We start from the raw sequence: 57,671 nt of genomic DNA, 5'->3' as shown, positions 1-57,671 counted from the left end.
CGGCGCAGGCTGACGTTGATCGAGGTGAAGCCACCGCCGACCGGGGTGGTCAGCGGGCTCTTCAGCGCGACCTTGTTGCGCGCGATCGATTCCAGGGTCACCGCCGGCATCAGGTCGCCGTGCTTTTCCAGGGCCACCAGGCCGGCGTCGGCGTCTTCGTACTCCAGGCCAGTCTTGAGCTGGTCGAGCACGAACAGGGTGGCGTCCATGATTTCCGGGCCAATGCCGTCGCCGCGGATGACCGTAATTTTCTGCGTCATTGATCGATGTTCCGAACAGGGGGAAAAACGCCGTCCGGACGTGCCCGGAAACGCCGGCGCAAAGGAAGTTTCACCGGCAATTATGCCTGAGCCGGGGCCGAGGTCCCAAATAGACCATGGTCCCAGTCCCCGGCTCAGGCAGAATTGCCCGCGCATCCCACCTTATCCCCCCGCCTGTCGGCGCGCCCCCTTGAACAACAAGGGGGCTCCTGGGCTGTTGGATCGCGGGGAGGACCCTTGCGGGCGCGGTAGTGCCGGCCGCTGGCCGGCAACCCCGGCGATGCCGGGTTCAGGCGATGCCGGCCAGCGGCCGGCACTACCCTCAGTGTTCGTGCGCGGCTGGCGCGGCCGCGCCGCCTTCGAGCTGATCGAGGAAGTCGACCGCGCGGCGCAGGTGCGGGATCACGATGGAGCCGCCCACCACCAGGCCGACCGAGAAGGTCTCGAAGAACTCCTCACGGGTCACCCCGGCATCCTTGCACTGGGCCACGTGGTAGCTGATGCAGTCGTCGCAGCGCAGCACCATCGAGGCCACCAGGCCCAGCAGCTCCTTGGTCTTCACGTTCAGCGCGCCGGCCTGGTAGGTCTGCGTATCCAGCGCGAAGAAGCGACGCACCACCTGGTTCGGTTCGCCCAGGATGCGCTCGTTCATGCGCTTGCGGAACTCGGTGAACTCGGCGATGCGGTCCTTGCTGCCGTCGTCGGCCGCGCTCATGCCTGGCCCTGCCCGGCCAGCAGCGGCTCGAGCTTGCCTTCACGGTGCAGGGCCATCATGTCGTCGTAGCCGCCGACATGGACATCGCCGACGAAGATCTGCGGCACGCTGGTGCGGCGGGTCAGCGCCATCATCTTCTCGCGCTCGGCCGGGTCCAGGTCGATGCGGACCTCGGTCCACTGCTGGCCCTTGCTCTTCAGGAAGTTCTTGGCGGCCACGCAGTACGGGCAGACGGCGGTGGAATAGATGGTGATGGCGGGGGCACCGCCGGCGGTCTGGGCTGTCACGGGAAACTCCACGATGGATCGACGGTCTACATATGGTACCGGTGCGCTGGAATTTCCACGCCACGGCCGCAACACTGTGGATTAACGAATGGTTGCCCCCCGCCCTGCCACGCTTGGTGCGCCCCGCCCGAGGACCTTCTGCTTGCGAGCCCTGCTGCTGACTACCGCCGCCACCCTGGCCCTGGCCATGCCGCTGGCCCAGGCCCAGGAGAAGCTGCCCGACATCGGCTCTTCGGCCGGCGAGCTGCTGACCCCGGCCCGCCAGGCCGAGTACGGCGCGATGATGCTGCGCGAGCTGCGCAACTACGGCTACCTGTTGGAAGATCCGCTGGTCAACGACTGGCTGCAGACCATGGGTGCCCGGCTCGGCTCCAACAGTGACCAGCCGCGGCAGCCGTACACCTTCTTCGTGATGAACGACCGCCAGATCAACGCGTTCGCCACGCTGGGCGGCTACATCGGGGTCAATGCCGGACTGGTGCTGACCGCCGAGCGCGAGGACGAAGTCGCTGCCGTGCTGTCCCACGAAATCGCCCATGTCACCCAGCAGCACGTGCTGCGCGGTGTCGAGCGCGCCCAGCGCGACCAGATCCCGATCCTGCTGGGCATGCTGGCGGCGGTAGTGGCCGCCCAGGCCAGCAACAGCACGTCGTCCGGCAACGCGACGATGGCCGCGATCAGCTCGGGCATGGGCCTGATGCAGCAGCGGCAGATCAACTACACCCGCTCCAACGAGTCCGAGGCCGACCGCCTCGGCATCCGCACCCTGTCGCGCAGCGGCTACGACGTGGATGCCATGGCCGGCTTCTTCGAGCGGATGTCGGCAGCCATGCGCGGCAACGAAGGCGGCTACAGCGTGCCCGAGTTCCTGCGCACCCACCCGGTCAACATCACCCGCATCAGTGAGGCCAAGTCCCGCGCCCAGCAGATGAAGAAGGATACGGTGCTGCTCACCACCAGCACCCCCACCGGCGAGCGCAAGGAGCGGGTGGACCCGGCCGATCCCAGCCTGGGCGAGCCGCTGCTGCGCGGCAACAACCCGCTGCTCCCCGGCAGTGTGCTGCGCCTGCCGATCGGCCAGCTCAACCGTGGCGCCAGCGGTGACTTCGAGTGGGCGCGTGAGCGCCTGCGCGTGCTCAGCGCGGACTCCACCCCCGAGCTGGAGCGCGAGTACGCCGACCTGGCCAAGCGGCAGAAGGACGGCCTCAACGATGCGCAGCGTTACGGCCAGGCGCTGGCGGTGATGCGCGGCGGCCGTGCCGGTGCCGGCCAGGCCCGGCAGACCCTGGCCGGCCTGCTGCAGAGCCACCCCGGCAACCTGTGGCTGGCGCTGGGCCTGGGCGAGGCGGAGTCGCGCGCAGGCCAGGCGGCCCAGGCCAACAGCCGCTTCGAGCAGCTGCTGCGCGAACACCCCAACAGCCGCCCGGTGGCACTGACCTATGCCGAGATCCTGAACGAGCAAGGCAGCCGCGAGGCCGGCCAGCGTGCGCAGGCGATGCTCCGCCCTCTGCTGTCGCAAAGTGGTAACGATCCGGTCTTCCAGCAGCGTTTCGCCCGCGCCAGCGAGTTGGCTGGCGACAGCGTGCGCGCCAGCGAGGCCTATGCCGAGGCCGCCTTCCTCAGCGGGCGGCCAGAACAGGCACTGATGCAGCTGCAGGCGCTCAAGCGCAACCCGGCGCTGGATTACATCGGCCGCGCGCGGGTTGACGCGCGCATCGAATCGATCACCCCGACGGTGCTGGAGCTGCGCCGGCAGGGCGTGCAGGACCCGGATCTGGACCGCCGCTGAGCACCGCATGACCGGCCGATGGCAATCCGGGCCGGTTCCGGCCGGGTAGTCACAAACATGTCATCAAACCGTAGTCTACTGGCACCAGTCCAGTAACCGAGCCCTACGGTGTCCTCGTGCAGAAACGCATCCTGATCGTCGATGACGAGCCCGCGATCCGTGAAATGGTCGCCTTCGCCCTTCGCAAGGGCGATTACGAACCGGTCCACGCCGGCGATGCCCGGGAGGCCCAGACCGCGATCGCCGATCGCGTTCCCGACCTGATCCTGCTGGACTGGATGCTGCCCGGCACCAGCGGCCTGGACCTGGCCCGTCGCTGGCGCAAGGAAACGCTGACCCGCGAAGTGCCGATCATCATGCTGACCGCCCGCGGCGAAGAGAACGATCGCGTCGGTGGCCTCGAGGCCGGTGTCGATGACTATGTGGTCAAGCCGTTCTCGGCGCGCGAACTGCTGGCCCGCATCCGTGCGGTCATGCGCCGCGCCCGCGAAGATGACGAGGACGGCAGCGTAGCCGTCGGCCCGATCCGTATCGACGGCGCCGCCCATCGCGTGTTCGCCAACGACCAGCCGGTGCCGATCGGTCCGACCGAATACCGCCTGCTGCATTTCTTCATGACCCACCCGGAGCGCGTCTACACCCGCGCCCAGCTGCTGGACCATGTGTGGGGCGGCAGCGTCTACGTGGAGGAGCGCACCATCGACGTGCATATCCGCCGCCTGCGCAAGACGCTGGAGCCGTTCAACGCCGAGAACATGGTGCAGACCGTGCGCGGCGCCGGCTACCGCTTCTCCACTGCCACCTGAGTCTCGTCGTGCCGGCACCGCGCACCTGCAGGTGCCGGTGCCGGCAACTCTGCTATAACCCTCGGTTCACCCCAGTGAACCGCCGCACCTCAACGACGAGATCGCAATGCCCCGCCACATCCGCTCTGCCTGGTTGAAGACCCTGGCCACCGTTGCCGCGGTGCTGCTGTTCGCCGGACTGGTGGGGTGGTTCACGGGCCATCTGTGGTTGTGCATCGCACTGGGCGCGCTGGCGGCCCTGGCCTGGCATTACTGGCGCCTGCGCAGCGTTCTGCGCCGGCTGACCGCTCGCCAGCGCTGGGACACCGCCGAAGAAGGCACCGGCGTCTGGAACGAACTGGACCGCCTGCTGTACCGCAACCAGGTGGAAATGCGCGTGCGCAAGCGCCGCCTGCTGGACATGCTGCGCAGCTACCGCGCTGCCGCCGCCGCGCTGCCTGATGCCGTCGTCGTGCTGGATCGCAACAGCCAGCGCGTGCAGTGGTTCAATGAAGCGGCTACCGCCCTGCTCGGCCTGCACCATCCCGGCGACCTTGGCGAGGCCCTGGTCGAGCGCCTGCAGCCAATGCCGCTGGCACACTGGCTGGCTGGTGGCCGCAATGCCGAGCCCATCCTGGACGTACCCTCGCCGGTCGATCCGGCGATCCGCCTGAACCTGCGCCTGATTCCCTATTCGTCGGACTATTGGCTGCTGATCGCGCGTGACGTCAGCAAGCTGCTGCGCCTGGAGCAGGTGCGGCGGGATTTCGTCGCCAACGTTTCACACGAGCTGCGCACGCCGCTCACCGTAGTCCACGGCTACCTGGACATGATGGACCCGGAGGATTTCCCGGGAACCGGACCGATGCTGGAAGAAATGCGCAAGCAGAGCCAGCGCATGGCCCAGCTGGTGGAAGACCTGCTGACCCTGTCGCGGCTGGAATCGCAGGAGCACAGCGAGGAAGAGACCGTGGCCATGCAGCCGATGCTGGCCACCCTGCGCCGCGAGGCCGAGGCGCACAGCCAGGGCCGCCACCAGATCAGCATCGACGACCTGGCCGGCGTTGACCTTCAGGGCTCGACCAAGGAACTGCACAGCGCATTCTCCAACCTGGTCACCAATGCGGTGCGCTATACGCCGGCTGGTGGCCGCATCGCGGTGGAGTTCCGCCGCGAGGGCGACGGTGCGGTGCTGGCGGTGCGCGACTCCGGCTACGGCATCCCGGCCACCCACCTGCCGCGCCTGACCGAACGCTTCTACCGTGTCTCCAGCAGCCGCTCCCGCGAAAGCGGTGGCACCGGCCTGGGCCTGTCCATCGTCAAGCACATCCTCGGCCTGCACCACGCACGGCTGGAAATTGAAAGCGAAGTCGGCAAGGGCTCGGTGTTCTCCTGCCATTTCGATGCCGACCACGTGCGCCCGCGCGAGTCCGCCCCCCTGACCTCCATCGAAGAATGACGCCATGAGCAGCCTCGGATCCCTCCCCCTCCCCGTGAGCCCGGACAACGATCCGTTGCGCGACCCGGCGCTGTACATCAATCGCGAACTGTCACAGCTGGATTTCAACTTCCGCGTGCTGGCCCAGGCGATGGACCCGCAGGTGCCGCTGCTGGAGCGCCTGCGCTTCATGTGCATCTCCTGCACCAACCTCGACGAGTTCTTCGAGATCCGCGCCGCTGCCGTGCGCCACGCGCAGGAATTCGGCCTGCCACCCGCACCGGACGGGATGAGCCCGCAGGCCATCCTCAGCGCCATCCATGACCGTGCCGCCGAACTGGTGGACCAGCAGTACCGCTGCTGGAACGAGACGCTGCGGCCGGCGCTGATGGACGCCGGCATCGGCGTGCTCGGCCGCCACTCCTGGACCGACCGCCAGAAGCGCTGGCTGCGCGCCTACTTCCGCAACGAGATCATGCCGGTGCTGTCGCCGCTGGGCCTGGACCCGGTGCACCCGTTCCCGAAGATCCTCAACAAGTCGCTGAACATCGTGGTGGTGCTGAAGGGCACCGATGCCTTCGGCCGCGCCGGCCATCTGGCCATCGTGCGTGCGCCGCGCTCGCTGCCGCGCATCATCCAGCTGCCGGAGAAGCTGGGCGGATCGCAGAACTTCGTGTTTCTGTCCTCGGTGCTGTCCACCTTCGTCGATGAGCTGTTCCCGGGCATGGAAGTCCAGGGTGCCTACCAGTTCCGCGTCACCCGCAATTCCGAGCTGGTGGTGGACGAGGAGGAAGTGGAGAACCTGGCGCTGGCGCTGCGCGACGAGCTGGTCGACCGCGGCTACCGGCCGGCGGTGCGGCTGGAGATCGCGCACGACATGCCGCGCGAGATCGTGCGCACCCTGCTGCAGAATTTCGGCCTGACCGAGAACGCGGTGTACCGCATCGATGGCCCGGTCAACCTCAACCGCATCATCCAGCTGTACGACCTGATCGCGCAGCCGGACCTGAAATACCCGCCGATGACCCCGCGCACGCTGCGCGACAGTGACGGCATCTTCGAGACGGTGGCGCGCCAGGACCTGCTGCTGCACCATCCGTTCGACGCCTTCACCGCAGTGCTGGACCTGATCCGGCAGGCGGCAATCGACCCGAACGTGCTGGCGATCAAGCAGACCCTGTACCGCACCGGCAAGGACTCACTGATCGTCGATGCGCTGATCCAGGCCGCGCGCAACGGCAAGGACGTGACCGTGGTGGTCGAACTGCGCGCCCGCTTCGACGAAGAAGCCAACCTCGGCCTGGCCGATCGCCTGCAGGAAGCCGGCGTGCAGGTGGTGTACGGCGTGGTCGGCTACAAGACCCACGCCAAGATGCTGCTGATCGTGCGCCGCGAGGGCCGCAAGCTGCGCCGCTACGTGCACCTGGGTACCGGCAACTACCACAGCGGCACCGCCCGCGCGTATACCGACATCAGCCTGATCACCGCCGATGCCGACATCGGCAATGACGTGCACCTGCTGTTCCAGCAGCTGTCCGGGCTGGCGTCGAAGATGAAGCTCAAGCGCCTGCTGCAGTCGCCCTTCACCCTGCACACCGGGATCCTCGGCCGCATCGAGCGCGAGACGCGCATCGCCGCCGCCGGCCGCCCGGCGCGGATCATCGCCAAGATGAACGCACTGAACGAACCGCAGGTGGTGCGCGCGCTGTACGCCGCGTCGCAGGCCGGCGTGCAGATCGACCTGATCATCCGCGGCGCCTGCACGCTGCGACCGGGCGTACCGGGCATCTCGGACAACATCCGCGTGCGCTCGATCGTCGGCCGCTTCCTGGAACACAGCCGCGTCTACTGGTTCGGCAACGACGGCGCGCCGGAGATGTACTGCGCCAGCGCCGACTGGCTGGAACGCAACCTGCTGCGCCGGGTCGAGACCTGTTTCCCGATCCTCGATCCGGAACTGGCCAAGCGGGTCTACCGCGAAGTCCTGCAGAACTACCTTGACGACAACCTCAACGCCTGGGAGCTGGATGCCGACGGCATCTACCACAAGCGTGCCCCGGCCCACGACGAAGCGCCGCATTCGGCACAGATGGCGTTGATGCAGGGGCTCTGATCCGGTAGGTGCCGACCTTGGTCGGCGCGTTTGGATTCATCCACTGTGTCGACCAAGGTCGACACCCACCAACAGCAGCGCAGAACGCCGTCCGGCAGATCGCGGAGAACTGTCGAAGGCGGGGTGGGTCCGGTGGCAGGGGCGTGAGCCGCATGGATGCGGGCGACCAAGCCCCCATGGACGGGTTCACGGCGTCCCCTGCCATCGGACCCACCCCGCCATCCCACGGATAGCCTGCTGCTGATGCTTCGGCAGGTGCAGGGCGCAGCCCTGCCGCACTCCCCTCTTCCAACATGTGAAGGCCGCGCGGTGACGAGCACACCGCCCCTTCGGCTAACATTCGTCCATGCCCCATACCACCACGACTCCGCCCGCATTGCAGGATGGCGACCTGCTGGCCGCCATCGACCTTGGCTCCAACAGTTTCCACATGGTCATCGCGCGCTACACGCTCGGCCAGCTGCGGGTGATCGACCGCCTGCGCGAGACGGTGCGCATGGCCGATGGCCTGGATGGCAAGGGGGGTCTCTCTTCCGCTGCACGCCAACGTGCACTGGAATGCCTGGCCCGCTTCGGCCAGCGCATCCGCAATGTGCCGCCGCACCGGGTGCGCGCGCTGGCCACCAACACCGTGCGCCAGCTGCGCTCGCCGCAGTCGTTCCTGGTACCGGCCGAAACCGCACTGGGGCATGCCATCGAAGTGGTCAGTGGGCGCGAAGAAGCGCGCCTGATCTACCTGGGCGTGGCCCACGCGCAACCGCCCAAGCCCGGGCAGCGCCGGCTGGTGATCGACATCGGCGGTGGCTCCACCGAGTTCATCATCGGCATGGGCATGCAGACCCTGGAGCGCGAAAGCCTGCAGGCCGGCTGCATCGCCAGCACCCGGCGCTTTTTCCCCGGCGGCAAGCTGAGCAAGAAGCGCTGGAAGGACGCGCTGGCCGAGATTGGCCGCGAGTTCCAGCCTTTCGCCAGCAAGTACCGTGCGCTGGGCTGGCAGGAAGCGTTGGGCTCTTCGGGCACGCACAAGGCGATCAGCGAGATCTGCGCGACGATGAAGCTGAGCAAGGGCGCCATCACCGCCGAGGCCCTGCCGCAGCTGCGCGATGAACTGCTGAAGGCCAAGAAGATCGACGACATCCAGCTGCCGGGCCTGTCCAGCGACCGCCGCCCGATCATCGCCGGCGGCATCCTGGTGCTGGAAGCGGCCTTCCAGGCGCTGGGCCTGCAGAAGCTGCTGGTCAGCAAGGCGGCGATGCGCGAAGGCATCCTGTATGACATCGTCGGCCGCGCCGGCGAAAACGACCTGCGTGACGAATCGGTGGCTGCACTCAGCCAGCGCTACGGTATCGATACCGTCCAGGCCGAGCGCGTGCAGGACACCGCGCTGTCCCTGCTGGAACAGGTGCAGGAGCGCTGGAGGCTCGATGCCGACGATGCGCGCATGCTCGGCTGGGCCGCGCGCCTGCACGAGCTGGGCCTGATGATCGCGCACAGCGGCTACCACGTGCATGGCAGCTATGTGCTGGAACACTCGGATATCGCCGGCTTCTCGCGCCAGGAGCAGCAGATGCTGGCGGCGCTGGTGCGCAGCCACCGCCGCAGCGTGGCCAAGACCGCCTTCGACGCCCTGCCCGAACGCCTGCTGCTGACCGCGCGCCGGCTCGCGGCGCTGCTGCGGCTGGCGGTGCTGCTCAACCGCGCCCACGAAGACGATCCGCTGCCGGCGCTGGAACTGACCGCCGACGATAACCGGCTGTCGCTGATCGTGCCGCAGGCGTTCATCGATGCCCGTCCGCTGCTGCGCGCGGACCTGATCGGCGAGACCGATGGCATCGCCGGGCTGGGCATCCAGTTCCGTCCGTTCGTGGCCTGAATACGCCGTCCGCTGTTGTCCACAGGACAACTGGGGTGACGAATCTCCCACTCCCACTTTGCGCAGTCTGGCGGTTTTTTGTGCTGCTTCGCAACACAACGGCGCGCTGTGGGCAATCGCTGCCATCACGTAAGCGCCTGCTTTTGTTCACGTTTTGTGAAGGCTGGCGCGGCCGCGTGACATAAATTGATACGAACCCTTTACAGAGTATTAACTAACGAGACTACTATCGGGTCACCGGCTCGGTCATCAACCCAGCTGGCTCCTTCGACGCCCACTTTGGCGTCCTGTGCACGACCTGAGAGAGAGAGCTCGCCATGACTTCACGCACCACCGCACTGGGGCAGGCCATCCGCTACGCCCTGGCTACCACTGCAGCGCTGGCGGCGCTGCCCGCGTTTGCCCAGGAAGGCAGCAACGCCAACCCGACCAACCTCGACCGCATCGAGATCACCGGCTCGCGCATCCGCCAGGTGGACGTGGAAACCGCACAGCCGGTGTTCGCGATCAGCCGCAACGACATTGAAAAGCAGGGTTTCAGCTCGGTTGCCGACATCCTGCAGAACGTCACCGCCATGGGCAGCCCGACCATCAGCCGCGCCAATGCGCTGACCGCAGGCGAGAACGCGGGCGGCACCTACATCGACATGCGCAACCTGGGCACCCAGCGCACCCTGGTGCTGGTCAACGGCAAGCGCCTGGGCATCAGCACGTCCGGCTACCAGGACATCTCCACCCTGCCGGTGTCCGCCGTGGAACGCATCGAGGTGCTGAAGGACGGCGCCTCTGCGATCTATGGCTCCGACGCCATGGCCGGCGTGGTGAACATCATCACCCGTTCCAATGTCACCGGTGTGACTGCCAACGTCTACCACGGCCAGTACAGCCAGGGCGACGGCGCGCGTGACCGCTTCGACGTGGTCGCCGGCTGGAGCAACGATCGCGTGTCGTTGACCCTGTCCGCCGAGCATGCCGAAGAGAAGGGCGTGTGGGCGCGCGATCGCGGCTTCAGCAAGTACGGCATGACCGATCGCCATCCGTACGACAGCAGCAACTGGACCACGATCAGCCAGTACGGCCAGTTCACCGGTCTGCGCGGCCCGGGCTGTACCGCCACTGCGGGCTGCGGCTATTCCCTCAACCGCGGCGCGGATCCCACCAACCCGGCCAATTACCACCTCACCGATAGCACGCCGTTCACCGGTGACGTGAGCAACGCCAACGACCAGATGCACGTGATGTATCCGGTCAAGCGCGACTCGGTCTATTTCGACGGCCGCTTCAAGATCACCGACAACGTCAACTTCCGCACCGAGCTGGGCTACAACCAGCGTGAGTCCACCCGCCAGATCGCGGGCTATCCGCTGCAGTCGAGCACCGCCGGTGTCGGCTCGATGTCGATCAACAGCTACTTCAATCCGTTCGGCCGCCAGCACGGGTATGCCACCCCGACCGCCGTGGCCTGGAACCGCCGCACCTGGGAGGTGCCGCGCGTGACCACCAGCGAGCTGAAGACCTACCGCGCGGTGGCGTCGTTCGACGGTTCGTTCGAGATCGGCAGCCGCTACTTCGACTGGGAAGTGGGCTACCAGTACAACCGCAATGAACTGGAATCGGTGGCGACCGGCAACCTGCACAAGGGTCGCGTCGCTGGCGGCGTCGGCCCGTCGTTCTACAACGCCGCCACCGGCAAGGTGCAGTGCGGCACCGCCGCTGCACCGATCTCCTATGACGTGTGCAAGCCGTGGAACCCGCTGGTGCCGTACGGCACGACGGCGGCCGATGGCCTGTACGGCAACGAAGAACTGCAGGCGTGGCTGTTCCCGGAAGAGATCACCAAGGGCCGCACCACCTCCAAGAACTTCTTTGCCAACATCGCTGGCAGCATCGTGACCCTGCCGGCTGGCGACCTGGGCTTCGCGTTCGGCGTGGAAAGCCGCAAGGAAGAAGGCAAGTACACCCCGGATGCCCTGGCCCAGACCGGCGCGACCACCAACCTGGCCGCAGGCCCGACCGGCGGTGACTACACCGTCAACGAGGCCTACCTGGAAGTGAACGTTCCCGTGCTGGCCGACCTGCCGGGCGCGAAGGAACTGACCTTCAACGGCGCAACGCGCTTCTCGGACTACAACACCTTCGGCAACACGCTCAACAGCAAGTTCGGCTTCAAGTGGAAGCCGATCGACTCGCTGATGGTGCGTGGCACCTGGGCCGAGGGCTTCCGTGCACCGACCATCAGCGACCTGTTCGGCGGTGGTTCGGAGACCTTCGCGCAGTTCAGCGATCCGTGCGACACCCGCTTCGGTTCCTCGGCCTCCAGCGCGGAAGTCCGTGCACGTTGCGCACGCGACATCGCCAATGCGAATACCTTCCGCCAGCTGCGCCAGGGTGGCACCCCGGTGAACACGTCGACGGACGCGACGCCGGTGCCGTTCACCTCCGGGTCCAACCCGCTGCTGACGCCGGAAACCTCGACCAGCAAGACCCTGGGCCTGGTCTGGAGCCCGAGCTTCATCCAGGGCTTCAACGCCTCGCTGGACTGGTGGAAGATCCGCATCGACAACACGATCATCGCCGACACGCCGACCCAGATCCTGCAGGACTGCTACGAGTCGGGTATCGAAGCGCGCTGCTCGCGCTTCCAGCGTGATCCGGTGACCGGCATCGTGACCAATCTGAAGTTCGGCAACCGCAATGCGGGCTTCATGGAAACCGAAGGCTACGACCTGGATGTGAGCTACCGTCTGGACACCCGGTTCGGCAAGTTCAACGTGAACTCGGCCACCACCTACGTATCCAGTGCCACCTACCGCACCTCCAACGACAACTCGATCGTCCCGATCGTCACCAACGGCATCGGCAGCGCCTTCCGCGTCCGTTCCAACCTGGTGCTGGGCTACGAGCGGGGCAACTTCGGCGCGAGCTGGACCGCGCGTTACTATTCGGGCGTGAAGGAAACCTGCTCGAACATCGCGCTGTACCCGGACGAGTGCTCGGATCCGGGTGTGTACGCACCGTGGTACAAGGGCGCACGCAACTACAACGAGCGCGGCGCGGTCACCTTCCACGACGTGCAGGTGCGTTACTCGCTGCCGTGGGATGCCACCGTGTCGGTCGGTGCCAACAACGTGTTCGAGAAGTACGGCCCGGTCATGTACAGCAAGCCGAACTCGGCCTTCTCGTACTACGGTGGCTACGACATCGGTCGCTTCGTCTACATGAAGTACCAGCAGCGCTTCTGATCCATCGCGCTGTGACATGAAGCACCAGGACCACGGCCCTTCGGGGCCGTGGTTTTTTCTGTTGGCCGCAGCGCCGATGCGGTCGCCGGTGCCACCGTCATCTGGCGGTCGCAATGCGGTCATGTCGGCTACATCGCCAGGGCCGAGCATGCCGGAAACCGGGAGGCCCGCCATGCGCTATGCCATCGTCACCGAGACCTATCCGCCGGAAGTCAACGGCGTCGCCCTCACCGTACAGGGCCTGGAGCAGGGTCTGCGTGCAGCCGGACACGAGATCGACCTCGTCCGCCCCCGCCAGTCCAGCGAAGCGCTGGATTCGGCACCCGGCACCTTGCTGGTTCCCGGCGCTGCCCTGCCCCGCTACCCCGGCCTGCGCTTCGGCCTGCCAGCCCCGATCCGGCTGGGCCGCCATTGGCAGAATCAGCGCCCTGATGCGGTCTACATCGCCACAGAAGGTCCACTCGGCTGGTCGGCACTGCGTACCGCACGCCGCCTCGGTATCCCGGTCGCCAGCGGCTTCCACACCCGCTTCGACGAGTACCTGCCCGACTATGGCGTGGCATGGCTGCAGGCCGCGGCCATGCGCTGGATGCGCCGCTTCCACAACCAGGCGGACGCTACCCTGGTGCCGACCCGCGAACTGCAGCAGTTCCTCGGCGAACAGGGCTTCGAACGCGTGCGTCTGCTGGCCCGTGCGGTGGACAGCCAGCAGTTCGATCCGGGCCGGCGCGATCCTGCACTGCGCGAGGAATGGGGCGTGGATGGCAACGGCCTGGTGGCGATCCATGTCGGCCGCATTGCTGCCGAAAAGAACCTCGGCCTGGCGGTGAAGGCATTCCGCCGCCTGCAGCAGATCCGGCCCAAGGCACGCTTTGTATGGGTGGGTGACGGCCCGGCCCGCGAGAAGCTGGCACATGAAAATCCCGATTTCATCTTCTGTGGCATCCAGCGCGGCGATGCGCTGGCCCGCCACTTCGCCAGCGGCGATCTGTTCCTGTTCCCAAGCCGCAGCGAGACCTTCGGCAACGTGACTCTGGAAAGCATGGCCAGCGGCGTGGCCACCGTGGCCTTCGACTACGGCGCCGCGCGTGAGTACCTGCGCAACGGCGAGAACGGCGCAGCGGTGGACAGCGACGAGCAGTTCATCGAGGCCGCCGTGCAACTGGCCGCCGATGACGCGAAACGCCACGAACTGGGCGGCAATGCCGCGCGCGCGATGAAGCGATTGCATCCACAGCAGGTGGTGGCCGAGTTCGATGCGTTGCTGGCCGAGCTTGCGCAGTCGCGGAGGAGCGGCCATGCGCACCACGCCGCTTGAACTGCTGGCAGGGCGCGAGGCGCGCTTGTGCCGGCGGGCCAACCATTACTGTCGGCGCCGCCGCGTGCGCCGCCTGTTCTCGGTCATCAGCCGTCTCGGCGATGGCGTGTTCTGGTATGTGCTGATGGCCGCGCTGGTGGTGCTGGATGGCTTCGATGGCCTGCGCGCCTCGGTGCACATGGCCGCCACCGGCCTGGCCGCATTGCTGCTGTACAAGGGCCTCAAGCGTTGGACGCGGCGCCCGCGGCCTTACGCGGCCGATCTTCGCATCCGCGCCTGGGTGGCACCGCTGGACGAATTCAGCTTCCCCTCCGGGCACACCCTGCACGCAGTGTCGTTCACCATCGTGGCACTGGCCTACTACCCGTGGCTGGCGCCGCTGCTGGTGCCGTTCACCCTCGGTGTCGGGCTGTCGCGGGTGGTGCTGGGCCTGCACTATCCTTCCGACGTGCTCGCCGCCACGGGCATCGCCGTCCTGCTGGCTTCGGCCAGCCTGACCTGGCTGCCGCTGCCGGTGTAGCCCAGGGATCAGATCGCCTTTCCGCCGGAAAGGGATCCGACCCCGCCGCTCCCGCGGCGCTACCATCATCCTTGATGGCCTAGAATGCAGGCATGACCACGTTGTTCATTTCCGACCTGCACCTGGACCCCAGCCGTCCGGAGATCACCGACCTGTTCCTGCGCTTCCTGCGCGAGCAGGCGCCCGGCGCCGATGCGCTGTACATCCTCGGCGACCTGTTCGAGGCCTGGATCGGCGATGACACGCCCTCTCCGGCCGCTGATGCGGTGGCCGATGCGTTGAAGGTGCTGTCCGACGGCGGCGTGCCCGTGTACTTCATCCGCGGCAACCGCGATTTCCTGCTTGGTGAGGATTACGCGCGCCGTGCCGGCCTGCGCATCCTGCCCGACCCGTGCGTGATCGAGCTGTACGGCCGCCCGGTGCTGCTGCAGCATGGTGACCTGCTGTGCACCGATGACATCCCCTACCAGCAGTTCCGTGCACAGACCCGCGACCCGGTGTTCCAGGCGCAGTTCCTGTCGCAGCCGCTGGCCGCACGCATCGCCTTCGCGCAGAAGGCGCGCGAGGCCAGCCAGGCCCGCCAGTCGGAAATGAAGCAGGGCGATCGTGCACAGTTCGAAACCGTCACCGACGTGGCTCCGGCCGAAGTCGATGCCACCTTCGTCCGCCACGGCGTGGACACCATGATCCATGGCCATACCCACCGCCCGGCCATCCATACGCTGCAGGCCGGCGGCCGCGACCGCACCCGCATCGTGCTCGGCGACTGGTACGAACAGGGCTCGGTGCTGCGCGTGGATGCCAATGGCTGGTCGCTGGATACCCTGCCCCGCGGGTAATTCCCGCCGGCAGGAAATCCGCGGCCGCACAAGGCGGCCGCGGACAGTACAGGCTCAGCGGAAGGCCGCGATGGTGGCCTTGGTGTTGACCAGCACGCGCTGGTTGTCGGCGGTACTGGCGTTGCCCATCGGGATGCCGTTGTAGCTGATGTTCGGGTTGGACCAATAGTTCAGGCGCGGGCAGCTGCGGGTGCAGTTGTAGGCCATGATCGTGCGCCAGCCGGTGCCGCTGGACGGCTCATAGCGGTAGCCGTGGCCATAGGCGTAGGGCGATGTGCTCGGGTCGGTGGCGATGTCATGCCGCGCGCTCTGCAGGTGGCCGATCTCATGCGCGAATGAGTAGTAGCCGGTCGCGCAATCCCAGTACACCGCCGCGAACGCTGTCGACGCGGTCGAGCCGATCCCCGAGGCCAGGCCGCAGTAGGCACTGTTGTTGATCAGCAGCACGCCGACATCGGCCGCGGTGGTGTTGCGGCTGGTGTGGATGCTGTCCATGTAGCCGTCGCTGGTGCCACGGAAACGCGACAGGTCGGTGGTGAAGTTGCCGGACTCGCTGTAGTTGGTGGTCTCGTAACCGGCCAGTTGCAGCGTCAGGCCGACATTGCTGTTGCCGTAGCCCTGGTTGGACTCGGCCACCGCCAGCTGCACCAGCGACTGCATGTTGCCACCATAGGCGGCGACGGCGGCATTGGTCGCCACCACCAGCACACGGATGGTCGCCGGCGTACCGGACGAAGCCTGCGCGATGCCGATGCGATCGTTGTTGCCCATCGGGATCTTCGGCAGCTGGTTGTAGTCGGCCGGATGGTCGGCCGGCATCCGCGATTCATCCACTTCCACCAGCACGTGGCGGTTGCCCAACGGGCGCAGGCGATACAGCTTTCCGCCCTTGCGGATCGAGCCGGTGATGGTGTCGCCCGAGCGCACCAGGATCAGCGAATTGCCGGGGTCGTCCTGGCCGTTGGAGGTGGCCGCGGTCAGCTTGTCCGAGGGCGAACGGAACTGGCCGTACCAGATGCTGCCGCCATCGGGCAGTGCTTCGACCTTGCTGCGCACCGCCTGCACCCGCTGGCCGAGCAGTTCGAATTCCAGCTGCGGTTGTGCAGTGGCGGCTGCATCGACACGCACTTCCTGTACCGTCGCCGTGGACGGGGTGGCCAGCAGCTTGCCCAGTGCGGGCTCGCTGTTTGCCGATGCGCGGCTGATGACCGTCACCGGCTCGAACAACGGTGCCGCATGCGCGGCCGCTGCCACCGACAAACCCAACACCAGGCCACCTGCCGCTTTGCCAATCGATCTGGACAACATTGCGTCGCTCCTTGAATGATGTGAACAGCGTTGATGCAGCACGACCCGGTTTGCCGGGTTTGGCCATATGGCCTGCGCGGGGCGTGTGAATTCAATAGGCGAGAGAAGTGAAAATCAGGATTTGTGATCGACCGCATCTGGGTTAAGTAAGGTCAAAAGCGTCACTACACGTCGCCAATACACCGCTTTCGCGCTACCGTGACGCAGCCACGACGGGGAATGCACATGGCACCATCGCTGGACACGGACGAAGATGTCGGCTTGCTGCGGATCGGGCTGTTCTTCGATGGCACCCGCAACAACGCACACAACCTGGCCCGTGGCAGGCCCCAGCCGCCGCAGCCGCGCCCGGCGCAGCTGCGTGCGGATGACGATTCGACCTACCAGAGCCGGTTGACCAGCAGCTACGACAATGGCCTGACCAACATCGCCCGCCTGCAGCAGCTGTACCCGGACAGCCGCAGCGGGACATCGGCGCGCCCCTCCCTGTCGATCTACGTGGAAGGTGTCGGTACCCGCAATGACGCCGACGACGACCTGATCGGACTGGCGTTCGGCATTGGCGCCAGCGGTGTGCGCGCCAAAGTGCAGCGGGCGCTGCAGGTGCTGCTGCCGGCGGCACTGAGTGCACTCGCTACGCGCTGGCAGCGACCACTGCGTGGCGTGCAGCTGGATCTGTTCGGCTTTTCACGGGGTGCGGCCGCCGCGCGCGATGTGGCCAACCAGTTGCAGGCCTGGGATCGCACCCGCTGGCGGCAGCTGTTGCAGGCCGCTGGCCTGTCCTGCACAACGGACTTCGCCCCGGCCGATCCGCCGCTGCGCTTCATCGGCCTGTTCGACACGGTGGTTGCGGTCAGCGGTGGCCGTGCCGACGAACAACCTCATCTCGCGCTGCATGCAGGCGTTGCCAGGCAGGTGCTGCAACTGAGCGCGCGTGACGAGCATCGCCAGCACTATCCATTGACCAGCGTGGCGCCAGCGTTCACCGAGATCGCCCTGCCCGGCGTACACGCCAACATCGGCGGCGGCTACAACCAGCTCGAAGAAGGGCCCAAGCTGCTCAGTCGCCCGCGCCGGCAGCTGCTGCGCCGCCCGAGCGTGGCCGAGTACCAGACGCCACCGCTGGCGATCCTGCAGGCGACCACGGCCTACGCCGAGGCACAGGCCGATGCCGAGCGCTGGCGGCAGCAGTTGGGCCTGGACCAAAGGGAAGTCTGGGTGGATGTCTGGCACCAGTGGCAGCAACAGCGTCGCGCCGGCAGCCGCAGCGTACTGCTGTCACCGGTGCTGTACGTGACGGCCGCCGTGGTGTTGCGCCGGCGCATCGACTGGCGCTACCAGCTGATCGCGCTTCAGGTGATGCAGCGGCATGCCATCGATGCCGGCGTGCAATGGACGGCCAATGCCAACGCAGTCCCCGGTTGGGAGCTGCCGTCCGCCCTGCAACCCATCGCACGACGACTGGTGGCCGGACAGCCACTGACGCAAACCCAGGAGGCGCTGTTGCGGCGGCGTTACCTGATGCAGTCGGCGCACTGGAACTTCGACGCGCTGGGCGACACCGCACTGACCTACGCTGCCGACGCCGGCGTCAGCGAGCTGCCGTACCGGCCCGGCCCCGGCCTGTTCTACATCAACCGGCCCACCGTGGATGGCAAGCGCGTGGTGCTGCCCAACGCATGAAAAAGGGGACGGAGGGGATTAAGTCGTTTGTGCCACAAACGACTTAATCCCCTCCGTCCCCTTTTCTTCAACCGGCCTGTTCGACCAGGTTGGCCAGCTCATCGGCGTCGAAGCCGGCCAGCAGGCGCGCTTCCATGTTGAACGGCCCATGCAGGTAGCCGCCGGCGTACTCCACCAGCAGCTCCTTGAAACGCGCGCGCGGCTCGACACCGGCGCGGTCGCAGTACCAGCGATACCAGCGCGAACCGGCGGCAACATGCGCCACTTCCTCACGCAGGATCACCTCCAGTACATCGGCGGTTTCGCCATCACCGACATTGCGCAGCTTCTCGATCATGCCCGGGGTGACGTCCAGGCCGCGCGCTTCCAGCACGCGCGGTACCAGGGCCATGCGCGCCAGGCCGTCATGCGCGGTCTTTTCGCACATTTCCCACAGACCGTTGTGCGCGGGGAAATCAGCATAATCGTGGCCATGCACCTGCAGGCGTTCGCGCAGCAGCATGAAATGCCGCGATTCGTCATCGGCACAGCTGACCCAATCGGCGTGGAACGCCGACGGCAGGCCCCGGAACCGGTACACCGCGTCCCAGGCCAGGTCGATCGCGTTGAGCTCGATATGGGCGATGGCGTGGATGAAGGCAGCCCGCCCTTCCACGCCGCCCAGTCCTCGCCGTGGCACCTCGCGCGGATGCACCAGCACCAGTCGTCCCGGACGCCCCGGCATGCAGATCGGATCCGGCGGCGGCGCATCCGCGGCCACCTTCAGGCGACCGGCACGGAACGCGGCCGCATACGCCTGGGTCAATGCGACCTTGCGCAGCGGATCGGCTTCAGCCAGGCACTGCTGCGCAGCGCGCAGCAGGTCGCCACCAACGTCGGGCACATCCACCACGCCTGATCCTCAGGCGCGGCGCTTGTGCTTGGCATCGTCCGAACGCAACTGCTGGATGCGCTCGAAGTAGCCCGGCTCGATACCGGTCGGGTAGTGGCCGTTGAAGCAGGACGAATCGAAGCTGCGCAGCGCCGGGTTGCCTTCGCTCACCGCCGCTTCCATGTCTTCCAGGTCCTGGTAGATCAGCCAGTCGCAGCCCAGGTGGGCCTCGATCTCTTCCACCGTGCGGTTGTGCGCGACCAGCTCTTCGGCCGCCGGCATGTCGATGCCGTAGATGTTCGGGTAGCGCACCGGCGGCGCGGCGCTGGCCAGGTAGACCTTGCGCGCGCCGGCATCACGGGCCATCTGCACGATCTGCTGGCTGGTGGTGCCACGCACGATCGAATCGTCCACCAGCAGCACCACGCGGTTGCGGAACTCCAGGTGGATCGGGTTGAGCTTGCGGCGCACCGATTTCACGCGTTCACCCTGCCCCGGCATGATGAAGGTGCGGCCGATGTAGCGGTTCTTGATGAAGCCTTCGCGGTACTTCACCCCAAGCACATTGGAGATCTCCAGCGCGGCATCGCGCGAGGTATCCGGGATCGGGATGATGGTGTCGATGTCGTGGTCCGGGCGCAGGCGCAGGATCTTCTCGCCCAGCTTGATGCCCATGCGCATGCGTGCCTTGTGCACCGAGACGTTGTCGATCATCGAATCCGGGCGCGCGAAGTACACGTATTCGAAGATGCACGGGGTGTGCTCGGCCGGCTCGGCGCAGATTTCCGAGAACAGCTCGCCGCGCGCGGTGATCACCATCGCTTCGCCCGGCTGCACGTCACGCACGCGCTGGAAACCCAGTACGTCCAGTGCAGCCGACTCGGACGCCACGATGTACTCGTCGCCTTCTGCGTGGCTGCGCTTGCCCAGCACCAGCGGACGGATGCCATGCGGGTCGCGGAAGGCCACCAGGCCCAGGCCCAGCACCACGCTGACCACTGCATAGCCGCCCTTGCAGCGGCGGTGCACACCGGCCACCGCGCGGATCGCGGCTTCCGGGCTGAGCTGGCGCTGCTGCTCCAGTTCGTAGGCGAACACGTTCAACAGCACTTCGCTGTCCGAATCGGTGTTGACGTTGCGACGGTCCTGTTCGAACACCTGCTGGCGCAGCGCCTCGGTGTTGATCAGGTTGCCGTTGTGGGCCAGCGCGATGCCGTACGGCGAATTCACGTAGAACGGCTGTGCCTCGTCCATGCCTTCCGAACCTGCCGTCGGATAGCGCACGTGCGCGATGCCGACGCTGCCTTCCAGCGTGGACATGGTGCGGGCGTCGAACACATCGCGGACCAGGCCGGTGGCTTTCTGCACCCGCAGGCGGCTGCCATTGGCGGTGGCGATACCTGCCGCGTCCTGGCCGCGGTGCTGGAGAACGGTCAAGCCGTCATACAACTGCCCGGCGACGTTCTGGTTGCCGACGATTCCGACGATGCCACACATGGTGCGAGGTCTCCGCTGGGCTGTGCCCAGTTACAAGGAAGGTGGCCGTACCTGGCCGCGGTGGTCGCCGCGCCTGCGGTCGACATTGGCCGGATCGTCCGGCTCGATACTGTCCGGCAGTGCTGGGGCGTCCGGGCGCACTTCGGCCGGATCGTATGCATCGCCCTGTTCCGCTTTCGCGGGCCGCAGCCATCCGCCGCCCGCCACTACCTGGTTGAGGATGCCATTATCGCCTGCCGCGCCCGGCTTTCCCAACCCGGCGCCTGCGTTCTTCCCCAATTCCATCAATGCAGATGGGGACAGCATGTCGGTCGGCAAGGTCTTGGGCAGCATGTCGGCGCCGGGGACCTGCCAGCGCGGCAGCTTCCCGTTCATCCAGGCCACGGCCGGATTCAGCACCGGGCGAACCGCCGAGCGCTTCCAGGAGGGCTCGGCGGTCAACGGGGTGAAGCCGGCCAGCAGCACCAGGATCGCCGCGATCAGGCCACCACGGACGGCCCCCAGTACACCGCCCAGCAACCGGTCCAGGCTGGTCAGCATGCTGCGGTGGATCATCGCCTTGATGACCATGCCGATCACCGCGACCACGATCATCACGCCAATGCCCACGCCCAGGTAGCCGCCGACGAAATGTTCGCCGCCAGGTGCGGCGGGCGCCGCCCACCAGCGCGCGGCATCGTTGCCGAAGGCGAAGGCCGCCCACGCGGCCAGCAGCCACGACAACGTGCCGATGACGATTCCCACGAAGCCACGCAGCATCCCGAGCAGCGTCGAGGCAGCGATCACGATCAGCAGCACCACGTCGATCATGGCGCCCCGCTCCTTCGGCGGCGCTGGCAACGGGCCTGCGCGTCGGTCATGGGTGCGGTCGGACCATGCCGGCGACGCCAACCTTGGCGGCGACCTGCGCCTTCAGCTGTTCGGCGTCAGCCCGGTTGGCGACCGGTCCGACACGGACGCGATGCAGGGTGCCCTTGTCGGTACGCACCTGCTCGACGAAGGCGCTGAAGCCGGCAGCACGGACCTTGTCACGCAGCGCATTGGCATCGCTGGCTTGGCCGAACGCGCCCAGCTGCACGGCGAAGCCGACGCCGCTGGCCGCCGGTGCAGCCGGCGTGGTCGGCGCCGTCGCCGGCTTGCTGGCGGTGGCCTCCGGCTTCGGCTCGGGCTTCGGCTCGGGCTTCGGGGTTTCGGGCTTCGGGGCCGGCTTCGGCGGCTCGGGCTTGGCCGCCGGAGTGGCCGTCGCAGTCGGCGTACTCGGCGGCAGGCTTTCGCTGCGCACCGGGTTGCTGCTGGCGGACGGCGAGGTGGCTGCGGACGGGGTACTGGCACTCGGCGTAGCCGGTGCCGGGGTAGCTGCCACCGGGGCGCTGCTGCCCGTTGCGGCATCCAGGGTGATCACTTCGGCCTTCACATCGGCGCGGATCTTCACCGCCTGCAGCCGGGCCGCCTCGGCCTGTGCGCGGTCGCCATACGGCCCCACGCGCACACGCCATGCCTGACGGCCATTGATGGTAGTCGCTTCTGCGAAGCCCGGCAGCTGCGAGCGCTGCAGGTAGGCGATCACCGCATCGGCGTCGGCCTTGCTGCCGTATGCGCCGAAAGTGACGGCGTAGTTGCCGGCGGCAACCGCCGGGGACGTGTCCACGGTCGGCGGCGTGGCCGGCATGGCGGCCTCCTGCAACGGCTTGGCCTGCCCGGTCTGCAGGCCGGTAGCCCCACCGGCCGGAGCCACCAGCGGCAGTTCACGGGTTTCGAACTGGCCATCGGCCGGTGCATCCGGCGCGGCGATCGGCACCGAGGCCACGCCGCTGTCCGGTGCAGGCCCCTTGACCAGCATCGGCAGGAAAATCACGGCCAGTGCAACCAGCACGATGGCACCAATCAGACGCTGTTTCAGAGGCGTATCCACGTGAGGCGGCAACTGTCCGGAGGTTGCGGTCGATTATACGGGTGCCGGACCGGACGGCGTCGGGATTGGCTGAACGTGGCTCAGGCGCTGCCCTGCAACCACTGCAATGCGGCGGCAGCGGTATGGAAGGAGCCAAATACCAGTACGCGGTCACCGCGCTCGGCCCGGGCCAGTACCTGCGCCAGCGCCTGTTCGACCGAAGCGGCCAGCTGCGCGCCGCCAGCAGCGGTCTCGGCCAGGCGCGCCTGCAACTGGGCGGCACTCTGGCCACGCGGGCCGTCCAGGCCGGCAAGGGTCCATTCGGCAACCACGCCCTGCAATGCCTGCACCACACCCACCGCGTCCTTGTCCTGCAATGCGGCATACACCGCCAAGGTGCGCCCGGCCGACGCCTCGGCCTTCAGCGCGCGCGCCAGCTGCCCCGCCGCCTGCGGGTTGTGCCCGACATCGACGCGGATCTGCACACCGCCACGCTCGAACGCTTGCAGGCGGCCCGGAATGCGCGCCGCCGCGATACCGGCGGCCCACGCCGCGCGCGGCACCGGCTTGTCCAGCGCGCGCAGCGCGGCGATGGCCGCACCGGCGTTGGCCAGCTGGATCGGGCCGGCCAGCGCCGGGGTCGGCAGTTCCATGCGCAGGCCGACATCGCGCCAGCGCCAGCGTTGGGCGTCGATCGGCTCGTAGAAGTAATCGCTGCCGCCGCGGATCGCGTTGGCACCGACCAGGTAGGCACGCGCGAGCACGCTCGAGGGCGGGTCGGTCTCGCCCAGGATCACCGGCTTCCAGCCGCGGATGATGCCGGCCTTCTCGGTGCCGATCGCCTCGCGGTCCTCGCCCAGCCACTCGGCGTGGTCGATGTCCACGGTGGTGATCACCGCCACGTCGGCGTCGATGATGTTGACCGCATCCAGGCGGCCGCCCAGGCCCACTTCCAGCACTGCCAGGTCCAGCCCGGCGTCGGCGAACAGCTGCAGCGCAGCCAGCGTGCCGTACTCGAAATAGGTCAGCGTGGTCTCGCCACGCGCGGCCTCGACCGCACTGAACGCAGCGACCAGCGCGGCATCGTCCACGTCCTGGCCGCCGATGCGCACGCGCTCGTTGTAGCGCAGCAGGTGCGGCGAGGTGTACGCGCCGACCTTCCAGCCGGCGGCGCGTGCAATGGCTTCGATGAAGGCCACGGTGGAGCCCTTGCCGTTGGTGCCACCGACCACGATGGTGCGCTTGGCCGGCGCCCCCAGGCCCATCGCCGTGGCCACGGCGCGCACGCGCTCCAGGCCCATGTCGATGGTCGCCGGGTGCTGGCGTTCAATGTAGTCCAGCCAGTCGGCCAGGGTGGTCGGGGTGTTCGTCACGGCAGGGGTTCCAGCAGAAGCAGGTGGTTCGGGAATCAGAGGGCGCGGTGCTTGGCTTCGCCGAAGAACGGCGTGTGGTGGGCGCAGTCGTTCAGGCGCACCACTTCCAGGCTGTCCATGTCGGCGCCTTCGAGCAGGTTGAGCGTGGTCGGTGCCTGGCGGAAGGTCCACAGCCGGGAAAGCGGCAGGCCCAGCACCTTGCACAGGATCACGCGGTTGACCGCATCGTGCGCAACCACCAGCAGGGTGTCGTGCTCGCCGAGGCCTTCGGTGGCGCGGGCCAGGCCACGCCAGCTGCGCTCCAGCACCAGGCGCAGCGATTCGCCGCCGGGCATCAGCACCGTATCCGGCTCCTCGCGCCAGGCCTGCAGGCGCGACGGATCCTTCTCGTGGATCTCGCTGGCCAGCAGCCCTTCCCATTCGCCGTGGGCGATTTCCTGCAGTTCCGGCTCGGTCAGCAGCATGTCGGCACGGGCGGCGCCAAGCGCCAGCTGCGCGGTGCGCTGCGCGCGCGACAGCGGCGAGGCGACGGCACGGGTGATGTCGACCGAGGCCAAGCGGGCACCCAGTGCCTGGGCCTGGGCTTCGCCGATCGGCGACAGCGGGATGTCGATCTGGCCCTGATAGCGGCCTTCGGCGTTCCACGGCGTTTCACCGTGGCGGGCAAGCAGGATGCGCATGCGTACAAGGGGTCCTGGGGGGGAGGAGGTTCCCGCGTTTCGTTCACATCCTGTGAAGTGCGCGGAACACGGATGATACCTGTTCGGCGTGCCGGGTCGGTGCGGGCAGCAAAAAACCCCGCGACGTGGGTCGCGGGGTTTCGGGGTCTCCGGCTATCTGGTCGAGGTTGCCGGCCAGCGGCCGGCACTACCGCAACCGGTTTATTTCGCCAGGTTCAGTTCCTTCAGCAGCTGCGGCGCCGGCGCCACTTCCTGCATGATCCACTGCATGTAGCGGCTGTCGACGGCGATCATGCGGGTCATCACCGGGTCGAACACCCAGTTGGAGCTGACCGATTCCCAGTTGCCATCGAAGGCCAGGCCGACCAGCTTGCCGTTGGCGTCCAGCACCGGCGAACCCGAGTTGCCGCCGGTGATGTCCAGGTTGGACAGGAAGTTCACCGGCACCGAACCAATGCGCTTGTCTTCCAGGCCGCCGTAGCGCTTGGCCTTGACCGCATCGAGCAGCGCCTTCGGCGAGTCGAACGGATCTTCACCGGTTTCCTTCGCTGCCACGCCTTCCAGGGTGGTGAACGGGGTGTACTTCACGCCGTCCTTGCCGTAGCCCATGACGTTGCCGAAGGTGATGCGCAGCGACAGGTTGGCGTCCGGGTAGACGAACTCGCCCTGGCTCTTCTTGTAGTCGGCCACGGCCTGCAGGTACAGCGGACGCGCGGTCAGCGATTCGCCTTCGCGGATCTTCTTCTGCTCTTCCTGCTTCAGCAGTGCCGGCATGACAGCCACGGCGTACTGGATGGCCGGATCGCTGCTGGCTTCAAATGCGGCACGGTCGGCCTTGAACCATTTCAGGCGTGCGTCCAGGCTGCCGAGCTCGGTGCCCGACAGCTTGCCCACCAGCGCCTTGACTGCGTTGGCATCGCTGCCGGCCAGCCACTTGTTCAGCACTTCATTGTCGCGCTGCGCGGCCGGCAGGGCCACGTACTGCTCCAGCCAGTAGGCCTGCAGCTGCTGGTCCATCTTCGCCACATAGCGGCGGTCCATCTGCTTCAGGCCACCTTCAATGGTGGTCAGGTCGCGCTCCTGGTAACCGGCTTCGCGCTCGGCATCCGGCTTGCTGCGCTCGATCGACAGGCGGTACAGGGTGATCGCCGCGCCAACGGCCGAGGTGTTGTTGAACTGGCCGACGAACAGGTCGCGTTCGCGGGTCGACTTGCTGGTATCCAGATGCTTGAGCAGCTGTGCGTGTGCGGCCAGCGCCGGCTTGCCGGCCGCGCCCTGCTTCTTCAGCCATGCCAGCACGGCGGCCTCTTCAGCCTGTTTCTGGCCGGCGGCGTCGATGCGCTTGAAGCCTTCCAGCTGGCCCAGGTAGTTCTTGGCCACGTTGTTCATGCTGGCGGCGGTGGCGGCGTACTTCACCTTGACGTCGGCGTCGGCCTTGCCGGCGTCGGCGATCATCTTCAGCACGGCGTTGTAGTGCTTGGCGATGGTCGGGTAGGTGAAGCTGGCGGTTTCGTTGAACTCACCGGCCAGCGCGTAGCGGTTGGTGCGGCCCGGGTAGCCGGCCACCATCACGAAGTCGTCGGCGCCCAGCGGCTGGTCGGCGAACTTCAGGAAGTGCTTGGGCTGGTACGGCACGTTGTCGGCGGCGAAGGCGGCCGGCTTGCCGTCCTTGCCGACGTAGGCGCGGTAGAACGAGAAATCGCCGGTGTGGCGCGGCCACATCCAGTTGTCGACGTCGCCGCCGAACTTGCCGACGCTGCCCGGGGGCGCGTAGACCAGGCGCACGTCCTTGATTTCCATGTTGCGGAACAGGCGATAGGTGTTGCCGCCGGAGAAGCTGTACAGGCGGCAGCGGAACCCGGCATCGGCCTCACAGGCGGCAACCTGGGCCTTGTCGAAGGCGTCCAGCGCGCGGCTGCGGGCCAACGGGTCATTGCCGGCGGCGGCGATGGCGGCCTTGGCCTGGGCGGTGACGTCGGTGATCTGGTCGAGCACGAACACGCGGGCGTTCGGGCCGGCGCTCAGTTCGTCCTTCAGGGTCGGCGCGTTGAAGCCGTCCTTGATCAGGTTCTTCTGCGCGGTCGAATTCAGCTGGATGGCGCCATACGCGCAATGGTGGTTGGTGACCACCAGACCCTGCGGCGAGACGAAGCTGGCGGTGCAGCCGCCGAGGGCGACGACCGCGCCCATCGGGTCGCCGGTCAGGTTGGACAGCTGCTGCGGGGACAGCTTCAGGCCGGCCTTCTGCAGCGGGCCGGCGATTTCCGGCAGCTGCTGCGGCACCCACATGCCTTCAGCGGCATGGGCGACCTGGGCCAGCCCGAGGCTGGCGACGATGGAGAATGCAAGCAGGTTCGAGCGCATGGAGCGGCCCCTGGTAGTGGAACCCTCGATTGTAGCCCGCCGCCCTGCCCCGCCCCGAACCCCGGAAGTCATGGGCCTGCTTCTTGCTCTGCCACGCGCACGTCGGCCGCGCACATGGAATCGTCCAGAGGGGGCGTGGTCACCCTGGCCGGGACCGTTGGCGCCATGGATGGCGCCATCGAGCACCATGGATGGGCTTTTGCGTGTCCCGGCCAGGGTGACCACGCGCCCTCCCCCGGAATCAAGGAGGCGCTGCTGTTTGCGGCACGTTCGAAACGCCCGCCGGCGCACGCCTTTCGTTCCGCCAAAGCACCCGCAGCGCAACATGGGAAATCCGCGCGGCACCCTATAATCCGCGCTTTCCCCCTGATGAGTTCCACCCCGATGGCGCAGCAAACGATGAAGGCCCTGGTCAAGCGCGAAGCAGCCAAGGGCATCTGGATGGAAGAGGTTCCGGTGCCGACTCCGGGCCCCAACCAGGTGTTGATCAAGCTCGAGAAGACCGCGATCTGCGGTACCGACCTGCACATCTACCTGTGGGACGAGTGGAGCCAGCGCACGATCAAGCCGGGCCTGACCATCGGCCATGAATTCGTCGGCCGCATTGCCGAGATCGGCCCGGGCGTGACCGGCTACGAGATCGGCCAGCGCGTCTCGGCCGAAGGCCACATCGTCTGCGGCCACTGCCGCAACTGCCGTGGCGGCCGCCCGCACCTGTGCCCGAACACCGTCGGCATCGGCGTCAACGTCAATGGTGCCTTCGCCGAATACATGGTGATGCCGGCCAGCAACCTGTGGCCGATCCCGGACCAGATCCCGTCGGAGCTGGCCGCGTTCTTCGACCCGTACGGCAACGCTGCGCACTGCGCACTGGAATTCGACGTGATCGGTGAGGACGTGCTGATCACCGGCGCGGGCCCGATCGGCATCATCGCTGCCGGCATCTGCAAGCACATCGGTGCGCGCAACGTGGTGGTGACCGACGTCAACGACTTCCGCCTGAAGCTGGCCGCCGACATGGGCGCCACCCGCGTGGTCAACGTCGCCAACCAGTCGCTGAAGGACGTGATGAAGGAACTGCACATGGAGGGCTTCGATGTGGGCCTGGAAATGAGCGGCAACCCGCGTGCGTTCAACGACATGCTCGACTGCATGTACCACGGTGGCAAGATCGCCATGCTGGGCATCATGCCCAAGGGTGCAGGCTGCGACTGGGACAAGATCATCTTCAAGGGCCTGACCGTGCAGGGCATCTACGGCCGCAAGATGTACGAGACCTGGTACAAGATGACCCAGCTGGTGCTGTCCGGCTTCCCGCTCGGCAAGGTGATGACCCACCAGCTGCCGATCGACGACTTCCAGAAGGGGTTCGACCTGATGGAAGAAGGCAAGGCCGGCAAGGTCGTGCTCAGCTGGAATTGACCCGAAGGGTCAATTCCCCCGCATGTTTCCTTATCCCCGCGCCTTTGGCGCGCCCCCTTGAACAACAAGGGGGCTCTTCCCCAGATGGGATCAAGAACGCTGCGGAATTGAAAAAGGCGCCCGATGGGCGCCTTTTTCTTTGGTGTTGCCGGCCAGCGGCCGGCACTACCCGTAACGCCTGCGGCGTTACTTGCCCACGGCCACGGTCAGCAGCACGCGGCTGTGTGCCAGCTTGCCCGAGTTGTCACGGCCATTGCCGTCGGTACCGTAGTAGCCCAGGCCGACGTTGAACAGGCCGAACTGGCGTTCGACGCCGACGTTCCAGTCGGTGTAGTCCTTGGCAATGCCGTCCTCGAAGGTGCTGCGGCCGACGTTGGCATTCAGGGTGAAGTCCTTCGGCAGGCCCCAGCTGCCGCCCAGGCCGAAGTACCAGCCATCGGTGCTGCTGTTCCAGACATCGTTGGTGTAGGCCACCGTCAGCTTGTAGGTCTCATCCAGCGTGGTGGTGGTGATCAGCTCGTTGTAGTTCAGCTCGCTGGCACCGAGGTAGGTGTAGCGGTTCAGCAGCGCGTCGAAATTGACGCGGGGCGTGACGTCGACGCCGTAGCCGATCTGGTAGTCGACCTCGGTGCTCGGGTCGCCCGGACCGAAGTCGACGCCCGAACCCCAGACACCGGCATACAAGCCGACCGGCGAGGTGTAGGTGAAACCGGCCTGCAGGGTCGGCTTTTCGTCGGTCTGCGACACACCACGGAACAGGTAATCGGAAACGGCGGTGACGTTCCAGCTGTACGGCGATTCGTTTTCCTGGGCACTGGCGGCGAACGGGGCAGCCAGGGTCAAGGCAGCGACAATGGCGAGGCAGGCACGGGCGTGCTTCATGAGCGTCTCCGGTGGGGGCGGTGGCGTGGAAGGCCCAGGGCGGGCGTATCGGCCGGAACGGGACAGCTCCGGTTCACGAATTTTTAACCAGTTTGCTATTGCGATGCAACATGTGCCGGCCGTGGCGATGCCCCGGCCGGGCCGGTTGGCAAGCGGCGATGCCCGGTAGAATCGGCGGTTTCCCGTTCAGAGCCGTGCCCACGCCATGACCGACGCCTCCTCCGCCCTGACCCGCCACTATGCCGAGGAACTGGACGCCATCCGCGCCCAGGGCCTGTTCAAGTCCGAGCGGATCATCACCAGCCCGCAGTCGGCCGAGATCACCCTCGACGACGGCCGCAAGGTGCTGAATTTCTGTGCCAACAACTACCTGGGACTGGCCGACCATCCGGACCTGATCCAGGCCGCCAAGGACGCACTCGATACCCACGGCTTCGGCATGGCCTCGGTGCGCTTCATCTGCGGCACGCAGGACCTGCACAAGCAGCTGGAAAAGCAGATCGCCGACTTCTTCGGCAAGCAGGACACCATCCTGTACGCGGCCTGCTTCGATGCCAACGGCGGCCTGTTCGAGCCGCTGCTTGGCGAGAACGACGCGATCATTTCCGATGCACTGAACCATGCTTCGATCATCGACGGCGTGCGTCTGTGCAAGGCCAAGCGCTTCCGCTACGCCAACTGTGACATGGCCGATCTGGAAGCCCAGCTGCAGGCCGCCGATGCCGCAGGCTGCAAGACCAAGCTGATCACCACCGACGGCGTGTTCTCGATGGACGGCTTCATCGCGCCGCTGGACGAGATCACCGCGCTGGCAAAGAAGTACAACGCCCTGGTGCACATCGATGAATGCCACGCCACCGGCTTCCTCGGTGCCACCGGCCGCGGCTCGGCCGAGGTCAAGGGCGTGCTGGAGAAGATCGACATCATCACCGGCACTCTGGGCAAGGCCATGGGTGGCGCACTGGGCGGCTTCACCTGCGCCAGCGCCGAAGTGATCGAACTGCTGCGCCAGCGCTCGCGCCCGTACCTGTTCTCCAACTCGCTGCCGCCGCACGTGGTGGCCGCCGGCATCAAGGCATTCGAAATGCTGGCTGCCGCTGACGACCTGCGCAGCACCCTGGCCGAGAACACCGCCTACTTCCGCGAGAAGATGACCGCCGCCGGTTTCGACGTGAAGCCGGGCGTGCATCCGATCAGCCCGGTGATGCTGTATGACGCACCGTTGGCGCAGAAGTTCGCCGAGCGCCTGCTCGAGGAAGGCATCTACGCGATCGGCTTCTTCTTCCCGGTGGTGCCCAAGGGCCAGGCCCGCATCCGTACCCAGATCAGCGCTGCGCACAGCCGCGAGCACCTGGACCGGGCGATCGACGCCTTCACCCGCATCGGTGTCGAACTGGGCGTGGTCAAGGGCTGATCATGGCCGGGGTCGGATCCCTTTCCGCAGGAAAGGGCTCTGCCCCACCCGGTCAGAGCGTGCCGACCAAGGTCGGCACCTACCGCAGCCTGATGGCGTGCCGACCAAGGTCGGCACCTACCGCAGCCTGATGGCGTGCCGACCAAGGTCGGCACCCACTGGCGTCACTTCTTTTTCTTCTTGCCCTTCGGCTCGTCCTTGCTGGCCACCACCACCGGCTTGGCGGCGGCATCCTGGCCATTGCCCTTGGCTACGCGGATACCGTTGGCCTTCATCCAGGCATCGAACTCATCGGCGGTCATCTTCTTGTCGCCGTCGCTCATCAGGAAGCGGTAACTGCCGCGACCATCCAGCTCCGGGGTCTTCACTTCCACCACCGGGGTCTCGGCAGGCGTTTCCGCCTTGGCCACCTTCTTGTGGCCGCCGCAGGCGGTCAGCAGCACCATCGGCAGCAGCAGGCCTGCGCAGCGCAGGGTTTGATTGAGGGTCGGGTGGTACATGGCAGGCTCCGTTCGGGAATGTCGACAGCCAGGCGCCCCCTACGCCTGGAACGGCGGCCGGCAACTGCCGGCCACGGGCGATGATCAGCCCGGTGCAGCGGCCCCCAGCCGCTGCTGGTCGCTGACCTGCAGAACCCGCCACTGGCCCTTGCCGAGATCGCCGAGCAGCAGCCCACCGATCGCGACCCGGACCAGGCGCAGCACCTGCAGGTCGAAGGCCGCCAACAGGCGGCGGATATGGCGGTTGCGGCCCTCGTCGAGGACCACCTCCAGCCATGCGGTCTTGTCGCCACTGCGCAGTACGCGCACGGCACGGGCGGCGAGGAAATCCCCCTCATCCTCCACCCCGGTCTGCAGTGCCGCCAGGGTGGCGTCATCGGGCAGACGATCCACCTGCACGTGATAGGTCTTCTGCGGGCCGGTCTCCGGATCGGTCAGGTGTGCCGCCCACTGCGGATCATTGCTGAACAACAGCAAGCCTTCGCTGGCCTTGTCCAGGCGCCCGACCGGCGCGATCCACGGCAGGCCGGCACCGTCGAAGCAGCGATACACGGTGTCGCGACCACGCTCGTCCTGCGCCGTGGTCACCACCCCGCGCGGCTTGTTGAGCATCAGGTACAGGCGCTGCGGCGCATCCATCGGCCGGCCATCGACTTCGATCGGTGGCACAGGCTGTCCAATCGGGAATTCGGGATCACGGACGATGCGGCCGGACACGCGCACGCGGCCCTCGGCAATCCAGCGCGCGGCCTCGCTGCGCGAGCACACACCCGCCTTGGACAGCACCCGCGCCAGGCCATGGCGCACGCCACTGGAGACATTCGGAGTCGCACGCCCACGCGATGCGCGGGAGCGGGCGGCGGGGGCGGCAGGTGGGCGGCGCGTGCGCAAGCCTCTGCTCCCCGCGGCGCTTACTTCTTGTCGACCGGCTTGGTCTCAGCCGGTGCTTCGGCCGGGGCCGGAGTGGCGGCCGGAGCCGGACGCGCCTTGACCACGCGAACGCCGCGCGCCTTCATCCAGGCGTCGAACTCTTCGGCGGTCATGCGCTTGCCGTTCTGGCTCATGTCGAAGCGCCAGGGCGTGTTGTCGAATTCGGTCTGCGGCTTGTAGGCCGCCGGATCGTTCGGCTTCACCGCCGGTGCGCTCGGAATGGCCTTGGCGATGTTCTGGCAGCCGTCGATGCGCAGGCGCTGCAGCACCTGGTCCAGCGACTGCGACGGATCGTAGTTGCTGCTCAGCACACCGGCCGGCATGCCCAGCTGGTTGCCACGGATGTACAGCTCGTCGGCCACTGGCGCGATGGTCGTGGCCGGCAACGGCAGCGGCGAGGCGCTGGTGTTGACCGAGCAATCGACCGCAGCGTGGGCGGCGGGAACCAGGGCCAGCGCCAGGACGGCGGCCGATGCAGAGCGCAGCATGAGGGGCATCCACGGAAGGAAGTGACGCGGCGAGTTTAGCAATGCCGCGCCAGCTTTCAAGCGCCACTTTCAATGAATACGACAACTTATTGGTTTTACGGATAAAAAGACCGACGAACGGTTTCCTTGCCGGGTCACAGGCGAGCTTCCTGGCCGCAGAAACAACAAGACCCGGCCGAAGCCGGGTCCTGCTGTGTCCTACGGGCAGAGCGTCAGAACTTAGTTCTGGACGTTCAGCTCGGTACGACGGTTCTTGGCGCGACCTTCCGGGTTGTCCGAACCATCCGGGTTGGTGTTCGGAGCAATCGGACGGCTCTCGCCGTAGCCGATCGGGCCGACCAGGCGACCGGCGTCAACGCCGTTCTTGGTCAGGTAGTTGTACACGGCGGTAGCACGACGCTCCGACAGCTTCTGGTTGTAAGCGTCGGTACCCTTCGAGTCGGTGTGACCGGCAACTTCAACGCGCAGATCCGGGTAACGCTTCAGGATCTCGGTGGCTTCGCTCAGGATCGCCACGGCGTCCGGACGCAGGTTCGACTTGTCGAAGTCGAAGTTGACGCCCTTCAGGTCGATGGAGACCGGAACCGGGCAACCGTCCGGACCGATGGTCTGACCCGGCTGCGAGTTCGGGCACTTGTCGTCGCAGTTGTTGACGCCGTCACCGTCGTCGTCCAGGTCGGCGCAGCTCGGGGCAACCGGAGCCGGAGCCGGAGCAGCCGCGACCGGAGCCGGGCCCAGCGGGATCACGACGCCGACCGAAGCCAGCACGTCGCCGAACCAGCTCTCGTCACGTGCGGCGATGCTCTGGTCGTCGAAGTCAGCGCGGTAGGCCACTTCGGCGCGGACAGCAACACGCTTCTCGAAGGTGGTCTGCAGGCCGACGCCCAGCTTGGCGGCAACATTGCCGTCCTTACGCTGGCGCGGGCCGTTGTTGTCGAGCGCAGCGTACTCTTCTTCCGACTTCTGGTAGCCCAGGCCACCGACGATGTACGGGTTCCAGCCGCGGCCTTCCTTGATGAAGTGGCGACGCAGGTCCAGCGAGACGCCGTACTGCGACCAGTTCAGGTCCTGGTTGCTGTCGAAGTTCGGGTTCTGGTAGTTCAGCTCACCGTCCAGCGACCAGTTCGGGCTGATGAACTTACCCAGGCCCAGGGTCACGAACGGAGCGTCATTGGTCAGACGGTCGCTGTCCTGGAAGTTGAAGCCGGCCGAACCGGTCAGGTACCAGCGGTCATCGAACTCCTGCGCCGAAGCTGCCTGGGCGAAAGCCAGGCCGCCCAGCAGCGCGGCAGTAAGGATCTTCTTGTTCATTGAGTACAGCTCCTATTTCGGGGGTATGAAACCGGTAGAGGCATGGGCCAGCACTAGTGCGTCGATGTTCGACAGCCGATTCAGCACGCCACCGCCGCGAACATTATGCTCAGGCGGGTGAAGGCCATGTTAACAGTCCCGTAACATGTGAAGTGTTGCGCCCGACCGTCCACCGGTCCGACGTTGAAACCCTATACAGGATGATGAAAATCCGCAAGACCCACACGCTGCAAGGGTTTGATGGAGTTTAGGGGCGAGAAGCGACATATTGCGCAACGTGCTGCATCACACAGTTCAGCGCGTTTGCGGAAACGTGAGGAACCTTATGATGGGATCACGAACCCAGCCGGAGCCGTGATGAAAGCCGTCGCCCTGAGTCGTGAATACGCGCCCGCCCTGCGTGATGTCCTGCTGCCGCCGCCGCTGCCTCCTCGCGGCCGCGATCTGCTGGTGCGGATCGAAGCGGTATCGGTCAACCCCGTCGATGGCAAGCAGCGCGCCGCCACCGATCCGGCCACCCTTGAGGTGCCCCGGGTGCTCGGCTGGGACGCAGCCGGCGTGGTCGAAGCCATCGGTGACGAGGCCAGCCTGTTCGCCTCCGGTGACGAGGTCTACTTCGCCGGTGACGTTACCCGACCGGGCTGCAACGCCCAGTACCAGTGGGTTGATGAGCGCCTGGTCGCCCGCAAGCCGACCACGCTCGATTTCGCTGAAGCGGCCGCGCTGCCGCTGACCACCCTCACAGCCTGGGAACTGCTGTTCCAGCGCATGCCGCTGCAGCTCGATGGCCGCCGCCACGTGGGCCAGCACCTGCTGGTGATCGGCGGCGCCGGCGGCGTCGGCTCGATGGCGATCCAGCTCGCACGCCATGCCGGTTTCGAGGTGATCGCCACCGCCTCGCGCGAGGCCTCGATCGACTGGTGCCGACAGATGGGGGCCACGCATGTGATCGACCATCGGCAGCCACTGCAGCCCCAGGTGCAGGCGCTGGGCATCGATGCGGTGCAGGTCGCGCTCAATCTGGCCGACACCGACCACTACTGGGATGAACTGGGCCAGCTGCTGGCACCGCAGGGCCACGTCGGCCTGATCGTCGAGCCGCGGGGTGCGCTGCGCATCGGCGATCCCTACAAGGCCAAATGTATCGGCATCCACTGGGAGTTCATGTTCGCGCGTTCGCGCTTCGCCACCGCCGACTGCATCGAACAGCACCGCATCCTCAGCCGTGCGGCCAGCATGATCGATGCCGGCCAGTTGCGTGGCACGCTCAAGGAAACGCTGGGCACGATCAATGCGGCCAACCTGGACATCGCGCAGCAGCGCCTGGCCGGCGGGCGCACGGTAGGCAAGCTGGCGCTGGTCGGCTGGGACGACTGACGGGGTGATGTAGAGCCGAGCCCACGCTCGGCTGCTGTGCCTGCCGCCACCGGCAGAACACGGGCTCGGCCCTGCACAACCGCCCGCATGCGGGATCGACGCTGCCTGTAGCGCCGAATTGGCCGGCATCTGTATCTATGGATGATGCAGAAACAGCGATACGGTGGAAACAGCCCCCCCCCCGGACCGCCATGCCCACCGCCCTGCCCTTGCGCCTGCTGCAATTGATCACCGGCCTGTTCCTGTACGGCTTCGGCGCCTCGCTGATGATCCGCGCCGCCATCGGCGTGGCACCCTGGGATGTGCTGTCGCAGGGCATCGCTGCGCAGACGCCGCTGTCATTCGGCCTGGCAACCAATGCCATCGGTGCATTGGTGCTCCTGCTGTGGTGGCCGCTGCGCCAGAAGCCGGGCGTCGGCACCGTGCTCAACGTGATGCTGATCGGTCCCTCTGCGCAGTTCGGGCTGTGGCTGCTGCCGCCGGCCGTCGGCCTTGGCTGGCAGCTGGCGATGTTCTGCGCGGGCATGCTGCTGGTGGCCCTGGCCACCGGCCTGTACATCGGCGCCCGCCTCGGCCCGGGTCCACGCGATGGCCTGATGACCGGCCTGCATGCCCGCACCGGCTGGCCGATCTGGAAGGTGCGCAGTTTGATCGAAGGCAGCGTCCTGCTGCTGGGCTGGTGGCTGGGCGGCAATGTCGGCCCCGGCACCCTCGCCTTCGCCCTGCTGATCGGTCCGCTGTGCGGAATGACGCTGGGCTGGTTCGGGATCGGTCGGCCCGCTCCGGTTGTGCCGGCCGCTGGCCGGCAACCGCAATCGCCCTGAGTTGACCGGAATGCCGGCCAGCGGCCGGCACTACCAAACCGCCAGACAGCGGCCGGCCCTCGCAAAGAAGCGGCCCTTGCCCCGGCCGCCGTTTCGCGGCACGCTTCGCGCTTCCGTACGCAAGCGTATCGACCATGTCGCCAGCCAACGAAAGCGCCTATCCCCACCTGTTCGCCCCGCTGGACCTGGGCTTCACCCAGCTTCGCAACCGCGTATTGATGGGCTCGATGCACACCGGCCTGGAAGATCGCGCCCGCGACTTCCCGCGGCTGGCGGCCTACTTCGCCGAGCGCGCCGAGGGCGGCGTCGGCCTGATCGTCACCGGCGGCTTCGCGCCCAATGTGGTCGGTTGGCTGAAGCCATTCGGCGGCAAGCTGTCCTGGCCCTGGGAAGTGCGCCCGCACCGCCAGCTCACCGCCGCCGCGCACCAGCACGGCGCGAAGATCTGCCTGCAGCTGCTGCATGCCGGCCGCTATGCCTACCACCCGCTGTCGGTGGCACCGTCGAAGCTGAAGGCACCGATCAACCCGTTCACCCCGCGCGCATTGTCGGCCAGCGGCGTAGAGCGCCATATCGCCGACTATGCTCGCAGCGCCAAGCTGGCCCGCGAGGCCGGCTACGACGGCGTGGAAGTGATGGGCTCGGAGGGCTACCTCATCAACGAGTTCATCGCTCCGCGCACCAACAAGCGCACCGATGCCTGGGGTGGCGACGCGCGCCAGCGCATGCGCTTCGCTGTGGAGATCGTGCGCCGCATCCGCGAGGCCTGCGGCCCGGACTTCATCATCATCTACCGCCTGTCACTGGTGGATCTGGTCGACGACGGCAGCGACTGGGACGAGATCGTTCAACAGGCGCAGGCGATCGAGGCGGCTGGCGCAACGATCATCAATTCCGGCATCGGCTGGCACGAAGCGCGCGTTCCGACCATCGCCACCTCGGTGCCGCGCGCGGCCTTTGCAGGTGTCACCGCCAAGCTCAAGCCGCATGTGAAGGTTCCGCTGGTGGCGACCAACCGCATCAACATGCCCGACGTTGCCGAACGCATCCTGGCCGGTGGCGGCGCCGACATGGTGTCGCTGGCACGCCCGCTGCTGGCCGACCCGCAGTGGCCGAACAAGGCCCGTGCCGGCCGCGCGGAGGCGATCAACACCTGCATCGCCTGCAACCAGGCCTGCCTGGACCATGTGTTCGAGAACAAGCTGGCCAGCTGCCTGGTCAATCCGCGCGCCGCCCACGAGACCGAGCTGGTCTATCGTCCCACCGCTGCGCCGAAGAAGGTTGCGGTGGTCGGTGCCGGCCCCGCCGGCCTGGCCTGTGCCACAGTCGCTGCCCAGCGTGGCCACCAGGTCACCCTGTTCGATGCCAATGATGAGATCGGCGGCCAGTTCAACGTGGCCAAGCGCATCCCCGGCAAGGAAGAGTTCCACGAGACCCTGCGCTACTTCCGCCACGCGCTGCAGGAGACCGGCGTACAGCTGTGCCTGGGTACCCGCGCCGACGCTTCCCAACTGACTGGCTTCGACGAGGTGGTGCTGGCCACCGGCATCACCCCGCGCAAGGTCGATTTCCCCGGTGCCGATCACGCCAAGGTGGTGAGCTATCTGGACGTGCTGCTGGGACGGGTCGAAGTGGGCACCAATGCAGCGATCATCGGCGCCGGCGGCATCGGCTTCGATGTCGGCGAATTCCTCAGCCACGCCGGTGAATCCCCCTCGCTGGATCCGCAGCGCTGGATGGCCGAATGGGGCGTGGACGCCAGCTTCGAGGCACGCGGCTCGCTGGGCCGGCCCGAGGTCGAGCCGTCACCGCGGCGCCTGTGGCTGCTGCAGCGCAGCCCGGGCAAGCCGGGCGCGCGGCTGGGCAAGACCACCGGCTGGATCCATCGCGCCACGCTGAAGGCCAAGGGCGTGCGCATGCTCGGTGGCGTCGAGTACCTCGGGGTGGACGACGAGGGCCTGCGCATCCGCGTGGACGGCAGCGAACAGCTGCTGCCGGTCGACCATGTGGTGATCTGCGCCGGGCAGGAACCGAACCGCACGCTGCAGGCCGAACTGCAGGCGGCCGGCATCAACGCGCAGCTGATCGGTGGTGCCGACGTGGCCGCCGAACTGGATGCGAAACGCGCCATCGACCAGGGCAGCCGGGTCGCCGCCGCGCTCTGATGAGCGCCTGAATGGGGGACGGAATGTGATTTCCGTCACCCCGGTCGAACCTGAATGTCAAGCCGAGCGGTTCACGATGCGTTCGGCTATGCCCCCCTACCTTGCGCCATCTTTCCGCTCACCAGCCAGTTTCCGGTGAGCCGGCGCAGTCCCCCACGATCGGTACTGATCGTTTCTTTTGGGGCTGCCCACGGGGCGGCCCCGATGGCCGCCTCCCCATGACGCCAAGTCGTACCCGCCTCCTGTCGCCCCGCGGCCGGAACCGGAGGGTGCGGCCCATACGGAGCAAGGAGTTATATGAAACTGGCCTGGATTCTCTGGTTGTCGCAGTTGTTGCCTCAGCCGGCCGCTGATTCACTGTGTCTGAGCACCACCGTGTACCTGGAAGCCCGCGACCAGACCCTGCGCGGCCAGCAGGCTGTTGCCGAGGTCGCCCTGCGCCGTCTCGACAGTGGCCTGTGGGGCGACTCGATGTGCCAGGTGGTCACCGCGCGCAAGCAGTTCGCACCGACCATCGTCTCCCCCGGCACCCAGCTGGGCAATGACGCGGCGTGGAGCGAAGCGATGAACGTGGCCTTCGACGCCGAGCGCAACTGGGCGCTGCCGGCCGGCGAACGCCGCGAGATCGTGCCCGGTGCCAGCCACTTCGCCGCGCTGTCCATCGCCAGCCCGAACTGGCGCAACGCCTACCAGGTGGCGACCATCGGCGATCACACCTTCTACAAGGTGCAGAACCTCAAGCCGCGGCAGTCGTAACGATCCGTGCTGGCGGCAGCGTTGCCGGCCGCCGCCGGGCTCTGGGATAGTGGGCGTTTCCCGCCCGCATCACCTGGAGTTCCCATGAAGCTGTACAGCAAGCCCGGTGCCTGTTCCACCGCCGACCACATCGCCCTGCAGTGGACCGGCCAGCCGTTCGAGGTTGAACTGCTGAACAAGGACACCCTGAAGGGGCCGGAATTCCTCAAGATCAATCCGGCCGGTGCCGTTCCCGCGCTGGTCGACGGCGACTTCGTGCTGCTGCAGAACGCCGCGATCATGGGCTACATCGCCGACAGCTTCCCGCAGGCCGGCCTCGGCGGTGATGGCAGTCCGCGCCAGCGCGCCGAAGCCACCCGCTGGCTGGCCTTCGTCAATTCCGACGTGCACCCGGCCTTCTCGCCGCTGTTCGCGCCGGGCAAGTTCATCGCCGACGAGAGCCAGTACGACGCGATCCGCGCCGCCGCGCACAAGCGCCTGCGTGGCCTGTTCGAGACCGCCGACAGGCAGCTGGCCGACAAGCCATGGCTGGCCGGCTTCCGCAGCTTCGCCGACCCGTACTTCTACATCACCCTGCGCTGGGCCGCCGGTGCCAAGGTTGATCTGTCCGGCCTGGACAACCTGGCCGCCTACAAGGCACGCATGGACGCCGATGCCGGCGTGCAGGCCGCGCTGAAGGCCGAAGGCCTGGCCTGAGGATGACCCCGGGGTCAGAGCCGTTCGCGTGGCGAACGGATCTGACCCCATCCGTTGCATTCTCACACTCAGCCGATCTGGCGGATCACTTCGCCCTTGGCATCGCGCAGACAGGTCGGCACCACGTCGATGCGCAGCGCCTCCGTCAACGGGTAGATGCCACGTTCGGCACGCACGCCGGCCAGGGCCCGCAGCCCCGCCTCGTCCAGCGCCCAGCGCGCGCTGTCCGCCGACAGTTCGCCCACGTCGCCATGCCCGGCTGGAATGAACGCCCATTGCCGCTCGCGACTGACCAGTTCCAGCGACTTTCCGTGGCACAGGCGCAGCGGCAGCAGTTCGCACACGCTGGCGACCTGGCCCGCGCCGAGCACCAGCGTAGTGACGCCGGCCTCCTGCCGCCAGTCCAACGTCTCGATGAACAGCATGCCGGTGCTGGAGCCCTCGCGCTCGCTGCCGGCCCTCACCCGTGCGGCCAATGCCGGATCTTCCAGCAGGTTGCGGCGATGCAGGTCGCTGATCCACAGCGGCATCGCTGGCTGCAGTGCCTGCAGCACGCCACGCGTCGACCAGCGCTTGACCGCCTCCATCTCCTCATCGGTCAGCCCGACCAGCTGCAGGAACTGCAGGTGGCCATTGGCGGTGTCGCGTGCCGGCAACTGCGGGTCGGCGATGAACGCCAGGTGGCACAGCCGCGTGTCGGTCTCCAGTGCGATCGGGCCGTTGGCATTGAGGTGGTGGCCATCCTCGAATGCATTCCCACTGCCGAACACATAGCGCGCCAGGTTCTGCAACAGGTTCATCGGCCACACCGGCGGCGTGCTGCCGGCATTCTCACCGGCTTCGGCAGCGAGGCGGAAGGTCAGCTCGAAACCATAACCGCTGGCATCTGCATCACTGCTCTCCTTGGCATACAGCTCGGAGAAACCGTAGGTGATGTAGTGCCAATGCGGAACCGGCGCATCCGCCCAGTACACGCTGATGCCATCCAGCGGGTCCTGGCCGCCGAGCGTGTAGGGAAGCGCGGTGCCGTAGTGTCGCGGCTCCTGCCCGGCATACAGCGGCGCCAGCGCCGCATTGATCGCGTCCCAGCCGGGGGTGTCGGTGTCATCGTGGTCGTCCTGCACGCGGGACTCCTTGTGGGGAAGTGAACCGATCACTTTACGCGGTGGCTCAGGCCTGCACGACCTCTTTGCCAGCGTTCACTACGGCGGACTGGGTTTCCTGCCACCAGCGCTGCGCCAGCGCCGGGCTGCGCGCCTTGCCCACCGCCGCCAGCAGTTCCGGGCACAGGCGTTCCAGCGCCAGCGCATCGGTGCAGCGTTCGATCTTCAACTGCATGAAGTAGCCCTTCAGCCCCAGGTGGCGCCGCACCGCCTCGCTCATCGCGTCGTACAACTGCTGGTACAGCGCCGGGTCCTGTTCGCGGCCGGTGCTGATGCCACGCGCCGGAGCGGCCTCCACGCTCCCGCCAATCACCTCGATCAGTCCCTGTGCGGCCAGCTGCTCCAGTGCATCCGGAGGTGCGCGCAGGCCATCGAACAGGCCGCGCAGTTCGGTGTCATCGCGATGGCCATCGACCATCAGCAGGATTGAACGCAGTGCCGCCGGCAGGCGCCGGCCACGGTCTTCGATTTCCTGACGGCCAGCAGCCGTCTTGGCGTGCAGCAATGCCATTGCCTCCCCCCTCCCTTGATGCACCATGCCAGCGTGCCGTGTGCGGGCACGCCCCCCTGATTGCCATCCCCGGGCGGCGCGCGCATTCCCCGGCGCGCACCGCGTGTTGCAGGTCGATGACAGGCCGAGCTTAGCGCAAGTGCCGCGGGCAGTGCCGGCCGCTGGCCGGCGATCCCGGGATTGATGGCAATGCCGGCCAGCGGCCGGCACTACCCGGTCAGCGGCCCAGCGCCCGGCGGATCTCCTCCAGCGCGCCAGGGTCGTCCAGCGTCGACAGGTCGCCCGGGTCGCGCTGCTCGGCCAACGCCTGCAACGAGCGCCGCAGCAGCTTGCCCGAACGGGTCTTGGGCAGCGCGTTGACCACGTGCACGTGCGCCGGGCGCGCCACCGCACCGAGCGAGGTGGTCACCGTCGCCATCATCTCGGCCACCACCGGCGCCGGATCCTCGCCCTCAAGCCCCTGCTTGAGGGTGACGAACACCAGCGGCACCTGCCCCTTCAGCTCGTCCTTGACCCCGATCACGGCAGCCTCGGCCACGCGCGGATGGCTGGAGATGGCCTCCTCGATCTCGCGCGTGCCCAGGCGGTGCCCGGCCACGTTGATCACATCGTCGGTACGGCCGAGGATGAAGGTGTAGCCATCGTCATCGCGGATCGCCCAGTCCAGCGAGCTGTACAGCAGTTCCTTGAAGTGGCTGAAGTAGCTCTGCAGGAAACGGCTGTCGTCGTTCCACACCGTGCTCATGCAACCCGGCGGCAAGGGCGGCGACACCACCAGCACGCCCTTCTGCCCCGGTGCCACCTCCTCTCCGGTGTTCTCGTCGATCACCTTCATCCGATAGCCGAGATTGGGGAAGCCCGGTGAACCGAAGCGCACCGGCTTCATCTCCAGGCCCGGCAGCAGGGTCAGTGCCGGCCAGCCGGTTTCGGTCTGCCAGTAGTTGTCGATGATCGGCTTGCCCAGCGCTTCGCTGATCCAGTGCGCGGTGGGTTCGTCCAGCGGCTCGCCGGCCAGGAACAGGTACTTCAGGGCGCGCAGGTCGTGGCGATGGATGAAGTCCGCGTCGTGCTTCTTCAGCACGCGGATGGCGGTGGGTGAGGAGAACATGGTGCGAACGTTGTACTGCTCGCACAGCGCCCACCAGATGCCCGGGTCCGGATTCGTCGGCAACCCTTCGTACAGCAGCGACGTGCAGCCGCCGATCAAGGGCCCGTACACATTGTAGGAATGGCCTACCGCCCAGCCGACATCGGAGGTGGAGAACATCACCTGCCCCGGCTTGCAGTCGAACACGGTCTCCATCGACTGCGCCATCGCCACCGCGTAGCCACCCACGTCGCGCTGCACGCCCTTCGGCTTGCCGGTGGTGCCGGAGGTATACAGCAGATAGCTCGGCTCGCTCGCTTCCAGCCACTGCACCGGCACATCGACTTCACCAACCTGTGCGCGCAGCGCGGCGTACTCCACGTCGCGACCCGGCACGCGCGGTTCGGCGGCATCCAGCCCACGCGAGACGATCAGCACGTGTGGCGGAGGCGACGCCGCTTCGGCGCAGGCGGCGTCGACCATCGGCTTGTACGGAATCAGCTTGCCACCGCGCATGCCGGCATCGGCGGCGATCAGCAGCCTGGGTTTGGCGTCGTCGATGCGCAGGGCCAGGTTGTGCGCGGCGAAGCCACCGAACACCACCGAATGCACCGCGCCGATGCGCGCGCAGGCCAGCATCGCGAACACGGCTTCGGCCATGTTCGGCATGTAGATCACCACGCGGTCACCGTGGCCGACGCCGAGATGCTTGAGCACGGCGGCGAAGTCGTTCACTTCGCGATACAGCTGGCGATAGGTGATCTCGCGGGTGCTGTGGGTTTCGGTGGAAATGGCGACCAGCGCGAGCTGGTCGGCGCGCTCGGCCAGGTGGCGGTCGACGGCGTTGTAGCAGAGATTGGTTTCGCCGCCAACGAACCAGCGCCGGAACGGCGGGTTGCTGTAGTCGAGCACCTGCTGCGGCGGTTTGTGCCAATGGATGCGCTTGGCTTCCTCGCCCCAGAAGGCCTCCGGCTCGTCGATCGAGCGACGGTAGGTTTCCTCGTAGTTCATGACGCAGCCCTCCCAGACAAAGTCATGGGTTCGAGGATAGTCCGGCGCTGGCGCGCGGGCCGCCCTACCTTGGTAGGGGGTGGGTTTTTCATGCAGGGCTGCGCCCTGCACCTGCACCTGCAGAGGCCGAAGCCGAAGCCGAAGCAACAGCAGAAGCTGGCCTACTTGGGGATGGCGGGGTGGGTCCGGTGGCGGGAGACGCCGTAAACCCGTCCGTGGGGGCTTGGCCGCGGCATCCATGCCGCGGACACTCCCGCCACCGGACCCACCCCGCCTTCGACAGATTCCGCGATCTGTCGGAACACGGGGTCGGATCCCAGATTCAGTATTCAATTCGATATCTGACAGAAAAATCGTGTCGACCAAGGTCGACACCTACCAACACCAACAGCGACAGCCGTTACCAACCGCCGCAGGAATCTGTCGGGGGTGGGGCGGTGTGGGTTGGCAGGACCGTTGGCGCCATGGATGGCGCCATCGAGCCCCCATGGGTGAGGGCGCTTTGCTTGCGAAGCACTGCTTTGCAAGCGCCCGAACGCACAGCCGCCAGCGGCTGGGCCGGCCCCCGGAGGGGGGTTTACGGCGTGTCCTGCCAACCCACACCGCCCCGCCCAGCAAGCAGAAGACCAGAGCCGCCTTGGCCTTTGACGTTGCTCCGGTTCGTAGCAGGTGCAGGGCTGCAAGCCCTGCCGAACCCCTAGAACGGAGCCGCAGACTCGAACGCGAGCACCTCGTCCGTCACCGGGTGGGTGAACTGCAGGCTGCACGCATGCAGGTGCACGCGCTGCGCCGGTGCCGCGTCATACAGCACGTCGCCAACAATCGGATGGCCAATACTGGCCATGTGCAACCGCAGCTGATGGCTGCGGCCGGTGATCGGTTCCAACGCCACGCGCGTACGCTGCGCTTCAACATCGCGGGCCAGCACGCGCCAACGCGTCAGCGCCGGCTTGCCGCGCTCATGGTCGACCATCTGCTTCGGCCGGTTCGGCCAGTCAACGATCAACGGCAGGTCCACTTCGCCGGCATCGCTTTCGATCACACCCTGCACGACGGCTTCATACCGCTTGCCAACCTGGCGCTGCTCGAACTGCATCGACAACGCCGCCTGCATGTCCTTGCCACGCGCATGCAGCAGCAGGCCGGAGGTCACCTGGTCCAGGCGATGCACCGTCAACGCATCCGGATACAGCGCCTGCAGGCGCGCGACCACGCAGTCCTGGTTCTCGGCGCTGCGGCCGGGCACGGACAGCAGGCCGGCGGGCTTTTCAGCCACCAGCAGCGCGTCGTCGATGTAGTGCAGATGGATCATCCGGCTCTGTATCCGTCCAAACAAAAACGGGGAAGCCGGAGCTTCCCCGTTTTCTGCGTACCGACCAGCGGTCGGTACCTACCTCGATGGGAAAGTACCGGCCCACGGTCGGTACCTGCCTTGATGGAAGACGTACCGACCGGAGCCGGTACCGCCTGCATCAGCCCAGCAGGTGGGCGACGCCGGCGCGCTCTTCTTCCAGCTCGGCCAGGGTCTTGTCGATGTACTTCTGGCTGAAGTCGTCGATCGGCAGATCCTTGACCAGGGTGTACTTGCCGTTCTCGGTGGTCACCGCGAAACCGAAGATCACGCCTTCCGGAATGCCGTAGGAACCGTCGGACGGCACGCCCATCGTGACCCACTTGCCGTTGCTGCCCAGCACCCAGTCACGCACGTGGTCGATGGCGGCATTGGCGGCCGAAGCTGCCGAGGACGAGCCGCGGGCTTCGATGATCGCCGCGCCGCGCTTGCCGACGGTCGGGATGAAGGTGTTGGCGTTCCACTCCTGGTCGTTGATCGCATCGGCGATCGACGCACCGTCGGCGGTGGCGAAACGGTAGTCCGGGTACATGGTCGGGCTGTGGTTGCCCCACACCACCAGCTTCTCCATCCCACCGACCGGCTTGCCGAGCTTGGCCGACAGCTGGCTCAGCGCGCGGTTGTGGTCCAGGCGCAGCATGGCGGTGAAGTTCTCCGGCTTCAGGTCCGGGGCCGACTTCATCGCGATGTAGGCATTGGTGTTGGCCGGGTTGCCGACCACCAGCACCTTCACGTCACGGCTGGCGACCTTGTTCAGCGCGGCGCCCTGGGCGGTGAAGATCTTGGCGTTCTCCAGCAGCAGGTCCTTGCGCTCCATGCCCGGGCCACGCGGACGTGCGCCGACCAGCAGGGCAATGTCGGCGTCCTTGAACGCGACTTCGGCGTCATCGGTGCCGACCATGCCGGCCAGCAGCGGGAACGCGCAGTCTTCCAGCTCCATCATCACGCCCTTCAGGGCGGCCTGGGCCTTGTCGACCGGCAGTTCCAGCAGCTGCAGGATGACCGGCTGGTCCTTGCCCAGCATTTCGCCGGAGGCGATGCGGAACAGCAGGGCATAACCGATCTGGCCGGCGGCGCCGGTCACGGCAACACGAACGGGTGCTTTCATGGGGGTTTCCTCTTGCTTGCAAGCGTTTGATGGGACGCCGCGGGCGGAGCCACGCAGGCCTGGCGGGCGGCGGGGAACAGGGAAACGGCCACCCGTGGGTGGCCGTTTCGAAGGGGGTCAGGCGGCGAGGTGCTTGTTCCACTCCGCGACGCGGTCGGCCTGGGCGGCCAGCACGGCGTCGACGTCGCCTTCCAGGGTGATCGAATGGATCACGTCGCCCTGCTTGACCGAATCGACGATGGCCTGGCCTTCCAGGACCTTGCCGAAGACGGTGTGGCGGCCGTCCAGCCAATCGGTCTTGATGTGGGTGATGAAGAACTGGCTGCCGTTGGTGTTCGGGCCGGCGTTGGCCATCGACAGCGAGCCGACCTCGTGCTTCACGCCATTCTTCTCGTCTTCGAACTTGTAGCCCGGGCCGCCGGTGCCACGGCCCTGCGGGCAGCCGCCCTGGATCATGAAGTCGGCGATCACGCGATGGAAGATCAGCCCGTCATAGAAGCCGTGCTTGACCAGGTTCACGAAGTTGGCCACGGTCAGCGGCGCCTTGTCGGCGAACAGCTCGACCTTGATCGGGCCCTGGGTGGTGTCGAAAGTGGCGATGAGGGACATGAAGATCCTTGGTGCAAAGGGGAATGCGTCTAGCCACCTAGTTTACACCTGCCTCGTGGCGGCGGTGCCTTCGACCATCGGTGGAGCCCCCGCCTTCAGCCAGGGCAAGGTGAGCCGAGAGGCCCGGTCCTGGCGACCTCGGCCGCAGCGGCGGACAGCCAGCTGAATGGGCCGCTTCGCCGGCGTGAAATCCACCTTTTCGCGAATCGTCAAGTTCGACGTATAATGTTGGACTTCTTTTTCCAAATCCGGCGCCGACTGGCCCCCTTTCGTATGTCCATCGAAAATCTTCGCAACATCGCCATCGTCGCCCACGTCGACCATGGCAAGACCACCCTGGTCGACCAGCTGCTGAAGCAGTCCGGCACCCTGTCCGAGCGCACCGTCCTCGCCGAGCGCGTGATGGACAGCAACGACCAGGAAAAGGAACGCGGCATCACCATCCTGGCCAAGAACACCGCCATCACCTGGGAAGACAAGAAGACCGGCATCAAGAACCGGATCAACATCGTCGACACCCCCGGCCACGCCGACTTCGGCGGTGAGGTCGAGCGCGTGCTGTCGATGGTCGACACCGTGCTGATCCTGGTCGATGCGATGGACGGCCCGATGCCGCAGACCCGCTTCGTGACCCAGAAGGCCTTCGCGATGGGCTTCAAGCCGATCGTCGTGGTCAACAAGGTCGACCGTCCGGGCGCCCGTCCGGAGTGGGTGATCGACCAGGTCTTCGACCTGTTCGACAAGCTCGGTGCCACCAACGAGCAGCTGGACTTCCCGATCGTCTACGCCTCGGGCCTGAATGGCTACGCGGGCCTGGAAGACACCGTGCGCGACGGCGACATGACCCCGCTGTACGAAGCGATCATGCAGCACGCGCCGAAGCCGGAAGTGGACCCGGAAGGCCCGTTCCAGATGCGCATCAGCCAGCTGGACTACAACAACTTCGTGGGCGTGATCGGCATCGGCCGCATCCAGCGCGGCACCCTGAAGAAGAACATGCAGGTCGCGGTCATCGACCGTGAAGGCAAGAAGCGCAACGGCAAGGTGCTGCAGGTGCTGGGCTTCATGGGCCTGGAGCGCATCGAGCAGGATTCGGCCGAGGCCGGCGACATCGTGGCCATCTCCGGCATCCAGGAGCTGACCATCTCCGACACCATCTGCGCACCGGACTTCCCGGAAGCCCTGCCTGCGCTGACCGTCGACGAGCCGACCATCTCGATGACCTTCCAGGTGAACAATTCGCCGTTCGCCGGCAACAAGGACCTGTCTGGTGGCAAGTTCCTGACCAGCCGCCAGATCAAGGACCGCCTGGACCGTGAAAAGGTCCACAACGTGGCCCTGAAGGTCGAGCAGCTGGAAGACGCCGACAAGTTCCTGGTCTCCGGCCGTGGCGAACTGCACCTGTCGGTGCTGATCGAGAACATGCGCCGCGAAGGCTACGAGCTGGCCGTGTCGCGCCCGGAAGTGATCATCAAGGAAATCGACGGCCAGCTGATGGAGCCGATCGAGCAGCTGGTGGTGGACATCGAAGAAATCCACCAGGGCGGCGTGATGGAAAAGCTGGGCACCCGCAAGGGCCAGTTGAAGAACATGGAATCGGACGGCAAGGGGCGCGTGCGCCTGGAGTACCAGATCCCGGCCCGTGGCCTGATCGGCTTCCAGAACGAGTTCAAGACCCTGACCCAGGGTTCGGGCCTGCTGTTCCATGTGTTCGACCACTACGGCCCGAAGGAACAGGGCGCCATCGCAAAGCGCATCAACGGCGTGATGATCGCCAATGCGCCGGGCGTCACCCCGGCCTACTCGCTGGGCCCGCTGCAGGAACGCGGCAAGCTCTTCGCTGCCGAAGGCGACAACGTGTATGAAGGTCAGCTGGTCGGCATCCACTCCAAGGACAACGACCTGACCGTCAACGCGATCAAGACCAAGCCGCTGACCAACATGCGCGCTTCGGGCAAGGACGATGCGATCCAGCTGACCCCGGCGATCAAGTACTCGCTGGAACAGGCCCTGGACTTCATCGAAGACGACGAGCTGGTCGAGATCACCCCGAAGGAGATCCGCCTGCGCAAGAAGTTCCTGACCGAGAGCGACCGCAAAAAGGCTTCGCGCGGCGGCTGAGCCTGCACCCCGTGAACCAGAGCGGCTACAACCCGGATCCACACCGGCATCCGGGCCTGCACGTCATCGCCCTGCTCGAAGCGAGCAAGGCGTTGCTGGCGCTGTTGGCCGCCACCGGGCTGGAAGTGCTCGGACCGCAGCCGCTTCGGCACGGCATCATGGTCCTGATCCGGCGTTTCAGCCTGGATCCGGACCATGGCACCCTGCCCTCGCTGCTGCATATGATCAGCCCCGACGCGGTCCACCTGGCCGCAGCGGGGATGATCGGCTACGGCCTGCTGCACCTGGTCGAAGCCTGGGGCCTGTGGCGGGCCAAGGCCTGGGCTTCCTGGCTGGGCTGCCTGACGGCCTCGCTGTACCTGCCCTTCGACATCTTCGCGATCATCCACCACCCCGGCTGGCCGTCGTGGACGATCCTGGCGATCAACCTGATCGTGGTCTACGTCCTCGCCCGCGATCTGCGCAAGCGCCACCGCTGAGCACCGGCTACACTGGGGATTGGAGCCGACCAAGCCGCCCCATGCGCCCGTCCTTGCCGCCTCTGCTGACCTGCCTGCTTGCCGCGCTGCCTGCGCTGCTTTCGGCTGGCTGCAGCCCGGCCACGCCCAGCGCGCATGCGGCCGAACCCGCGAGCCGCAACGTGCCGTTCCCGTACGCCGAAACCGATGTTACCGACCTGCAGGCGCGGATGACCGCCGGTGAACTGGACAGCACCACCCTGACCCAGGCCTACCTGCAGCGCATCGCCGCCCTGGACCGTGCCGGGCCCCGCCTGCGCGCGGTGATCGAGCTCAACCCCGATGCCCTGAAGGAAGCCGCCGCGCGCGACCGCGAGCGCCGTAGCGGCCACCTGCGCGGCCCGCTGCACGGCATCCCGCTGCTGTTGAAGGACAACATCAACGCTGCGCCGATGGCCACCAGTGCCGGCTCTCTGGCCCTGCAGGGCTTCCGACCGGACGACGCCTATCTGGTACGCCGGCTGCGCGACGCCGGCGCCGTCGTGCTGGGCAAGACCAACCTCAGCGAATGGGCCAATTTCCGCGGCAACGATTCGGTCTCCGGCTGGAGCGCGCGCGGCGGCCAGACCCGCAATCCCTATCGGCTCAGCCACTCGCCTTGCGGCTCCAGCAGCGGCAGCGCGGTAGCCGTGGCCGCCAACCTCGCCAGCGTAGCAATCGGTACCGAAACCGACGGCAGCATCGTCTGCCCGGCGGCGATCAATGGCATCGTCGGCCTCAAGCCGACCGTCGGCCTGGTCAGCCGCGACGGCATCATCCCGATTTCCTTCAGTCAGGACACTGCGGGGCCGATGACACGCAGCGTCGCCGACGCTGCAGCCGTACTGACCGCAATTGCCGGCCGCGATGATGCCGACCCGGCCACCGCCACCATGCCCGGCCGTGCGGTGTACGACTACACCGCGCGGCTGGATCCGCAGGGACTGCGTGGCAAGCGCATCGGCCTGCTGCAGACGCCGCTGCTGAAATACCGCGGCATGCCGCCACTGATCGAACACGCCGCCACCGAGCTGCGCCGGGCCGGTGCCGTCGTGGTGCCGGTGGAGCTGCCCAACCAGGGCGCCTGGGCCGACGCCGAACGCAAGGTACTGCTGTACGAGTTCAAGGCCGGGCTGGAGCGTTACTTCAGCGCCCACCGCGCTCCCCTGCACAGCCTGGCCGAATTGATCGCCTTCAACCAGGCGCACAGCAAGCAGGAACTGGGCCTGTTCGGCCAGGAACTGCTGGTGGAAGCCGACGCTACCGCTGGCCTCGCCGACCCCGCCTATATCCGCGCGCGCAGCGATGCGCGCCGGTTGGCGGGCCCGGAAGGCATCGATGCCGCCCTCGCCGCCCACCAGCTCGACGCCCTGGTCGCGCCGACCACCGGCACAGCGTGGCCGATCCGCAGCGAAGGGGACGACTTCCCCGGCGAGAGCTACAGTGCCGCCGCCGTCGCCGGCTATCCCAGCCTCAGCGTGCCGATGGGCCAGATCGATGGCCTGCCGGTCGGCCTGCTGTTCATGGGCACCGCCTGGAGCGAACCGAAGCTGATCGAAATGGCGTACGCCTACGAACAGCGCACCCGCGCGCGGCGACCACCGCACTTCGGCACCGACACGCTGATCGACGCCGGCGAGCCTTGATCCGGTAGTGCCGGCCGCTGGCCGGCAGATCCGGGATCGCCGGCCAGCGGCCGGCGCTACCGTTCGGGTTCCGGCTCCATCGGCACGATTGCCGCCTCACCGTCTTCAGCCCCCGGCGAACGCACATCTGCAGTACGTGCACGTGGACCACGCGGCATGTCCAGCTCATCAGCATGCTGCAGCCGCGCACGCAGCTGCGGCAGCGACTGCGGATGCTCACGTGCCAGGAAATCAAGCATGCGTTCGCGCACCAGGCAGCGCAGATCGAAGGCATCACCCGAGCTGCGCGCACTGACCAGCAGGCGCACCTGGATCGCACGCTCGCTGGTTTCGGTCACCTGGGTCACGCAGACCCGGCCATCCCACAATGCCTCGCCCTGGCAGATGCGCTCCAGCTCGGCGCGGATCGCCGCGATCGGGGCACGATAGTCCAGCCACAGAAACGCCGTGCCGAGCAGATCGGCGCTGCGCCGGGTCCAGTTCTGGAAGGGGTTCTCGATGAACCAGGTCAGCGGCACCACCATCCTCCGCTCGTCCCAGATGCGTACCACCACGTAGCTGCTGCCGATCTCCTCGATGCGTCCCCACTCGCCTTCGACGATCACCACATCGTCCAGCCGGATCGGCTGGGTCACTGCGATCTGCAGGCCAGCGATCAGGTTGCCGAACACAGGCTTTGCGGCGATACCGGCCACCAGGCCGATCAGGCCCGCCGAGGCCAGCAGCGCGGTGCCGATCTTCTGCACCATGGGGAAGGTCAGCAGCACCAGCGAAGCGCCCAGCACGATGATGCCGCCCATCAGCACGCGGCTGAGCACCCGCGTCTGGGTCTGGATGCGGCGCGCTTCCAGATTGTCGGAGACGTCGATGGGATGGCTGCGCAGGATGGCCCGCTCACCCGCTGCCACTGCGCGTACCAGCAACCAGATGAAGCAGGCGGTCAGTGCGATATGCAGCACCCGTTGCAGGTTGCCCAGAAGGGGATCCTGCAGCGGCGTGGCCTGCAACGCAGGGATCAACAGCAGCAGCGGCCATGCGGTGGCCATTGGCAGCCCGAGCACACGGCCGATGCGCGCGCGCCGCCGATCACGCCCTTTCAGCCGGTGGTAGATCCACAGGATCAGCCACGCGCCGATGCCGCCCACCACCACAGCCAATCCCAACGGCCATGCGTAGGCCTGTGCGCTCTGCCAGTGCACCGTTGTCACCTCCAGTCGAACCGCCAGGTGGACAGACTCGCGCATGGCGCATGAGCGTCACGTCAGTCGTTTGTAAGGAGGGTGTTGGTCGGCAGGGCTTGCAGCCCTGCACCTGCCCAGAAGCCGAAGCAACAGCAACGGCAACAGCAGCAGCCGAAGCAGAAGCGGGTTTGCTGTGGGATGGCGGGGTGGGTCCGGTTGCGGGAGACGCCGTAAACCCATCCATGGGGGCTTGGCCGCGGCATCCATGCCGCGGACACTCCCGCAACCGGACCCACTCCGCCTTCGACAGATTCCCGCGATCTGCAGTAGATCCACGCCATGCGTGGATGAATCTCCATCGGAATCGAGTATTTCGAATTGGAATCCCAAAGCATCCACGCATGGCGTGGATCTACCGTGTCGACCAAGGTCGACACCTACCAACAGCCGCGGGAATCTGTCAAAGGTGGGGCGGTGTCGGAGTGCGGGGTGTCAGCCGCATGGATGCGGCTGCCAAGCTTACAGGGACGTACTTGCAGCGTCCCCGCACTCCGACACCGCCCCGCCATCCCACGGAATGAGTGCTGTTGCCGTTGCTTCGGCCGTTGCCGTTGCCGTTGCGTCCGCAGGTGCAGGGCTGCAAGCCCTGCCGCAACGCACTTACCGCACTTGCTCCTGCTTGCGCACGATCGCCATCGCGATCTCCAGCGACTGCTCGTAGTTCAACCGCGGGTCCACGGTCGAACGGTATGCACGCTCCAGGTCGCGCTCGGTCAGTTCGCGCGCGCCGCCGATGCACTCGGTCACGTCCTCGCCGGTCAGTTCCAGATGCACACCGCCCAGGCGCGTACCGGCGGCCGCATGCAGATCGAACGACATCTCCACCTCGCCACGCACGTTGTCGAAGCGGCGTGTCTTGAAACCGTTGGCGGTGCTTTCGGTATTGCCATGCATCGCATCGCACACCCACAGCACGCGGCGACCATCACGCTTGACCGCGTCCAGCAGCGGCGGCAGTTTCTCGGCGATCTGCGTTGCGCCCATCCGATGGATGAAGCTCAGGCGGCCCGGCTCGTCATGTGGGTTGAGCACATCGATCAGGCGCAGCAGCTGGTCCGGCGTCACCGACGGGCCCACCTTGATCGCAATCGGATTGCGCACGCCACGCAGGTACTCCACGTGCGCGCCATCGAGCGCGGCCGTGCGCATGCCGATCCACGGGTAATGCGTGCTCAGGTTCAACCAGCCCTGCTGGCGCGGCACCTGGCGGGTCAACGCCTGCTCGTAGGGCAGCAGCAGCGCTTCGTGCGAAGTGTAGAAGTCGATGCGGTTGAGGTTGTGCACGCGGGCCCCGGCCAAGGTCTCCATGAAGTGCACCGCATCGCCGATCGAGGCCACCATCTTCTGGTACTCGGCCGCCAGCGGGGAGTGGCTTACCCACTCCAGGTTCCAGTATTCGGGGTGGTGCAGGTCGGCGAAACCGCCGTCGATCAGCGCACGCACGAAGTTCATCGTCATCGCCGAATGCGCGTGGGCCTGCAGCATCCGCTTCGGGTCCGGCAGGCGCGCTGCTTCGGTGAACGCCGGTGCGTTGATCACATCACCGCGGTAGCTGGGCAGGGTCAGGCCGTCACGGGTCTCGGTGTCGGCCGAACGCGGCTTGGCGTACTGGCCGGCAAAGCGCCCAACGCGGATCACCGGCTGGCGCAGGCCGTGCACCAGCACCAGGCTCATCTGCAGCAGTACCTTCAGGCGGTTGGAGATGGTGCCCGATTCGCAGTCGCTGAAGTTCTCGGCGCAGTCGCCGCCCTGCAGCAGGAAGCGCTTGCCTTCCTGGGCCTCGGCCAGCTGCTGCTTCAGTGCCAGGATCTCCCACGAGGTGACCAGCGGCGGCAGCCGTTTCAGCTCATGCAGGGCCGCGTCCAATGCCACCGGGTCCGGGTAGGTCGGCATCTGCAGCGCGGTCTTGCCACGCCAGCTCTCCGGCGACCAGGCAGCGCCAGCGTTGGTCGCGGCGGGATCGGAGGCGGGCGGAACGGCGGACAGGCTCATTGCAGACTTCCGGGTTGGGGGGCGGTCATGGTCGCAGAGCCAGCCGCTGACGCAAAGGCCCACGCCCAGCGCCCCGGCCACCTGAACGGCAGGGAAAGGCCAGCGCCAGCAGCCAGATCCAGCATGGTCAGCCGCACGGGACAGGCGCATGATTTGTTACGGAGTAACACTTGCACGTCATGGACCGGCCCCTTCCACGCCCAGCCGCCCCCTCTCTCACCATGAAGCCCTCGCCCCTCGCTACCGGCATTACCTTCGCCCTGGCCTTGGCCAGCCTGCCCGCCTTCGCCGCAGCGGCCGACGACACCTCTTCCTCCGTCAAGGATCTGGACGCGGTCACCGTCCACGCCCAGCTCGACCAGGCCTGCAACGCGCTGTCACCGGACATTGGCAGCAGCCAGTACCAGATCACCGCCGAAGACATCCAGAAGCAGCCGCTGGGCGCCTCCGCGCCGCTCAGCCAGGTGCTGCTGCAGGCGCCCGGCGTGGTCCAGGATTCCTATGGCGGCGTGCACGTGCGCGGCGACCACGCCAATCTGCAGTACCGCATCAACGGCGTGCTGCTGCCCGAATCGATCTCCGGCTTCGGCCAGACGCTGGATGCACGCACCATCAAGAGCATCCGCCTGATGGACGGGGCGCTGCCGGCGCAGTTCGGCGAGCGCACCGCTGCGGTGGTCGACATCACCACCCGCAGCGGCGCCGAGCTCGGCAATGGCGGCAGCGCCGGTCTGACCGCAGGCTCGTTCGGCAAGATCAATCCGAATGCCTCGTGGTGGGGCAATCAAGGACGCTGGAGCTGGTTCCTGACCGGCAACTACGACCAGAACGAGGTCGGCCTGGAGAACCCGACCCGCTCGCGCAAGCCGCTGCACGACGACACGCATCAGGGCAAAGCCTTCGCCGACCTGACCTACCTGGTCAACGACAACACCCGCCTGAGCGTGTTCGCCGGCTTCGCCAACAATCGCTTCCAGATCCCGGTCAATCCCGGGCAGACCCCGCAGTTCGGTTACCTGGACACGACCACCTTCGACTCCAGCCAGCTGGATGAAACCCAGCGCGAGACCACCCGCTTCGGCATGCTGGTGCTGCAGGGCACGCTGGGCGGCACCGCCTACCAGCTGTCCGCCGGGCAGCGTTACAGCGATGTGGCGTTCAACCCGGATGTCATCGGCGATCTGGTATTCAGTGGCGTCGCCTCGCAGGTCCAGCGCAGCAACCGCGCCAACACCCTGCAGGCCGACTTCTCCACCCCGCTGGGCAACGACCACACGCTGCGCTACGGCCTGTACGGCAACTACGAGAATGCGCGCGCCAGCAACAACAGCTGGGTGTTCCCGGTCGATGGCGCCGGCCAGCAATCCAGCACCACGCCACTGCTGATTCCAGACCGCAGCGCCTTCCACGCCAGTACGCTGGCGGTGTACGTGCAGGATGAGTGGAAGATCGGCGACGACTGGACCGTCAACTACGGCCTGCGTGGTGATCGCTACAAGGCCTTCGGCCGCACCGAGGGCCAGCTCAGCCCCCGCGTGGGCGCGGTCTGGAATGCCAGCGACAGCACCACCGTGCATGCCGGCTATTCGCGTTACTTCACGCCACCGGCCAGTGAGCTGATCGCCAGCAGCGACATCGCGCTGTACGACGGCACCACCAACCAGCAGCCGGGCGGCGGCAACAACATTCCGCTGGCCGAGCGCAGCGACTACTACGACATCGGCGTGTCGCAGCAGGTCGGCGACCACCTGACCCTGGGCCTGGATGCCTATGACCGACGCGTCGCACGCCTGCAGGACGAAGGCCAGTTCGGTGCCGCCTACATCTACTCGACGTTCAACTACGGTCGCGGCCATATCCATGGCCTGGAGTTCAGTGCCGACTACAGCGACGGTCCGTTCAGCGCCTACTTCAACGCGGCGTACAACAAGGCCATCGGCACCAAGGTCATCACCGGCCAGTACAACCTCGATCCGGACGCGCTGGCCTATGTGGCCAACCATTGGATCCACCTCGACCACGACCAGAAACTGACCTCATCGGGTGGCTTCAGCTACGCCTTTGCCGGACACAACCGGGTCGGCGCCAACTACGTGTTCGGCAGCGGCCTGCGTTCGGACATCGAGGGCGTGCCCAACGGCGGCGAGCTGCCGGCGTACCTGCAGGTGAACCTCAGTGCCGGGCATGACTTCAATGCCGACAGCGGCCATCCGCTGCATGTGCAGCTGGCGGTCATCAATGCATTGGACCGCAGCTACCAACTGCGCGATGGCGGTGGCGTCGGTGTGTTCGCACCGCAGTGGGGACCGCGCCGAGGTGCTTACCTGAGCCTGCAGCAGGACTTCTGAGGTAGCGCCGGCCGCTGGCCGGCATCCTCACGGTGTGCCGGCCAGCGGCCGGCACTACCTGCGTTCAGCGCTTGATCTTGGGCAGCGACACCACCAGCGCCCACAGCGCCAGCAGCACGAACCACACGCCCGACCACATCGGCATGGTCAGGCCCAGGAACGTCCAGTCGATGTTGCCGCAGTTGCCGGTACCGGTGAGCACCGTGCGGAACACTTCCAGCGGCCCCATGGTCTCGCGCAGGAAGCTCAGCGGCGGGCCGCAGGTCGCCCCCATCTCCGGTGGCAGCATCTGCACGTAGACGTGGCGCGCAGCGATGCCTGCGCCGACCGCGGCCGCAATGAAGGCGAGCACACCGTAGGTCGCCCGGCCGGGACGGTTGGAGGGCCCGTGCAGTGCACCGATCAGGAACAGCAGGCCCAGCGCGGCGAACGCCAGCCGCTGGAAGATGCACAGCGGGCACGGCTCCAGGCCCATTTTCAGCTGCAGGAAGATCGCGTAGCCCAGCAGGCCCGCGCAGATCAGGAAGCCCAGGAAGAACTGGGCGCGGAAGGGCCAGCGCAGTGGATTCATCGTCAACGCTCGAATGGATCAAGGTGCCAAGCGTAACCGAGAGCGCGCGCCATTCGAACCGCCACAGGTGACGCCTGTCGGAACGGTGCGGGTCTGATCCGACGCGCAGAAACGCAAAAGCCCGGCAGAGGCCGGGCTTTCGCTGTGTCGCGTTGGAGCGGTCCGATTACTCGGCCACTTCCTCGGCCACGACCGGACGGTCAACCAGCTCGACGTAGGCCATCGGCGCGTTGTCGCCGGCGCGGAAGCCGCACTTCAGCAGGCGCAGGTAGCCGCCCGGACGGTTCGCGTAGCGCGGGCCCAGGATGGTGAACAGGTTGCCCACGGCTTCGTTGTCGCGCAGGCGGGCGAAGGCCAGACGGCGGTTGGCGACGGAGTCGACCTTGGCCAGGGTGATCAGCGGCTCGGCAACGCGGCGCAGTTCCTTGGCCTTCGGCAGGGTGGTCTTGATCAGCTCGTGCTTGAACAGCGAGGCGGCCATGTTCTTGAACATCGCTTCGCGGTGGGCGCTGGTGCGGCTGAACTTACGGCCAGACTTCTGGTGACGCATGGTGATATTCCTTGGTTAATGATGAGGCTGTGCGGATCGTTGTCGCCATCCTGGCGTTGCTGCGCGGACTGCGGATGGTCCTGGCCGCCCGTCCTGGACGACCTGCCGCGCGAACCTGCGGTTCGTCGTGGCATGTAGTGTTGCGTTGAAGGCCCCACCGCGAACGGTGGAGCCTTCAGGCATTGCCGATATCAGCCCAGCATGCCGTGGCTGGCGACGCCGGCCGGCGGCCAGTTCTCCAGCTTCATGCCGAG

48 protein-coding genes (2 of these 48 only partly in view) are annotated in these 57,671 nt (G+C 66.8%); 21 read left to right on the top strand and 27 right to left on the bottom strand.

Features of this window, described 5'->3' with window-relative positions; all coding sequences use genetic code 11:
- The 3 genes from ACMGRF_RS02545 to grxC form a co-directional block, all read right to left on the bottom strand.
- Positions 1–260 carry the 5' end (the start) of an isocitrate dehydrogenase gene (locus tag ACMGRF_RS02545; RefSeq protein WP_012479261.1) on the bottom strand. The gene continues 745 nt to the left of window position 1, outside the view, so 260 of the gene's 1,005 nt are visible here — the first part of the coding sequence; the start codon lies at positions 258–260; its stop codon lies off the left edge, out of view.
- Positions 261–582: 322 nt separating this feature from the next.
- Positions 583–975: a carboxymuconolactone decarboxylase family protein gene (locus tag ACMGRF_RS02540; RefSeq protein WP_180880070.1), complete on the bottom strand. Its 393-nt coding sequence runs from the start codon at positions 973–975 to the stop codon at positions 583–585.
- Positions 972–1,262, bottom strand: a complete 291-nt coding sequence (gene grxC, locus ACMGRF_RS02535) for a glutaredoxin 3 (RefSeq protein ID WP_004154541.1) — start codon at positions 1,260–1,262, stop codon at positions 972–974. Before grxC ends, ACMGRF_RS02540 begins: the two co-directional genes overlap by 4 nt.
- 88 nt (positions 1,263–1,350) lie before the next feature.
- Between grxC and ACMGRF_RS02530 the strand changes: the two genes are divergently transcribed.
- The 9 genes from ACMGRF_RS02530 (at position 1,351) to lpxH (ending at position 15,179) form a co-directional block, all read left to right on the top strand.
- Complete coding sequence (locus ACMGRF_RS02530; RefSeq protein WP_180880068.1) at positions 1,351–3,051, top strand: M48 family metalloprotease; 1,701 nt, start codon at positions 1,351–1,353, stop codon at positions 3,049–3,051.
- Between the two features lie 116 nt (positions 3,052–3,167).
- Entirely contained in the window at positions 3,168–3,857 is a 690-nt protein-coding gene (phoB, locus tag ACMGRF_RS02525; protein WP_005408258.1) for a phosphate regulon transcriptional regulator PhoB, read from the top strand.
- 106 nt (positions 3,858–3,963) lie between these two features.
- Complete coding sequence (gene phoR, locus ACMGRF_RS02520; RefSeq protein ID WP_049417421.1) at positions 3,964–5,295, top strand: phosphate regulon sensor histidine kinase PhoR; 1,332 nt, start codon at positions 3,964–3,966, stop codon at positions 5,293–5,295.
- Positions 5,296–5,299: 4 nt separating this feature from the next.
- A complete protein-coding gene (gene ppk1, locus ACMGRF_RS02515) occupies positions 5,300–7,387 on the top strand; it encodes a polyphosphate kinase 1 (RefSeq protein WP_049438745.1) in 2,088 nt (695 codons plus the stop codon).
- A 346-nt stretch (positions 7,388–7,733) separates the two neighbouring features.
- Positions 7,734–9,260, top strand: coding sequence for an exopolyphosphatase (ppx, locus tag ACMGRF_RS02510; RefSeq protein ID WP_049417419.1), 1,527 nt, complete (start codon positions 7,734–7,736; stop codon positions 9,258–9,260).
- 317 nt (positions 9,261–9,577) lie between these two features.
- Positions 9,578–12,502: a TonB-dependent receptor domain-containing protein gene (locus ACMGRF_RS02505; RefSeq protein ID WP_049417418.1), complete on the top strand. Its 2,925-nt coding sequence runs from the start codon at positions 9,578–9,580 to the stop codon at positions 12,500–12,502.
- Positions 12,503–12,674: 172 nt separating this feature from the next.
- On the top strand, positions 12,675–13,820 hold the full coding sequence (locus ACMGRF_RS02500) for a glycosyltransferase family 4 protein (protein ID WP_049417417.1): 1,146 nt from the start codon (positions 12,675–12,677) through the stop codon (positions 13,818–13,820).
- Positions 13,801–14,340 carry a phosphatase PAP2 family protein gene (locus ACMGRF_RS02495; protein ID WP_049417416.1) on the top strand — a complete coding sequence of 180 codons (540 nt, stop codon included), beginning with the start codon at positions 13,801–13,803 and terminating at the stop codon, positions 14,338–14,340. Before ACMGRF_RS02500 ends, ACMGRF_RS02495 begins: the two co-directional genes overlap by 20 nt.
- A 92-nt stretch (positions 14,341–14,432) precedes the next feature.
- A complete protein-coding gene (gene lpxH / locus ACMGRF_RS02490) occupies positions 14,433–15,179 on the top strand; it encodes a UDP-2,3-diacylglucosamine diphosphatase (RefSeq protein WP_099495919.1) in 747 nt (248 codons plus the stop codon).
- Between the two features lie 54 nt (positions 15,180–15,233).
- Here lpxH and ACMGRF_RS02485 read toward each other — a convergent pair whose 3' ends face one another.
- A complete protein-coding gene (locus ACMGRF_RS02485; RefSeq protein ID WP_262257189.1) occupies positions 15,234–16,487 on the bottom strand; it encodes a zinc-dependent metalloprotease in 1,254 nt (417 codons plus the stop codon).
- 225 nt (positions 16,488–16,712) lie between these two features.
- Here ACMGRF_RS02485 and ACMGRF_RS02480 point away from each other — a divergent pair, with 225 nt between their 5' ends.
- A complete protein-coding gene (locus ACMGRF_RS02480) occupies positions 16,713–18,170 on the top strand; it encodes a phospholipase effector Tle1 domain-containing protein (RefSeq protein ID WP_180880064.1) in 1,458 nt (485 codons plus the stop codon).
- A gap of 67 nt (positions 18,171–18,237) precedes the next feature.
- Here the strand turns inward: ACMGRF_RS02480 and ACMGRF_RS02475 are convergent, their stop codons facing one another.
- The 7 genes from ACMGRF_RS02475 to ACMGRF_RS02445 form a co-directional block, all read right to left on the bottom strand.
- Complete coding sequence (locus ACMGRF_RS02475; protein ID WP_049414282.1) at positions 18,238–19,062, bottom strand: ferritin-like domain-containing protein; 825 nt, start codon at positions 19,060–19,062, stop codon at positions 18,238–18,240.
- 9 nt (positions 19,063–19,071) lie between these two features.
- The gene (gene purF / locus ACMGRF_RS02470; RefSeq protein WP_164282984.1) at positions 19,072–20,538 is read right to left on the bottom strand and encodes an amidophosphoribosyltransferase; all 1,467 of its coding nucleotides are present in this window, start codon (positions 20,536–20,538) and stop codon (positions 19,072–19,074) included.
- Between the two features lie 30 nt (positions 20,539–20,568).
- A complete protein-coding gene (locus tag ACMGRF_RS02465; protein ID WP_049440279.1) occupies positions 20,569–21,348 on the bottom strand; it encodes a CvpA family protein in 780 nt (259 codons plus the stop codon).
- 46 nt (positions 21,349–21,394) lie between these two features.
- A complete protein-coding gene (locus ACMGRF_RS02460; RefSeq protein WP_414485610.1) occupies positions 21,395–22,450 on the bottom strand; it encodes an SPOR domain-containing protein in 1,056 nt (351 codons plus the stop codon).
- Positions 22,451–22,530: 80 nt separating this feature from the next.
- Positions 22,531–23,802, bottom strand: coding sequence for a bifunctional tetrahydrofolate synthase/dihydrofolate synthase (gene folC, locus ACMGRF_RS02455; RefSeq protein WP_414485609.1), 1,272 nt, complete (start codon positions 23,800–23,802; stop codon positions 22,531–22,533).
- A 35-nt stretch (positions 23,803–23,837) separates the two neighbouring features.
- Positions 23,838–24,482 (bottom strand): histidine phosphatase family protein, encoded by a 645-nt coding sequence (locus tag ACMGRF_RS02450; protein WP_414485608.1) that lies wholly within the window; start codon positions 24,480–24,482, stop codon positions 23,838–23,840.
- Positions 24,483–24,683: 201 nt separating this feature from the next.
- Positions 24,684–26,846 carry a S46 family peptidase gene (locus ACMGRF_RS02445; protein WP_111097346.1) on the bottom strand — a complete coding sequence of 721 codons (2,163 nt, stop codon included), beginning with the start codon at positions 26,844–26,846 and terminating at the stop codon, positions 24,684–24,686.
- A gap of 399 nt (positions 26,847–27,245) precedes the next feature.
- Here ACMGRF_RS02445 and tdh point away from each other — a divergent pair, with 399 nt between their 5' ends.
- Positions 27,246–28,268: an L-threonine 3-dehydrogenase gene (tdh, locus tag ACMGRF_RS02440; RefSeq protein WP_005415442.1), complete on the top strand. Its 1,023-nt coding sequence runs from the start codon at positions 27,246–27,248 to the stop codon at positions 28,266–28,268.
- 186 nt (positions 28,269–28,454) lie between these two features.
- Here the strand turns inward: tdh and ACMGRF_RS02435 are convergent, their stop codons facing one another.
- On the bottom strand, positions 28,455–29,150 hold the full coding sequence (locus tag ACMGRF_RS02435; protein WP_049416821.1) for a TorF family putative porin: 696 nt from the start codon (positions 29,148–29,150) through the stop codon (positions 28,455–28,457).
- 205 nt (positions 29,151–29,355) lie between these two features.
- Between ACMGRF_RS02435 and kbl the strand changes: the two genes are divergently transcribed.
- On the top strand, positions 29,356–30,564 hold the full coding sequence (gene kbl, locus ACMGRF_RS02430; RefSeq protein WP_005415440.1) for a glycine C-acetyltransferase: 1,209 nt from the start codon (positions 29,356–29,358) through the stop codon (positions 30,562–30,564).
- A 164-nt stretch (positions 30,565–30,728) separates the two neighbouring features.
- On the opposite strand, the gene ACMGRF_RS02425 is transcribed toward kbl, so the two are convergent.
- From ACMGRF_RS02425 to ACMGRF_RS02410, 4 genes are all read right to left on the bottom strand, one after another.
- Complete coding sequence (locus ACMGRF_RS02425; protein ID WP_049438378.1) at positions 30,729–31,064, bottom strand: hypothetical protein; 336 nt, start codon at positions 31,062–31,064, stop codon at positions 30,729–30,731.
- Positions 31,065–31,148: 84 nt separating this feature from the next.
- Positions 31,149–31,955 (bottom strand): pseudouridine synthase, encoded by an 807-nt coding sequence (locus ACMGRF_RS02420; RefSeq protein WP_049438379.1) that lies wholly within the window; start codon positions 31,953–31,955, stop codon positions 31,149–31,151.
- A gap of 20 nt (positions 31,956–31,975) precedes the next feature.
- On the bottom strand, positions 31,976–32,482 hold the full coding sequence (locus tag ACMGRF_RS02415; RefSeq protein ID WP_005408235.1) for a hypothetical protein: 507 nt from the start codon (positions 32,480–32,482) through the stop codon (positions 31,976–31,978).
- A 219-nt stretch (positions 32,483–32,701) separates the two neighbouring features.
- On the bottom strand, positions 32,702–33,793 hold the full coding sequence (locus ACMGRF_RS02410; protein WP_049416163.1) for an OmpA family protein: 1,092 nt from the start codon (positions 33,791–33,793) through the stop codon (positions 32,702–32,704).
- 357 nt (positions 33,794–34,150) lie between these two features.
- On the opposite strand from ACMGRF_RS02410, the gene ACMGRF_RS02405 reads away from it, so the two are divergent.
- The 5 genes from ACMGRF_RS02405 (at position 34,151) to ACMGRF_RS02385 (ending at position 39,611) form a co-directional block, all read left to right on the top strand.
- Positions 34,151–35,170 (top strand): zinc-binding alcohol dehydrogenase family protein, encoded by a 1,020-nt coding sequence (locus tag ACMGRF_RS02405; RefSeq protein WP_263468000.1) that lies wholly within the window; start codon positions 34,151–34,153, stop codon positions 35,168–35,170.
- A 191-nt stretch (positions 35,171–35,361) separates the two neighbouring features.
- Positions 35,362–35,994: a YczE/YyaS/YitT family protein gene (locus tag ACMGRF_RS02400; protein WP_414485607.1), complete on the top strand. Its 633-nt coding sequence runs from the start codon at positions 35,362–35,364 to the stop codon at positions 35,992–35,994.
- A gap of 134 nt (positions 35,995–36,128) precedes the next feature.
- Complete coding sequence (locus ACMGRF_RS02395) at positions 36,129–38,159, top strand: FAD-dependent oxidoreductase (RefSeq protein ID WP_414485606.1); 2,031 nt, start codon at positions 36,129–36,131, stop codon at positions 38,157–38,159.
- A gap of 297 nt (positions 38,160–38,456) precedes the next feature.
- Positions 38,457–38,915, top strand: coding sequence for a cell wall hydrolase (locus ACMGRF_RS02390; RefSeq protein WP_004154513.1), 459 nt, complete (start codon positions 38,457–38,459; stop codon positions 38,913–38,915).
- 84 nt (positions 38,916–38,999) lie between these two features.
- Positions 39,000–39,611 carry a glutathione S-transferase N-terminal domain-containing protein gene (locus ACMGRF_RS02385; RefSeq protein ID WP_049416149.1) on the top strand — a complete coding sequence of 204 codons (612 nt, stop codon included), beginning with the start codon at positions 39,000–39,002 and terminating at the stop codon, positions 39,609–39,611.
- Positions 39,612–39,679: 68 nt separating this feature from the next.
- Here the strand turns inward: ACMGRF_RS02385 and ACMGRF_RS02380 are convergent, their stop codons facing one another.
- The 6 genes from ACMGRF_RS02380 to ACMGRF_RS02355 form a co-directional block, all read right to left on the bottom strand.
- The gene (locus ACMGRF_RS02380; protein WP_180880058.1) at positions 39,680–40,735 is read right to left on the bottom strand and encodes a suppressor of fused domain protein; all 1,056 of its coding nucleotides are present in this window, start codon (positions 40,733–40,735) and stop codon (positions 39,680–39,682) included.
- A 46-nt stretch (positions 40,736–40,781) separates the two neighbouring features.
- On the bottom strand, positions 40,782–41,285 hold the full coding sequence (locus tag ACMGRF_RS02375; RefSeq protein ID WP_005415431.1) for a hypothetical protein: 504 nt from the start codon (positions 41,283–41,285) through the stop codon (positions 40,782–40,784).
- 217 nt (positions 41,286–41,502) lie between these two features.
- Positions 41,503–43,383: a propionate--CoA ligase gene (gene prpE / locus ACMGRF_RS02370; RefSeq protein WP_049416143.1), complete on the bottom strand. Its 1,881-nt coding sequence runs from the start codon at positions 43,381–43,383 to the stop codon at positions 41,503–41,505.
- A gap of 697 nt (positions 43,384–44,080) precedes the next feature.
- A complete protein-coding gene (locus tag ACMGRF_RS02365) occupies positions 44,081–44,695 on the bottom strand; it encodes an RluA family pseudouridine synthase (RefSeq protein WP_180880056.1) in 615 nt (204 codons plus the stop codon).
- A 160-nt stretch (positions 44,696–44,855) separates the two neighbouring features.
- Positions 44,856–45,842, bottom strand: a complete 987-nt coding sequence (locus ACMGRF_RS02360) for a malate dehydrogenase (protein ID WP_005415428.1) — start codon at positions 45,840–45,842, stop codon at positions 44,856–44,858.
- A 117-nt stretch (positions 45,843–45,959) separates the two neighbouring features.
- Entirely contained in the window at positions 45,960–46,451 is a 492-nt protein-coding gene (locus tag ACMGRF_RS02355; RefSeq protein ID WP_005408225.1) for a peptidylprolyl isomerase, read from the bottom strand.
- A gap of 273 nt (positions 46,452–46,724) precedes the next feature.
- On the opposite strand from ACMGRF_RS02355, the gene typA reads away from it, so the two are divergent.
- Genes typA through ACMGRF_RS02340 form a run of 3 tightly spaced genes read left to right on the top strand, consistent with a single transcriptional unit; the run spans position 46,725 to position 50,715 of the window.
- Positions 46,725–48,572, top strand: coding sequence for a translational GTPase TypA (gene typA / locus ACMGRF_RS02350; protein ID WP_005415427.1), 1,848 nt, complete (start codon positions 46,725–46,727; stop codon positions 48,570–48,572).
- 11 nt (positions 48,573–48,583) lie between these two features.
- Positions 48,584–49,051, top strand: a complete 468-nt coding sequence (locus ACMGRF_RS02345; protein ID WP_414485605.1) for a DUF2127 domain-containing protein — start codon at positions 48,584–48,586, stop codon at positions 49,049–49,051.
- A gap of 41 nt (positions 49,052–49,092) precedes the next feature.
- A complete protein-coding gene (locus ACMGRF_RS02340; RefSeq protein ID WP_049414694.1) occupies positions 49,093–50,715 on the top strand; it encodes an amidase in 1,623 nt (540 codons plus the stop codon).
- A 56-nt stretch (positions 50,716–50,771) separates the two neighbouring features.
- Here the strand turns inward: ACMGRF_RS02340 and ACMGRF_RS02335 are convergent, their stop codons facing one another.
- On the bottom strand, positions 50,772–51,959 hold the full coding sequence (locus ACMGRF_RS02335) for a mechanosensitive ion channel family protein (RefSeq protein ID WP_245151015.1): 1,188 nt from the start codon (positions 51,957–51,959) through the stop codon (positions 50,772–50,774).
- Between the two features lie 597 nt (positions 51,960–52,556).
- Complete coding sequence (locus ACMGRF_RS02330; RefSeq protein WP_049416185.1) at positions 52,557–53,948, bottom strand: class II 3-deoxy-7-phosphoheptulonate synthase; 1,392 nt, start codon at positions 53,946–53,948, stop codon at positions 52,557–52,559.
- Between the two features lie 221 nt (positions 53,949–54,169).
- On the opposite strand from ACMGRF_RS02330, the gene ACMGRF_RS02325 reads away from it, so the two are divergent.
- Entirely contained in the window at positions 54,170–56,296 is a 2,127-nt protein-coding gene (locus ACMGRF_RS02325) for a TonB-dependent receptor (protein ID WP_414485604.1), read from the top strand.
- A gap of 64 nt (positions 56,297–56,360) precedes the next feature.
- Here ACMGRF_RS02325 and ACMGRF_RS02320 read toward each other — a convergent pair whose 3' ends face one another.
- From ACMGRF_RS02320 to ACMGRF_RS02310, 3 genes are all read right to left on the bottom strand, one after another.
- Positions 56,361–56,867 (bottom strand): disulfide bond formation protein B, encoded by a 507-nt coding sequence (locus tag ACMGRF_RS02320; protein WP_049416179.1) that lies wholly within the window; start codon positions 56,865–56,867, stop codon positions 56,361–56,363.
- Positions 56,868–57,033: 166 nt separating this feature from the next.
- On the bottom strand, positions 57,034–57,417 hold the full coding sequence (gene rplQ / locus ACMGRF_RS02315; RefSeq protein ID WP_005408217.1) for a 50S ribosomal protein L17: 384 nt from the start codon (positions 57,415–57,417) through the stop codon (positions 57,034–57,036).
- Positions 57,418–57,608: 191 nt separating this feature from the next.
- Positions 57,609–57,671, bottom strand: the 3' portion of a protein-coding gene (locus ACMGRF_RS02310; RefSeq protein ID WP_005408216.1) for a DNA-directed RNA polymerase subunit alpha. Its footprint extends 936 nt past the window's final position; only the last 63 of its 999 coding nucleotides appear in the window; its start codon lies beyond the right edge, outside the window; the stop codon is at positions 57,609–57,611.

Source organism: Stenotrophomonas sp. EMP41 (assembly GCF_047495535.1).
GTDB classification, from domain to species: Bacteria; Pseudomonadota; Gammaproteobacteria; order Xanthomonadales; family Xanthomonadaceae; genus Stenotrophomonas; species Stenotrophomonas sepilia.
Note: the sequence above shows the minus strand (reverse complement) of the source record. Positions and strands in the feature narration are given on the sequence as shown.

Coding starts and splice junctions, on each gene's coding strand:
- ACMGRF_RS02505 (WP_049417418.1), top strand. CDS start 9,578: ATGACTTCACGCACCACCGCACTGGGGCAGGCCATCCGCTACGCCCTG.
- tdh (WP_005415442.1), top strand. CDS start 27,246: ATGAAGGCCCTGGTCAAGCGCGAAGCAGCCAAGGGCATCTGGATGGAA.
- ACMGRF_RS02320 (WP_049416179.1), bottom strand. CDS start 56,867: ATGAATCCACTGCGCTGGCCCTTCCGCGCCCAGTTCTTCCTGGGCTTC.
- ACMGRF_RS02390 (WP_004154513.1), top strand. CDS start 38,457: ATGAAACTGGCCTGGATTCTCTGGTTGTCGCAGTTGTTGCCTCAGCCG.
- ACMGRF_RS02485 (WP_262257189.1), bottom strand. CDS start 16,487: ATGTTGTCCAGATCGATTGGCAAAGCGGCAGGTGGCCTGGTGTTGGGT.
- purF (WP_164282984.1), bottom strand. CDS start 20,538: ATGTGTGGCATCGTCGGAATCGTCGGCAACCAGAACGTCGCCGGGCAG.
- ACMGRF_RS02410 (WP_049416163.1), bottom strand. CDS start 33,793: ATGAACAAGAAGATCCTTACTGCCGCGCTGCTGGGCGGCCTGGCTTTC.
- ACMGRF_RS02375 (WP_005415431.1), bottom strand. CDS start 41,285: ATGGCATTGCTGCACGCCAAGACGGCTGCTGGCCGTCAGGAAATCGAA.
- ACMGRF_RS02425 (WP_049438378.1), bottom strand. CDS start 31,064: ATGTACCACCCGACCCTCAATCAAACCCTGCGCTGCGCAGGCCTGCTG.
- rplQ (WP_005408217.1), bottom strand. CDS start 57,417: ATGCGTCACCAGAAGTCTGGCCGTAAGTTCAGCCGCACCAGCGCCCAC.
- ACMGRF_RS02495 (WP_049417416.1), top strand. CDS start 13,801: ATGCGCACCACGCCGCTTGAACTGCTGGCAGGGCGCGAGGCGCGCTTG.
- kbl (WP_005415440.1), top strand. CDS start 29,356: ATGACCGACGCCTCCTCCGCCCTGACCCGCCACTATGCCGAGGAACTG.
- ACMGRF_RS02435 (WP_049416821.1), bottom strand. CDS start 29,150: ATGAAGCACGCCCGTGCCTGCCTCGCCATTGTCGCTGCCTTGACCCTG.
- ACMGRF_RS02355 (WP_005408225.1), bottom strand. CDS start 46,451: ATGTCCCTCATCGCCACTTTCGACACCACCCAGGGCCCGATCAAGGTC.
- ACMGRF_RS02360 (WP_005415428.1), bottom strand. CDS start 45,842: ATGAAAGCACCCGTTCGTGTTGCCGTGACCGGCGCCGCCGGCCAGATC.
- ACMGRF_RS02465 (WP_049440279.1), bottom strand. CDS start 21,348: ATGATCGACGTGGTGCTGCTGATCGTGATCGCTGCCTCGACGCTGCTC.
- ACMGRF_RS02445 (WP_111097346.1), bottom strand. CDS start 26,846: ATGCGCTCGAACCTGCTTGCATTCTCCATCGTCGCCAGCCTCGGGCTG.
- ACMGRF_RS02340 (WP_049414694.1), top strand. CDS start 49,093: ATGCGCCCGTCCTTGCCGCCTCTGCTGACCTGCCTGCTTGCCGCGCTG.
- ppx (WP_049417419.1), top strand. CDS start 7,734: ATGCCCCATACCACCACGACTCCGCCCGCATTGCAGGATGGCGACCTG.
- prpE (WP_049416143.1), bottom strand. CDS start 43,383: ATGAACTACGAGGAAACCTACCGTCGCTCGATCGACGAGCCGGAGGCC.
- ACMGRF_RS02330 (WP_049416185.1), bottom strand. CDS start 53,948: ATGAGCCTGTCCGCCGTTCCGCCCGCCTCCGATCCCGCCGCGACCAAC.
- phoR (WP_049417421.1), top strand. CDS start 3,964: ATGCCCCGCCACATCCGCTCTGCCTGGTTGAAGACCCTGGCCACCGTT.
- ACMGRF_RS02365 (WP_180880056.1), bottom strand. CDS start 44,695: ATGATCCATCTGCACTACATCGACGACGCGCTGCTGGTGGCTGAAAAG.
- ppk1 (WP_049438745.1), top strand. CDS start 5,300: ATGAGCAGCCTCGGATCCCTCCCCCTCCCCGTGAGCCCGGACAACGAT.
- ACMGRF_RS02385 (WP_049416149.1), top strand. CDS start 39,000: ATGAAGCTGTACAGCAAGCCCGGTGCCTGTTCCACCGCCGACCACATC.
- typA (WP_005415427.1), top strand. CDS start 46,725: ATGTCCATCGAAAATCTTCGCAACATCGCCATCGTCGCCCACGTCGAC.
- ACMGRF_RS02335 (WP_245151015.1), bottom strand. CDS start 51,959: ATGCGCGAGTCTGTCCACCTGGCGGTTCGACTGGAGGTGACAACGGTG.
- ACMGRF_RS02400 (WP_414485607.1), top strand. CDS start 35,362: ATGCCCACCGCCCTGCCCTTGCGCCTGCTGCAATTGATCACCGGCCTG.
- ACMGRF_RS02500 (WP_049417417.1), top strand. CDS start 12,675: ATGCGCTATGCCATCGTCACCGAGACCTATCCGCCGGAAGTCAACGGC.
- ACMGRF_RS02415 (WP_005408235.1), bottom strand. CDS start 32,482: ATGCTGCGCTCTGCATCGGCCGCCGTCCTGGCGCTGGCCCTGGTTCCC.
- ACMGRF_RS02405 (WP_263468000.1), top strand. CDS start 34,151: ATGAAAGCCGTCGCCCTGAGTCGTGAATACGCGCCCGCCCTGCGTGAT.
- lpxH (WP_099495919.1), top strand. CDS start 14,433: ATGACCACGTTGTTCATTTCCGACCTGCACCTGGACCCCAGCCGTCCG.
- ACMGRF_RS02325 (WP_414485604.1), top strand. CDS start 54,170: ATGAAGCCCTCGCCCCTCGCTACCGGCATTACCTTCGCCCTGGCCTTG.
- ACMGRF_RS02540 (WP_180880070.1), bottom strand. CDS start 975: ATGAGCGCGGCCGACGACGGCAGCAAGGACCGCATCGCCGAGTTCACC.
- ACMGRF_RS02530 (WP_180880068.1), top strand. CDS start 1,351: ATGGTTGCCCCCCGCCCTGCCACGCTTGGTGCGCCCCGCCCGAGGACC.
- ACMGRF_RS02480 (WP_180880064.1), top strand. CDS start 16,713: ATGGCACCATCGCTGGACACGGACGAAGATGTCGGCTTGCTGCGGATC.
- ACMGRF_RS02395 (WP_414485606.1), top strand. CDS start 36,129: ATGTCGCCAGCCAACGAAAGCGCCTATCCCCACCTGTTCGCCCCGCTG.
- ACMGRF_RS02450 (WP_414485608.1), bottom strand. CDS start 24,482: ATGCGCATCCTGCTTGCCCGCCACGGTGAAACGCCGTGGAACGCCGAA.